Here is a 54,552-nt window from a genome sequence, read left to right on the forward strand (position 1 = left end):
AGGAACTTTGGATATTTTATGTAAAAGTAAAGCCCGTGCAATTATTGTACGGGCTTTACTTTATGAATAAATTTTATTTTAAATTCTAAATCCTAATGATAGTATTACATCTGTAAACTTTGTTTGTACTGATGCAGTGTCTGTTAATCCAACATTAAATAATTGCTGATTTACATCTCTTTCCGCTTGACTAAAAGCTAGATCTAAATTAAAATCTCCAAAAGTGTAACCAAGACCTAATGAGTAACCCGTTAAATCTCCAAAACGACTATCATCTTTATATGGACTTTCTTCAAAACGATATCCGCCTCTGAAACTAAATTGTTTGTAACGGTATTCACCTCCAAACCTATAGGATACAGCAGAATCTAACGAATTGCTAATTTCATCGTTCAATAGAGAAAAACTTGTGTCTGACGCAGGTCTAAATTCTGTATCACTGTAGTCTTTAACAGAATAATCAAAACTCAACAGGCCCTGCTTTCCGAAGACATAAGCCAAACTTCCTGTAACCTTGCCAGGGGTACGTAATCTGTACTCAGGGAAAATATTGATAACATCACTAATGAAATTAATTTCAGGATCGGCATTATTAGAATTAATACCTTGAACTAATTCTTCACTTATTCTATACCATGTTGGCGAATTATAAGACACACCAGCTCTAAGCTCTGGCGTCAGTTTAATAATTGTGCCTAGTTGGAATGAAAAACCACTACCTGTAGTAGATAATAAATTTTCAAATCTTAAATTATTAACAGTAGAACCATCGTTAGAATTGGTTTCATTAAATCTTGTGAATTTTTCGTAGTCTATAAAATGTGCATTCAGGTTTACTCCGAAAAAGAATCTATCATCATAATCTGCAGCAAAATTAAATGCAAGCTTACCATTATAACCTCTCTCAGAATATAGGTAGTTTTGATTAAAATTTCCAGGTCCTACATTAGAAATATAGTTAGTTTCATCATCATTACTGTTGTCATCTAAATTTACTGGATCAATCACACCAGACCAATATCCTAAAAATGCTTGTTGAATCGAATAACCATCTACAGGAATTGAACTAATATCTGCATAAGCCTCTTCAATAAATTCACCGGGTTGTAATTTTAAAATACCAAAAGGTATTTCAATATTATTGGTGAAAGAAAGGAAATAGCTATCTAAAGAGGTTGTATTTACTCCACTAGCTACCCATTCATTATCATGGTTAGCTGTATTGTCATAGGCTGCACTAAGTGTAAATTTTTTCCAAGGAGAATTTGGATTTGAATTTACAAACACAAAAGCTGCCCCAAGTTGGTTTAAATCAAATTCGGAATTTGATGTTGAATTCAAACCATTAAAATAACTAACATCGTTATTCTTATCTATAACACCCAGAGAGACCGAAGCGTGGCTGTTGTTAAATATTGCAGAACCAGCAGGGTTGATATTAACCCCAGACATATCACCACCTAAGGCACCAAATGCACCACTCATGGCTCTAAAACGTGCAGTTCCTTTAATTTCATCCATTGAATATCTAACTGCATCATTTAGATCTTGTGCTAAAATATAGGATGTACTAACCAAGCCTATGGAAAACATAAGTAACTTTTTCATAAGTAAATTTTTTAAAATTTTAGAATTTAATTTTAAGACTATCCTCTACCGCGTCTTCCTCCACCAGACCTCATTCCAGAAGATCTCGAAGAACCTCTAGACGATCTCATAGAGCCTGATGATCTTGATGAGCCTCTACTAGATCTAACTCCAGACGAACGACTACTTCTAGAAGATCTAACCGAACCTGATGATCTCGATGGCCTTGATGATCTATTTACTCTAGAATTAGATCTTGAAGTTGAAGAACTTCTTACGGATCTAGATGGTCTTGTTACCCTATTACTTCTAGAACTGGAACTAGACCCAACCCTTGTACTTCTTGTGGTTGCAGCCCTTGAAAGTCTACTTGTTGAATAGTTTCGTCTTGATAAAGCAGATGAACTTCTATTTCTTCTACTTAAATTATTATTGTTGTAAAGCAGTGAGCTGCGTCTTCCACCATTAAATGCAAGCCTGTTGTTTCGGAATCCATTATTCCAACCCCAGTTATTCCATCCAGGACCCCAGCCCCAATTGTTCCAGCCCCAGCCAGCATTCCAACCCCAGTTGTTCCAGCCTAAGCCCCAACCAGCATTCCAACCCCATCCAGCATTCCAGCCCCAGTTGTTCCAACCCCAAGGTCGTCCCCAACCCCAGTTATTCCAACCCCAGCCCCATCCAGCATTCCATAACCAAGGATCATTCCAACCCCATCCATTATCAATAATATTAATGGTAACGTTTTCATTGCTCTGACCCCAACCACCGTAGGCTGGTCTTCGTTCTAAAGTGTCTTGAGCTTTCTCCATATAGTTACCTTCATAAGAGTCTATGTCTGTAAATATTTCATTTTCTTCAGTTATGACATTAAGTTGTGCCGAATTTTCTGCAAAATAATTTTGATAATAATTTGAGTCATCGGTAGAAGTTGTAACTACTGGTTCTTCTACATCGGTTTCATAATCGTCCGCTGTATATATTCCATCATTATCATATCCTGCATATTGAAAAGAACCACATGAAGTTAACACGGTTAGTAAACCGAGCGCAACAAAAAATGGCAATTTGTTCGAAGTAATGGCTTTAAATTGCATATCTCTTATATTTTATTGTTGAACATAGCAAAAATAGTTAGTTTTGCTGAACTATTTTTTTATTTAACATAGTCACAATATTTGTGCCAAAACATTGAAAATGAGCAAAAATCTTACGAGTAGAGCTGAAGATTATTCAAAATGGTATAACGAATTGGTTGTTAAAGCTGATTTGGCAGAAAATTCTGCGGTTAGAGGCTGTATGGTTATTAAACCTTACGGTTATGCTATTTGGGAGAAAATGCAAGCAGAATTGGATAGAATGTTTAAAGAAACTGGGCATCAAAATGCTTATTTTCCTCTGTTTGTACCTAAAAGTTTGTTTGAAGCTGAAGAAAAGAATGCTGAAGGTTTTGCAAAAGAATGTGCTGTAGTGACTCATTACAGATTGCAAACTGATCCTGATAATGAAGGTAAACTTAGAGTTGATCCAGAAGCAAAATTGGAGGAGGAATTAGTTGTAAGGCCTACAAGCGAAGCCATTATATGGAACACTTATAAAGGTTGGATTCAATCATATAGAGATTTACCAATTTTAGTAAACCAGTGGGCTAACGTGGTACGATGGGAGATGCGAACACGACTCTTTCTCCGTACAGCAGAATTTTTATGGCAAGAAGGACATACCGCCCATGCAACCAAAGATGAAGCCTGGGAAGAAACTAAGTTAATCAATAATGTTTATGCTAAATTCGCAGAGAACTTTATGGCAATTCCTGTAATACAAGGTTTAAAAACAGAGAGTGAGCGTTTTGCGGGTGCAGAAGAGACTATGTGTATTGAGGCACTGATGCAAGATGGTAAAGCATTACAGGCCGGAACATCCCACTTTTTAGGTCAGAATTTTGCAAAGGCATTTGATGTAAAGTTTACTAACAAGGAAGGAAAACAAGATTATGTTTGGGCTACATCTTGGGGTGTTTCTACACGATTAATGGGCGCATTGATTATGACACATAGTGATGACAAAGGCTTAGTATTGCCACCAAATTTGGCACCTTACCAAGTTGTTATTGTACCCATATATAAGAATGAGGAGCAATTTGATGCTGTAAAAAAAGTTGCTGACGAAATTATAGATGACCTCAAAGAAAGAAATATCTCTGTAAAGTTTGATAAAAGAGATACACTTCGCCCTGGTGCAAAATTTGCACAGCATGAATTGCAAGGTGTGCCAATAAGGATTGCAATAGGCCCCAAAGATCTTGAAGATAATACTGTAGAAGTCGCAAGACGAGATACATTTACCAAGGAAACAGTAATCTTAGATCGAATAAATGTAGTTGTTGAAGATTTGTTGGAAGAAATACAAAAAAGCTTATTTAAGAAAGCACTGGATTTCAGAAATTCCCACATAACAGAAGTTGAAGATTTTGAAGAGTTTAAAAAGGTACTGGAAAACAAAACAGGTTTCATTTCTGCACATTGGGATGGTACTGCCGAAACTGAACAAAAAATAAAAGAATTGACTAAGGCTACAATACGATGTATTCCTTTAGATAGCAAGAAAGAAGAAGGAGAATGTGTATTTACTGGCAATCCATCAAATCAGCGTGTACTTTTTGCAAAAGCCTATTAAAAATTTTGCAAAAAAATTATGTTAGTAGTTGCAACATTTAAAAATAGTTGTATTTTTGCACCCGCTAGAACGATATATTTTGCATCGGGCTAGTTTACAATGGAAACATTGTAGGTTCATTTAATTAGTAAAATAACCAAATGGCCCGTTCGTCTATCGGCTAGGACGCCAGGTTTTCATCCTGGTAAGAGGGGTTCGATTCCCCTACGGGCTACAATTTTAATAAGAGAAATAAAATGGCAAATCATAAGTCAGCTTTAAAAAGAATTAGAAGTAACGAAAAGAAACGCGTGCTTAACAGATACCAGCATAAGACAACACGTAATGCTATTAAGAAGTTACGTGAAATTACCAATGCTAAGGAAGCACAAAAGATGTTACCTTCCGTTATTAGTATGATTGATAAATTAGCTAAGAAAAATGTAATTCATGCTAATAAAGCTGGTAACTTAAAGTCACAATTGACTAAGCATGTTACAGCGTTATAATTAGTGATATATAATTAAGATATTTGAAAGTCTTTCCAATAGGAAAGACTTTTTTTGTTTTCCCTTTATTTAAAAGTTAGCTATCCATAAAAAAACCTTGAATAGTAAAGTTCAAGGTTTTTTATTATAAATATGACAGAAGAATTACTATCCATTCATGGAAATTAAAAACTCTTCATTGTTTCTTGTTTGTTTAAACCTGTCATTAATAAATTCCATTGCTTCAACAGGGTTCATATCTGCAAGATACTTACGCATTACCCACATTCTTTGAATGGTATTATCGTCCAATAATAAATCGTCACGTCTTGTACTTGATGATGTTAAATCAATAGCAGGGAAAATACGACGATTAGAAATCTTACGATCTAATTGTAGCTCCATATTACCTGTACCTTTGAATTCCTCAAAGATAACTTCGTCCATTTTAGAACCCGTTTCGGTAAGTGCGGTGGCAATGATAGTTAAAGAGCCACCATTTTCGATATTACGAGCAGCACCAAAGAAACGTTTTGGTTTATGCAAAGCATTAGCGTCAACACCACCAGAAAGAATTTTTCCAGAAGCAGGTTGTACCGTATTGTAGGCTCTTGCCAATCGAGTAATGGAATCTAGTAGAATTACAACATCGTGTCCGCATTCCACTAAGCGTTTTGCTTTTTCTAAAACAATGTTAGCAATCTTAACATGCTCGTGTGCTTCTTTATCAAAAGTAGACGCTATTACCTCACCACGGACATTTCTTTGCATGTCTGTTACTTCTTCAGGACGTTCATCAATTAAAAGAATCATCTGATATACTTCAGGATGATTAGCCGCAATTGCATTTGCAACATCCTTAAGCAGCATAGTTTTACCTGTTTTTGGTTGAGATACAATCATACCACGTTGTCCTTTACCAATGGGTGCGAACAAGTCCATAATACGTGTAGAAATTGTGGTTTGCTTTTCAGCAATATTAAATTTCTCTTTTGGGAATAATGGTGTTAAGTGCTCAAAAGCCACACGGTCTCTAACTACATTGGGATTTTGACCATTGATTTTACTCACCTTTATAAGTGGGAAATATTTTTCACCTTCTTTTGGGGGTCTTACATGCCCTAATACTGTATCACCAGTTTTTAAACCGAATAATCTAATTTGAGATTGTGATACATAAATATCGTCTGGGGATGTTAGATAATTATAATCGGATGATCTTAAGAATCCATAACCATCTTGCATAATATCTAAAACACCTTCACTTTCAATAATGGCATCAAATTCAAAATCTGGTTCACGGTAACGGTTTCTGTTATCTTTATTACCATTGTTTTTTGAATTGCTGTTATTGCGATTATTATTATCCTTAGAACGATTCTGATTTTGCCTTTTATCGTTGTTCTGATTATTATTAGAACGTCGATTATCGTCTTTACGGTTGTCTTGCTTTTTATGACTTTGTTTATCGTTGCTAGACTGGTCGTTATTAGACTTACGTTCTTGAGGTTTAGGTTCTTCCTTTTTTTCGGAGAACTCTAAAGATTTTTGATCTTTGTCGTCTTGAGTTTTTTTCTGTACTCTAGCTCTACTTTGTTTAGGCTTGCTTTGTTTTGGTTCAGAACTGCTGTCAGTATCTTTTGTAGCTTTTACTGCATCAGGATTTGCAGCTTGGTAATCTAAAATTTGGTAAACCAAATCTAGCTTCTTCATTGAGCGGTACTTAGGTACTTTGAGTTGTTTGGCTAGTTCCTGTAATTCTGGAAGCTTCTTAGCTTTTAACTGTGAAATTTCAAACATTCGTATGTTATATAATGTATTATAATTTTGATATTATTAATTCAAGATTTTCTAAATGAAATAAAAAGAAAAAAAGTGAAATTAATTTGGAAGATTAGAAAGATGCAACTCAGTGCATTACCCTTTCTACTGCAATTATACAACTTTATTTTAAAACTATTTCTATCTTTTTAAAAAATAAACTACTAATTTTGCAATGCTTTTTAATTAAAGATATGATTCAACGTATACAAACACTCTATTTAATTTTGGCTGCTGGTATTTCTGCGGGCTTAATTTTCGTGTTTCATTTGTGGACTAATAACGAAGACGCTAAAGTATATGCTTTAGATAACTATACGTATTTAGGTTTGTTTTTGGGTTCTGCTTTTTTATCTTTAATTTCAATTTTTATGTTTAAAAACAGGAAGTCTCAATTTATGTTGGGTCGACTTAATATAATATTAAACTTTATTTTACTAGGAATCTTTGTGTATCAATCTCTAAATTTATCTGGAGAAACTAACGTTTCTGAGAAAGGTATTGGGATTCTTCTTCCTATTTTTTCTATTGTGTGTTTAGTCTTGGCTAACAAGGCTATTAAAAAGGATGAAGATCTCGTAAAATCTGTAGATCGATTACGATGAACCTAAAATCTTAGTATATTAGTGCGAAAACCCCGGACGCTGCCGTCTGGGGTTTTCATTTTTATAGTCTTTCAAATTCTATAATTTCTAAATCCTTTATGTGCTTACCATCTATTTTGAATCGGAGCATGGTTCTTTTTTTATGAAAGCCATGTTTACCAACTGCACCAGGATTCATGTGAAGAAGATCTAATTTTTTATCAGGAATTACCTTAAGTATATGAGAGTGTCCACAGATAAACAGATCAGGAGGATTTGAGTTCAGTTCCTCTCTAATACGATTATTATACTTAGGAGGATATCCGCCTATATGTGTTATCCAAACATCAATACTTTCACATATAAACCTATTATGAAGCGGAAATTCAGTTCTAGCTTTAGCGTCATCAATATTGCCATATACAGCTTTTAATGGTTTTAGTTTTTTAATTTGATCCGTGACCTCTAAATCGCCAATATCTCCAGCATGCCATACTTCATCTGCTTGTTTTACATGCTTAAGAATAGCAGCATCAATGTAACTATGTGTATCTGATAATAATAGTATTTTTTTCATACTTGTTTTCCGATTATAATCGTGAAATCGAATTGTACACAAACTTAAATCAAATTGTACATAAAAAACAATTTAAACACCATTTAAAACAGTTTTAAATCATCCTTTGGGTTGCTCACAGGTGATAATTAGCTGTCAACACCTCTATTTTCGTCTTTTATTAGCGTCTTCATACATTCAAACTAAACTTGGAATCTTTGCCCTTCAGCAAGCGCTTGGTTGATTTTAGGTTGTTTTCATAGATATGCACATTTCCAAGAAATAAGGTAATTGACTTTAGCGGTATGTCAATTTGGCGCGATATCAAGTATAAATGGTAAATATCCGAAGGCAAACCAAGAGAGGCATCAGAACTACGCTGATAAGCGCTTAAAACAAGCTTTCCACGGTCAATCTGGAACTGTATCAAGCTCAAGCACGGCTGTTGGTTGGTGTCTATGGTATTGGCACCCAAAAACAGCACGTAATTTTTGCTAGAGCGCTTTTCCTTATTGATGCGTTTTATAAGTCCAGGTAATTGCTCAAAATACGTCGGATAACTATTCACCAAAATAGGACCACAGTAATCCCACCAGGTTATCCCTATGTCACGATACGCCTCAGTGTTTCGCTCACCTTGCATAAATAGATCTAGCTCGTCGCGCAATTTGTTCCTGGCAACCGTATGGCCTTCCAATATCTCCAATAGGTCAATTGGCCGTAAGTGCAGCTCTTTGTTCAATAGGTATCTAATGTTTCCTTTTTTGTTTTCTTGGACCTTACCTTTTTGTAAAATCCGCTTTAGTGTTTTGTGATATTTGTTCATTGTTATAAATTTGTTGCTCTGACGTAAAAAGGTGCATACACACCATAAGCTAGGATATTACTCCTCGGCTTGGTGTGTATGCACCTTTGTTGTTAGCCGTTTGCGTCAGAAACTTACGGCAGCAAAGTCGAGGTTTTTATAAACCTCAAGCTATTTTTTATGGTGGCGGATTCTGATAAGTGTTCTTTAAAGCATCAAACTCTGCTTGTTTGGCCGTTGTATCTTCGCCAAGTCTTACCATTAAGTCGAGCTCAATAGATAATCTTCTTAGCTGGCCTCGCTGTAATTCTGCCAAAGTAGAATCAACAGGATCTGGTCGCTTATCCAAAGTTTCAGTAATAAATGATGCATCTAATCCTACTAAACCTTCAGGCTCTTCAACTTCAGCTTCAATTACATTATGGTTTTGAGGAAGTAAGGCGTTAGCTATGTCCTCACTATGTACGCCAACAATAATGTTATTACCATTTATTTCTATATATACTACTTCTGCCATATCGCTGTGTAATTAATTTTAGTGTTTCTGTCATTCTTATTAACTTGAGCTATGACTCTAACTTTATCGCCATCAATTTGATGCTTCATCCACATTTCCTCATTATCTTCCAAATAATCACTAAAACCAACAAAATTGAACGACATGCTAACACCTACTAAATGTTCTATTGTAAAACCTATAGGAGGATAGATAAATCCATAATTCTTAGTCCAATCATTAGAGTTATTGATGTTAGAATTGATTTGATTTTCTAATATGATGGTTCCTTGAGAAACGCGTGTTATCAAATAACCAGCTGCCTTTAAAGCTGCAATGGTAACAGCTCTCTCATCATCCACGCCATTAATTGCTTCTTGATTGGTTACAAGCTCAACAACGCCGCGTCTTTCAGTTGTGGCTTTTCTTGCATTAAGCTTTTTAGGTGTTATAACGTGAGTGTCGTTATCGTTGTCATTAGTCTCATCTTGAGTAGCAATTTCATTTAGACCTAATATTTCTTCAGTAGCTTGCTCCAATAAGCCATCCAAGGTCTTAACGGTTCTTATGCGATTAAGTGTACCAAAATCAAAAGAAGCAACTACCCCAGCATCACCAGGATCACCAAACTTGGCTTTTCGATTTTTCCATACCGGCAGTATCTGGTTAAAGTTACCGGTTTGGGAGGTGTCGTATGCCGCTTCGGTTACGGTTTCAATTATTACAACCGTTTCGCCAGTCTCACTCGCTTCAAACGGGAGTATCTCATTGTTATAGATTATCCATCCAGCGCTTGTATTGCCATTATCATCCACAACACCATCAAATATTACATTGTCACCAATAGCCCTAACTATGGCATTGATCTGATCATGGCTACTTGATTCCGCAAATGCCAAGTATTCATTTGCACCAGGAAAGCCCTGGCCAGATATTATTAGTTTATCCATTCGATTCTGTATTTTTTAGCATATAGTTTGTAATAGTTAATCACCGCACCAACCTTAATCAAATAGGCCTGAAGCTCGTTTGCGTTCACTGGCTGATATTCTATGGGTATGTGAACCGTAAAGTCTGCACTATGCGCTATGTTGCCAAAAACGTAATAAAACCCCTTTTGCACATTCCCTTGAGTATAGAAACCAAATTCCTTTTCAGCAGCCCAAGGATAGAACCTGTCGATGTCAGTTTTTTCAACGTTACGGATATATATCCTACGCTCTTCATTATCAAAGCCATCATTCAGTACCTTTTGCAATAGTGTTATCGATCCGTTATGGCTAACCCTGTAAATCGCATCATCTTTATAGGCTACGAAACTGATATAACGTTCTTTAATCGGTGCGCAAACAGCATTTAACCAAGCCAAAACCTTAACACCTCTTAAGAATGTTGGCAGGCTCAACTTTATCAGTCTAGATATGTCAAGGTTATAGATATTACTCATAGCTCTCTACAAATTCAAAAGTGCTTTCAACTTCATCAAGGTTAAAATAGCCTGCGTCAGGTTGTCTGAAATCTGCAATCGAACCTGCACCAGGAATATCTTCAGTTTCGTATGTAAAAGCAGCGTATTTTGAAGCTGCCAAAACCTTGTGCGGAGATGAGACACCATCCACCAACTGGATGGCATCTGTCAACTGATTTATGTCCAAAAGCCCATCAAATTGGCTACTGGCCAAAAACGATTTCACGGCAGCCTGTACCGGTGTATCATTCGTACCATCCAAGCGCTTACCTTCATTGTCCAATATCAAGGCATCATAATAGATTTTATAATGAAGCTTTAAGTCATCACCCGTTCCTGAGGTTGCCACTACATAAACTCCAGCTGCACCCATCAATTCAATATATTGTTGAAAACCTGCAAGCTCTGGCGTAGTAAAAGGTGCCAAAAGTCCATTGTTGTCCTTTGCGACCTTCACCCTTAGGGAACCCACACCGTTTAAAACAGTCGGTATCACCGAAGCTTTCTTAACGATCTTAGAAGCATTCACTGCCTGTATTTCTGCCGATGCATTTGGTATTGGATATATTCCGGTCTCTGGTAGATCATAACCGTGCTGATAGTTTAGCGCAGTGAGCGCATACCATTGTTTTGTAAATGGCCTGGTCTCCGATATCCTTTTTTCGATGTCACTTCTTAGAACGTCCCAAAGCTTTTCACTGACCCATTGGCCAAACGCATGCACCCAAACAAATAAACGCCAAATTGATACCTTACTGGCACTGGTCAACTGATCCTGAAGCTGTACTTTTTCAGCATCGGTCAAAACCTGAAGTGTATCGAGCTCATCAGCATCGCCAATGGCGTTCAACATTACATCCTGTATCTCGTTTATTGATCTGCTCATCTATTTTATTTTTTCAGGTATCACCATACCATATATCAAAGTATCCTGACGTTCTATTATACGCCATTTTATAACATCTAAACGAGTCCTTTGGTTGGTCTCTACTTCCAATATACTTTCATCAAAACGCCTCCACGATCCATCTATGGCCAAGGACAGATCTCGAGCATGGAAAACCGATGCTGTTTTCTGATCGTAGATGTCAAAGTCAGTTGAGCCCATATAATCGTACCTACTAAACCCACGTGGCTCCAGATACTTTAAATAATAGGCCTTGTTTACGTACTGCATTACAAATGCGCCATTACGCTTTACCTTCTGCCATACAGGGAGTGGAAAATCCTCAAAAGACCGGTTGAAATAAACCATGTCCGCAATGAGTTTGCTGTTTTCCGATTTTATCTTCTGAAGCTCCACCTCTAAATCTATGACATCGCTTCTAAGGTAGAAATTGGATATGGTGAGGAACAGCAAACCCGAGTACGTGAATAACGTCTTATATCTCTTACCGAATCGAATAGCGGTAATAATCCACTTATACAGTTTGGTATGTGAAAATCTTAACCTCACTTGTAAACTTATTTTTTAGTTTCTAAACCTCTTGCTTTTCGTATCAGATCAACCAAGGTCATTGGGGCCCAAATGAACAAAAATGAAATTGCCAATACAGCCAACTCATTTAAACTATACTCCAGCTGTTTGGTGGCGAGCCAATAAAGTAGGATGAGTATTCCTATAGCTCCAACTACAAACAGAAAGTACTCACCTATACCATATTTTTTTAAAAATGTCTCTCGCCTCCTGTTAATGTCTTGAGATAATTTTTCCATAATCAGTTATTAATTAAAAGTTGTTTCTTAACAGCCATAGTATTGTTAAATTCTGTATTAATTGAAGTAATATTTACAGTAGAGGTATCTGTAAAAGAACCATCATTAGTGGTTACCGTTATTGAAACTTGTCCAGCTTCTGAAGCCGTAAATAGTCCTGTTTGGGATATTGTACCAAAAGAAGTATTGGATCTACTCCAGACAACGGTAGTGTCCGTGGCATCATTTGGTTCCACAATAGCATTGAATTGATAATTTTGCCCTTCAGTAAGTGTAATAGAATCAGGCAATCCATTAACTCCTGTTACCGGTATATTTTGAACTACTTCTGTTATTTTAATATTATCCAAAGTCACTCCGTCTTGGGCAAATATTCTTATATCATCAAAAGAATTACCTGCGGTGATAGTCGTGGAAACTTCTCCTTCGTCATATATTAAAGCATCCGTAAAAGCATTCTTTAGTCTAATTTGGACCCATCCAGATCCCGTTTTATCAAATTCAACTAAATAAGTACTTCCTTCGGTAAGGTAACTATCCCCTTGCTGAAACATCGCAGTGCCTCCACTATTAGCTCCAGCATTTAGTTTACCGTTACTTATTGTCCAGTCACCTTGTAAAGTCCAACCTGTTGAATCTAAAAAACATGGATTTACCACTAGATTATCTTGGGTATCCACAGTACAAGGAATTTCTTTTAATACAACATTATCCAAGACAATAGTGGCATCATCTACCAATACTCTAAAAACAAATATGCCGCTAGAACCGGTATTAACAAAATTTATAGTATGAACACCCACGGTTGATGGCGGTGATTTATAACCACCATCGTAATAAATTCTAAAGCCTGCTCCCTCGTCACTTATAACTTCGTACGTTAATTCATATTCTTTACCAGTTTCCACTACATCGCTATTAGTTCCATTTGTAGCAAATGTTCTACCATTGGCTTCACTGGATAATTTAGTTAAATGTAACTGCCCATCAATTATTTCAGCAGCACCTTCAATACTCCACCATCCCAAAGGATATGAATTGCTATCTATAGTACCGTCAGTTGAAAAACATGGGTTTATAAAAATGTTATCAACAGTATCAACACTACAGCCAGCTTCAACAGGTAAATCATCAGCAAGATACCCTAAGAAATCTTCAAAATCAGAATAACCATTAGAGTCTGTATCATCTGTTCCATCTTTTGATAAATTACCAAATTCTGAGTTTTCCCAAGAGTCTGCCATACCGTCATTATCGGAATCAGTATAAGGCGTACCATCGTTGTATTCGGGAAAAGTATTATCGGTTACGTTATCCGTACCTTCCCTATTGGCAACATCAGACATAGCCCTGTCATCTTCCGAATCCCTGTATTTGTAATTACCCACTACAGGCAATAAATTGGTCTCGATTTCGCTATTATCCCACAAAGGAATACCGCTCTTTATTATAGGCGTATCAAATGGAACAGAGGACCTCATATAAGAGGGTACATTGTTTGTATTGTTGGAAGAGTTTTTTCCAAACTGTACCATTCTATATTCAGGGTCACTCTCTTGTGCTGCACTCATCATTGAATCATCAAAATTACCTAAAGAGTAGATTCTTTCTCTCTCACTACTGGAACCGTTATCGGTGCCATCGCCTATCCTAAAAAACCTAATGGAGTTGGTTATTATTTGACTTGTTCCTGAATCGACTTTAGCGGTTCTTACATTGTTCACAAAATTTACTTCATAAAAATTTGTTGTAGAAACATTGCCCGCACTTGCCCCGTTACCGCAGTCGTGCCAAAAATTATTAACAAGCTCAAACACTCCGTCAAAAGTGTAATTGTGCCCACTTTCAGAAGATAGGGAGGGGTTTCTAGTTGCCGAGTTTATAAAAGCGTTTCTCCATAACGACAATCTTGGGGGGCTTCCCGTAATGAGCATACTCTTATTGTTACCTCCATAGGAATTGGTAAACAAGCAGTACTGTACCGTAACACTGTCCGTAACCCTGTTATTATAATCGTAGTTATAATTTGCTATATCCAAATTACCATCACTGCTCCACGAAAGTGAACAATGATCTACTATTATGTTTTTACCCTTGTTAACCCAAATATTATCTCCAGCATTGTAACCAGAACTACTTTCACTTCTTCTAAAGGTCAAAAATCTTATGATTACATCATCCGCATCTATCTCAAATGTAAATTTAGACGTAGCGTTTGAATTGATAAGCATGATACCATCACCTGGAGCGGTCTGTCCAGCAATCGTAATATTATTGTTTTTTATCTCCAAAGGACTCTTTATGTCCAGAATACCTCCAACCTTAAAAATGACGGTTCTAGGATTTGCGTTATCTATAGCCTTTCTTAAACTTCCGTCATAAAAAGGAGAAGACGTATCCGGTACAAAATATGCGTAATCGTTATCATCGTTACCAAAATTGTCAAATATTACCTGATTTATCTGATCTTGGCAAATCTCAATATTTAGCCTAGAGTCTCCAGATACATCGCTATCATACGGACTGTACGAAGTATTTACATCCAAACCTACAGAGGTTTTCCATACGTCCGGTAAATTATCGCCGGCTATATTTGCAAAAGTCTTTACCCGGGAACCGCTTGGCTCACTATCATCACGCCATTGTGTTATTATATGGTGATCTTTAAGATGTGTGACTGATATTATGGTACCTCCACGTCCTCCCTGACTATATTTACCATATCCCTCAGCACCTTGAAATGCAGGGGTCTGAGCTTGCGATACAAAGCAAAAAGAAACGATTAATATTAATAGCAAATTTTTCATCTAATCTTTGGTTAAAGAAACATTGTCAATCGTAAAGGCATCTGAAGACGTAGAGGCGTTCAACCTAAATCCGGTAATGATCTCTCCCTGATTGAAGTTTATTGGTATGGATAGACTCCCTTCTGTATATGTTGCAAACGATACAACCTGTGCCCAACCAGCACTAGCTCCAAAAACTTCTACAGAAAAACGTCCCTGTGTTTCTGAACTCACAAGATCCAAGGTCAACTTATAATCTGTACCATTTGCTAGATTATCCGTTATTGCAAACTCAATGGAATCTACAGCAGAATCATCAAAGGAAGCAACCCCTCCAGATACGGTCCATGGCGGGGAATTAAACGTTAAATCGCTAGAATCATCAAAAGTCCCATTAACTATAAGCCCACTATCGAAAGGAGGAATCGGAGCTGTATAGTCCTGTATAATCCAATCGTCACTTGATGGGTGAATTACATTCTGTGCATCACTGGATATACTGGCATAACCATAATGGCCAGTCTTTAAAATATAAGCTTTTTGAAGCCCACTTCTATAATCAGTAACGCCTACAGCAGGTACAACCTTTAGAGCACTTCCAGTTTTGGGAGAAAAAGTGGTTACCAAAGTACTCCCGTCGTGTGTTGATATTGCTGGGTATGTCACCACGACTGTATCAACTTTAGTGGTACCGTCTACTCTAAAAGCCTCAATCAAGTGTAGTTTAGAAGATATGATATTAGTTTCCGATAAAGTATATACGGAATCTATGACCTTTAGATTATTGATTTGCGTATCAGGTAAATCAACATAACTGATATCACCGCTTACATTTGTTTTAAAACCCTGCCCTTCTTCAGGTACAATTATATTCCCACCGGAATCATAAAGCTTAATATTAAGCCCTCTTCTTCCCTCTATCTCTAAAGGATTTGTGCCGTAAGCCTTAAAGCTACCGGATTGGTTGGTAAAATCGAAATTATCAAAATCAGCTGTCATCAAAGAACCTAAATTACCATCTTGAATGGTCATTGCCTCGCTATCCGAATATATGGCAAATATGGCATCCTGACTAACCGTCAACGATCTTACTATGTTGCTTGATATAGATCCACTGGATGTATATATGTTGTCTTGAACAATGCTTGAAAGATCTACTACCCCAGAAAAAGCATCATCACCGACGCTATTGAATAAAAGATTGGTGCCTGATAATGAAACCCCAAAAATATAACCGTCATTGCCTCCCGTGATTGGCAGGTCACCGATTTTAGTATATTTGACCCTGCCGTTTGCCAAAGAATCCCAAACCATTAGTCTGGTATTGAGATCGGTTGTGGTATTCTCTTCCACTTTCTGTACCTCCAAGGTTCTGACCCCTTGTCCCTGTGCCGCATATAAAAATAGCAGCATTGTAAATGTCATTAATTTTTTCATCTTCTTATATTATATTCTAATAGTTCCAATTTAGCCTCTTTATCATCAATTGCTACGATCTGATATGTGCAAAGTGCAGTGCCTTTCAGTTTCAAGGGATCTACATTCACAAATGTTAAAAAGTCGCCAACTTCCTTTTTGCCTCTGTTGGAGTTTCCGACACCCTTAAAGTGTAGCATTTCACCATCACTTATGGTTTGTAGTTCGCCCCTGAGGAAAGCCCAGAAGCGTTGAAAAAAGTTTTCTCTCTGTGTTACTTCTATTATCATATTTATGGTATTGGTTCAATTCTTATATAGGTATGCACTATCCAATTAGCGTCATCTGATTGGTCGCCTCCAGTCCATTGTGCCAAGGTCCATATAATGGTATTGTCTCTCATATATTCAAACCCGTAATCATAGGGTTCAAATACTTCAGCATTGGCAGGATTGTTATTCTGCGGATGCTTTATAAATCGAACTAACTGACCGTTAATTTCAGTTGTGAGCCCAAATAGTTTTTTAACCTTTTCGCCAAGCTCAGCGATACTGTTGTAACCATCTTCATCGTGCTTTGTTCTATCGTTTAGCTCTTTAATCAGGTTGGCACCTTCCTCAACGGTATAGGTCTGGTTATTAAAATCTCTTATTTCCTGTTGGTTCATATCTATTCAAATAATCCGTTTTCAAATAATCCAGCTTCAAACAGGGTTAATACATAGTCTATTGCAGATAATGCCGTTGCTGGGCGCTTATCCCTGCTTTTATAATATTGCTGTATGTCCTTTGCACTACTTTCAATCTTTGGAATTTGTAATTCGGTTCCAGGAACCAAAGCTTCCGTTATACTAATCTCATTTGCCAAAGACAATTCAATTAACTCATTCAAGGACCCAAATTCCTGAATCGATATATCCAATAAAGATTGTTTTTGTAATATCATTCAACCTGTCGTTTTAGGTTAATAAAATCCTTTATTTGGTTATAGTCCTTTCCATCTCTTTGCAAATGAAGCTTAACACGCTTCTTAAGCTCTGAATTGCTGACATTCGTTTTTACTAACTGTATTAAGTTGGCACCAATCAAGGGATCGTTTTTAAATTCGCCCTGGTTAACACGCAATATCAAACTCACTTCCTGAGTCAAACTTTCACCGATTAACAAATCGCCATTGGCAATGATAATATCATCGTTTTCATCCAATAAAAAATCAGTTTCCGTTGCCATGTTTTATGGTTTCATTTTTAATATTTGCTAAGTCTGCACGCTGCAAACTTGTAAATTGACCGGATAATCCTTTTAAAGCAGCTCCACCATCATTTGGTGACGTTACCCAAGAACTAAATACCTGTTGAATCATCTGCAGTATTTTAGTGTTCTTATCTATCTGCAATTTTAGTTCTGGGGCTTTCACAATACCTTCATAGTTCTCACCGTTCAATGTCAGTTTACCATTGTTTAAATAGGCTTTAAACCCTGTTTTATCAATAATTTCAATACCTTCAATTTCATTGGCAGATATTAAAAACGTCTGAGCGTCATTGTTCAGTATGACACCAATTAGGCAAAGTGTACCAAGTACCGGTTTTATGTTTACCGATCCCAATCCCAAAATCACGTCAAAGAACTCTAGATCATCTATTAGATCCTTAACTACCATGGTTCGGTTATTCCAATCCACAGATTCTACTTTTGCGTAGTGAGTCTGTATTTTGGCTTCACCTTTTATGGCTTTGTTTAAAAGGCTTCCAAACTCTTCTATTTCGCGTCCGTTTCGTTTCATGCCACTGCACCTCCCAAGGTGATTTCTTGTCTTATACTGGCGTTCTCAAAACGCTTTTTAACAGCTTCTACATAATAGGTTCCTGATCGCTCGGAGTAAAGTGAACTCTCCAGCTCTACTTTCATGCCATGGTATACTGATGGTGTTCCAAAACTTGTAAAGCTGCCATCAAAACCTCCACGCTTTCTGAGTTCATAATCCTTTTGCATTAACTTCTCAAGCTCGGCCTTTAACTCAATATTGTAATAGGTCAATTGAAAATCGTCTCCACCTTCCTCACCAATTATAGATTCTATCTTAGTGCCATTGGCCAATACCGAAATACCTTTTAACCTTAAAACAATATCTTCAGCGCTTCTATAGTTTAAGTCATTACTGACAGCGTTTCTCTCGAGATGAAATTTTACCGTTTCGCTGTCACTATCATCAGAATAGTATTTACCACAAACCAATTGCTTACCTTTCATATAACTGTAAAGCTTATAAGGATCCTTTTTAAGCTTATCCAAAACTTCAGCGACATTTGTTTTTGGAAAACGAACGCCTCCGAGTGTTACGCCTTCAAGCGCATCTACATCGTATCCGGAGGCGATTTCGTTCAATAGCGTTTCAAGTGTTACAGATTTATAACTCACATTTACCGGAAGCTGCTTTAACTTCCACATTTCATCTTCACATTGTATTTCAATGGGAATATTTGCTGAAGCTTGGGTTACATAACCCTCGAACTCATTGACTATCCCATCATTATTGTATCCAAATTCTATCTTAACAGGTCTTCCACGTCTAAAGACGTCCTTTACCTTATTTCTGTCAAAGAACTTAAGGTTTCTGGGCAATCGTATCACTGCTTTATCAGTTAACAGCTTAAAGCTGCTTTCAATCTCTATTGAGTTGACCAGTCTTATTATTAGCTCAGGTTGATTCTGATAACTGGCAAACGTTATTTTACAGATCATGGCTAGTGTCATAATCCAGCTAATTCTATTGGTTGATCACTACTGGCCGTAATTTCAAAAGGAATCACATTATGCCTTCCTTGAGGTTGTCTAAAATCGATTTCCTCAATTGCAATTCTGTAAATATTCTTATCTATAAACAGATCACCATCAACCTCAATACTGTTAACGACAGCCTCCCATTTCAACAGTTCGTTCTGCAAATCATATGCTTTTTCGGTTGGAGTATCCAAACAAAGACCTCTGATACGTATCTGCCAATCGTCAAAACCATATATTTCTTTTACGGTACCATTATCTCCCAACACATTGGTTTTGGTAATATTCTTGGCACGTCTAAAATCCACTACGGTCGTTGGAGGCAGATCAAAGTCTTTTAATGATTTGTTTTCTAACTCACCCGATTGATTGTAAAACTGATACTGCTGACCTATGAACTTTACCGGAAACATAATCGGTGTACCCATCCAACTCAATTTCTGGGCTTCCTCATCTTCTACCGTTTGTATAGACTGGTAATTGGCACTTCCGTTATTTTGACGGCCTTCATTGACTTTGTACACAATTGGCACAAAACCAAAGGCTGCATTAAACAATTGCGATATGTCTGGCTTAAAATTGCTCATACACTTAACATGGCATCTCGGAGGCGATCATTGATCTTACCGGTAACCATATCTGCTATTTTATCTATTTTGGAAGCTGCAGCATCCGCAACTTTGAAATGGTTGTTAATAGTCAATGTCATCTGAACGCTCTTGGCAATGCCTTTGGCATCGCCTTTAAGACCACCAGATTTATTGGTATCCGCATTGGTTTTGCCATCTAACTTTGGCGCAACGATTCCTGGAGAGTTTAAATTTTCTGCAGATGTTGCAGTAGAGTCTTCCTCACCTTCCTTTATTTTTAGGGATGCACCAGCTTTTACAAAAGCTCCAGTAGCTTCAAGTGTTAAATCTGCAGCTTTCTTATAACCATCTATAATCGATTGTTTGCGAGATTCAGTATCGGCATTGATCTGGTTGATCATCTTTTGGTTTTCCGTACTATCTCCAAGGCCCATAGCCTCTTTAAATTTGTACCAACCAAGTTTAATCTTATTAATACCAATCATCAAGCCATTAATCATCAGGTTCCAATTAGCTTTAACACCCTCTATAAAAGCACCAAATAAAAGTTTAGCACCTGTCCAGGTATAGTTCCAGGCTTCTCCCCAACCTTCTACTTTAGAGACCATCCAAACAATTCCGGCAACCAAAGCTGCTACTGCAACAATTATTAAACCTATTGGATTGGCAGTCATTGCAATATTCCACAACCATTGTGCTGCGGTTGCCACTTTAGTAGCTGCAGCTTGAACCCAAGTCACTTTACTCAAGCTCGAAACTATCGGAATCATAGAAGCCATAAAAGTGACTACTGGAGATAATTCCACGATGCTTGAAGCAATGCCTCCAAAAGTTTCACTAAATGATGATCTTAAATCAGCCAACCATGCTCTAATACCCGAGTTCGCAGATTCAACCGATGGAATTTTATTGATATCAAGGTCTATACTGTCGAGACCTTCGATCCATGCCATACCAGCGTCTTCTCCTGCACCTTTAAAAATATCGGCCAAAACCAATTGCTTGGCTTGGGTTGTAGCGCCTTCCATGGATTTGCTGATCATCCTTACCGCTTCAAATGTTGTCTTTCCGGCTAAGTCTTCAACTTCAATTCCTATGGCTTTTAAAGCATCTATCTGAGGTTGTCCCATTTCTTTTAATGAGAGATCGGCTTCTTTTATAGAATCGATGGCCTTATCACTAAAAATGCCTTTTTTACCAGCTTGTGCCATCATAGCAATGGCCTCAGACTGGCTCAATCCCAACTGACTTATAAAAGTTGGATATTCCTTAAGTTGATCTATAAAATCACCATTGATGTTGGCACCCTTTTCAAAACCTGCCTCAATCAATGCCAGGTTCTCATCATAAGAGCCTCCAATCAATTTGGTCATGGCATTAGCAGCTTTGGCAATCTCTTCAGGATTTTCCTTAAATACAGCACCTAAACGGTAAGCCTTTTCGGTGAGGCTATCAAGCTGATCACCACTCTCTCCAGACATACGCTGAATGTTGGTTCTCAGTTCCTCTATTTCTGTTGTAAAAGCCAACCCGTCTATGGCCTTATTGACTAACTCAACCGTTTGGTTGGCCACTACAACAGCAGCGCCCCAATTCGCTTTTAACTTGGCAGGATCTGGAGCGTTTTCTATTTCTCGCAGTTCGTGCTCAACTTCGGTCAATTGCTCTTTATAGCGTCTAACTTTGTTCTCGGCCTGCTCAATATCAAAATCAATCTGAGACTTTAATAAAGGATCAATGGAATTACCGAGATCATCGAGATGTTTTTTAAGCCCATCAATCTTTTTTTGTTCCTGGTTAATTTCAGAGCCAAGATCATTAAAACTTTTTATGGCCTGTTGGGCTGCAGCTTTTGCGGTCTCATCCATATCATCCATGGCTGCCGTAACGTTTCGTACGGTTGCATTGACTGATTTAGTAGCTTTATCTACACCACGCATCGGAGCCGTGACCTTGTCCATCAGCTCTAAAATCCATGTGGTTTTTGTACTACTCATTATTTGAGACTTTTAAAGACTTGGTTAACAACATCGACCAAAGCACTTTTACTGCTGTTTTCAATTATGTTACTGAGGTTCTTAAACTCAACCGCTTTTACATAAGCATATTCCTGATAGAGTTTTGCCCATTCCTCATCGCTGAGGGCTTCTGGTTCTATTTGGTAATGGCTACGTAAAAGCGCGTTGACTTTTGGTATAAAATGATGACCGTTATCCTCTTCATCAACCTCTAGGAGGAAGCGGTCTAACGCTTTTTTATGGTACTCTTCGCCTCAGTTTTTAGTTTCTGTAAATTCTGAAGAACTTCTACATAGACGCCTCCGTCTTTGTCCAAAGCTTCCATATCACCTCCGAGCACACAATTTGAAATCAGGGTTTTATTGGTTTGCTGTACGTTCTTAGAAACCGCATGTTTACCCATAGCTTCTAAAACAGCTCTGTCTGGCTTTCGTAATACAAAATTGTATGACTGGCCATCAACTTCAACCTCTAGATCCACAATACGGCTTTTGCCATATTTGGCTTCCCAAGCTTTGTTTTGCTCATCGGTGATCTCAGCGAATGTGGTATATGTTTTGCTCATCTATTTTAAATTACGTTCCACTCAATATGTGATACGATAAGGTCGTATTTGGTTGAAATGGTACCATCGTTATTCTTAACATCAACACCATCGTTCATAAACTCACAGTTACGGATACGATCCTTTACAATCTCACCATTGCCTTTTTGATACTGTACATTGATATCAAATGGCAATATGTTTTGAAGACGCCTACCTGTAGCTAAAGCTGCTTTAATGGCATCAGCCTCTTCTTTATAAAGAGTGATTGAAGCTTTAGCCTCATAATTACCTTTAGAGCGACCTACCGGATACATGCCTGCACCAGGAACATTTTCTTTCTTTACGGTATCGTCATAAGCAAGCTCAGTAATACCTTCTACATCTCGTGACAGCAAATTCACAGTGATGTCATTCCATCCCTGCATGGTGCCAAACTTGTTAATAATAGTTGTATCTGTTGTCATGCCTATAATTTATCGGTTAAACCTAAATCCACTTCAAACTCAAAGACAATATCGTCAGTTACGATCTTACCTTTTACTTTAAGCGGTGAATCTTCGCCTAAAACTTGTTTAGGATCAATATAGAAATCAAAACCACTGATTTCATTGTCCGTTATCATTACCTCAAGAGCTTTATTAAGTCTCGAGTTCCAATCTGCAATTGTAGAAGCTCTAATAGATCCCGTCTCAATATCTTTCTTTACAATACCTCTAACACGTGGAATCAAAGTCTGTCTGATGTATCGCACCGCTTTGTTCCAAACACGATTATTCTCTATGTAGGCGAAATCATTCGCTTTTTCTACACAAGTAGGTGAGCTGTTAAAGAATACACCTCCATAACCGTTAAAGGATCCTGCGTAGATGTAACCGGAATCCGTTAAGGATTTTTGGTCAGGATTTGACAAGTCACTAAACGATCGTCCATCAGATAATGTTGAAGATGACCATTTACCAGTGGTTAAACTCAATGGATAATCCTCTCTACCTTTAAAGCCGCTAGGTTTATTTAAGATATCAACCGATCCTAAGTTTTCATTCACTTGTCTTACACAGACACCACCCAAAACTGCACCGACTGATGCATATTTTGCATAAGAAGCATCTAGAGCTGCAATTGCAGGATCTTGTGCAATGCTAACAGAAACATTTGGAGCATCCTTGGCACGCAGGTCAGGATAGTTGGCAATTGGTGTTAAAGCAGCTGCCTCACCGATACCTTCTAAAATAACCGCATCGATGTAACGCTTCTGAGTTGCAAAATCATTGACAAAGGTTTGTACATTCTCAACTTCATCGTCTATTGTAGGAACAGCAACATTATGGTGTAAAATTCCTATAACATTGGCTTCTGGTACATTACGTACTGCAGCAATCAAATTAGCATCTGCAACGATAGCAGATGGTGTCTGATCAACCGCAACCGGTATAAGATGAAGTTCGCCATCTGGACATAATGCAAAGAACTCTGTAATCGCATGATGTACCAAGGCAGTTTCATTGGCATCGTAAGCCGCTGTTATACCTAAATCCTCAGCGTCTTCAGGTTGCAATAGCTTATGTGCCGTGTTCGCTATAGCGGTGGTGCCTGCCAATGCCATACCAACTATAATAATAGCCTTGTTATCATCGCTTGGGTTTCTACGGCCCAGCCCACCATTTAGCTTATTTGTGTTTACAGCCTGAAAACTCATTAGGCATCAGATTTTAATTCATCCAAACGTGCCTTTAAAGCTTCTACAACCGTTTTTCTTGGTTTTTTAGCTTCATTTTCGGCATCTAAGTATTTTTTCGCTGATTCAGCATCCGCTGTCTTGGCAAACTCAATGATGTCATCTGCTTTTGAAAGTGTATCAGAAGCATCATTGTTCTTATCAGCAACACCTGAGTTCTCATTTTCAAACTCAGTCACCTTCAATTTTTCATCAGATGATGCATGAAGATCTGCACGGTTTTTGCTCAAAAAAGCATTACCATCATTGGTCACATATCCTTTTTCGGCATTAGGATAATCCTTGAACAGTTTGTCCGCTTTCTCTTGTAGCTGCGACTTGCTTAAAATTTTACTCATCGTTCTTTTTTTTGTTTTTGTTCTTTTTACCGAAAAGCCTTTTAAAAAAGCCTGGTCGGTCTTCCTTTTTTTCTTCAGGAACTACAGTGAGCGTATCACCGTTTTGTTCCTGTTGTTTTATTTGGTTGTCTATAACCGGTTTTACATCTAGGGTGACTTCACCTTTACGGTTCTTTAACTTTTTGATCTCGGTCTTAAACTCATTGGTTATGGATGTGGTTTCCTTACGGATCGCTTCCATAATCACCTCATTATTCGCCTCCAGTATTCTTTTTGTAGTGGTATCAACGGTTTTATCCATCACCTTGTAACAAACAAAGGCTCCAGCTAAAAAAGCGACAATGCTTATTCCTAAATTTTCAGCAGTGTTTCTCCAAGTCATCTGCAAATACATTTTAGTTGAAAGTGCATGCCATCTTTTCGCGTCCAATCACCTCCCCAATCAAAACCGGCATCCGTAAAACAGGCTACCAATTCTTTACTCATTTCAGGGTCTTTGCCTAATCGGTTCCACGCTGCATTTAGGTCAACAGCTATGGCCCAACTATGAAGTGACCAACTTTTTAAACCTCTTTTTTTACGGATGTTAAAGCAACCGTCCCAAGTTTTAACTTCATCACACAGTCCTCTGTCTATGATATTATTAAAAGCTTCCTCTAGAGGTTTTACAAGATCTTTATTGCAATAGATCTTATTTGGTAAGACAGGTGTTGCATCGTTAATATCCTGTGGAACGTCCCACAGCACCATGTGCTTATATTCCATCTGCACATTTGGTGTGCCATATTTAGCGATACATAACTTACTGGTTACCATTTAAGCAAATTTTAAAGCAGCTTTAATACCTCTTAAAGCTGCTTGTTATATCTAGGCCTTACCAGAGATAATTGCCGCACTTCCCTCAACACCATAGGCAACGATGATATGGTACAATCTAAAGCCGATTGTATTCTCTCTGTTTTCAGGATCATCTGAAGACATACGAGCAAATCGTTTTATGGTACCAGCTGCTTTTGCTGTACTTCCTTTATGGAATACAACAGATGACTTACGACCAGGTGTCGCTGAACCATATGGTAATCTTTGAAGCGTAGTATCATCATACTCAGGTGTAGTTGAATCCTCATAGACCTTAAAACCGTAGTATTTGTTACTAATCGCTCCCTCAGGATGATTGTGGTATTGTGTGTAGAACTTTCTATCCTCTTCCAATAAGTCAGATACATGGTCATCGCATAATACCAGGATTCTACCTTTTTTACTGATTCCGGCTTTGTTCATTTTTGCCTGTAAGTTTCTCAAATCCTTAGTTTGAAGCTTTAGACGTCCGGTACCATCAGATTCACCAGTCGATTCCAATACAAATTGGTTTTCTGGTTCATCGTTCTCTAAAGGTGCCAAGCCCCAAATGCCGTACTCCATAGTTTCATCCTCTAAGGTTTCTCTATGTTGCATTTGTACGTCACTTACCTTTTCGTATGGCAATGCATAGAGTTCATCATCAGTAACGACCGTATTCTCAGTATCGAACTTGTGCAATGACACCACAACGTGGCTATCATCCCTTTCATTCTTTACAATAGGATAGTTGGTGTTGTTGATCAGAACGGCAGGTGCTGCACCTCTCTTAGGTATTTTAATAATGTCGTTATTGACCCAGCTTTGTTTGGACCTTATCTCAGAGACCCATGTATGCTCGTAACGCAATTGCTTAAGCATCTCACGCTCCGCCAATTCATTTTTAACCGGAAGCGCAACCGTTGTAACAGCCATAGTTACGGATTCTCCACCTGATGCTCCAAAGGCATTGCCTACTGCCGTTAGACTGAAAACCGCAATAATTGCGAATAGGAATTTTAAAATGTTTTTCATCGTTATAATTTTTGTTGTTTTGATAAGTGTTAAGTATGTAGATTTGGGGTTTATTGTCTCAATTTTTATTTCTTATTTTCTAGCAGCTTCCATGGCTTTATAGCGTTCTGGATCCTCGGCCAAAATTTTCTCCAATGCTTCAGGATCATTATCCAAGTAGTCATCAAACGTCCATTTTGCTTTGGCACCTTCACCGTCTTCACCGTTTTCCTGGTTGAGCTCTTTGCTCAGTTTTGGTTTTGGTGTTAACGCATCAATAGCGGTTTTTGCAGCTTCAAAGTCTGCAGTTGCCAATTTCTCGTAAGCAGAAACTTCCTTAGCCGTGTATTTTTTGTCCTTAAGGCCTTTAGCGACCAATTCCTTGACTTCAGCAGAAACCTCGGTTTCGTCTTCGTCTTCAGTTTCCTTTTTGCCTTTCGATTTTGGCTTTTTCTCTTTAGAATCTTCACGATACTTTAATGCATCGATTTTCATTTTAGATTTCGCTTCAGCAATTTGCTCGTCGGTTGCATCAGCATCTAGGCCTAAATAGGCGATTAACTCTTCTCTATCCATGATTAATTTTGATTTATTCTTAGTTTTTGCGCTCACTTCTGGCACAATAGGTGCACCACAAGCTGCGAGTGAATCCACATCGAATTCTGTAAATGACTCAACCTCACCTTCAATAGCATCCACAAAACCTTCAGCTAAAAGCTCCTGTGCATCCATCCAGTAGTCACCATCTTTCCAAAGGGCTTCTATTTCAGCTTCGGTTTTGCTTGTTTTTTTGGCATAAGCTTTTTTATAGTCTTTAGTGATGTTTTCACCCAATTTAAGTGAGCTTTTAATCTCTTTAATGTTACCACGTGCACCTATCATAGGCATATGAATCATACCTTGAGTGTTAGATTTTATTGTGGTATGAAAGTGAGATGTTAAATAAGTAAATGCAGAAGCCATTAGGGCATGAACCTTAATCTTTACCTCATCGAACTGCTGAAACAAAGCCAGTAAATCATTGGTAGCAAATACAGAACCGCCTTCAGAACTTCCCTCAATGACTGCATTTTTAGCGCCAGATTTAAGAGCTTCATCTATTTGTGTTCGTAGCTTACTGCCATCTTCAGCGGACCAGGACCAAATACGGCCAATAATCTTAAAATAAGCAACACCTTTATCTACAGCTGCAGATATAGAACCTACTTCTTTTCCTTTTTCAGAAAACGCTATGAGTTTTTTGTAAATCACAGGGCAAAAATCAATAGGAAAGCAAGCCTAAAAAAATCTCTGTACGGAATCAGGAGGTTTTTGATACGGTTTTTGTAACGATAGCCTACAGACTTCGTATTTAAAATTCCTTTACAGAGGTATCATTAGGATATTTGCCAAGTACTTAAATAGTAAGAATGGCAAAAGATAAAGCGAGAGCTGCTGGAAAGATTTTGTATGTGGATCAGGGGAAAACCGCCAAAGATTCAGCTAAACTTGTAAAAGTTACCGAAAAGACATTTGGTAACTGGATTGAAAAATACGGTTGGAAAAAACTTCGTGATGCAAAAGAGAATTCAAGAGATCAGCGTATCGATAATATCAAAAACGTTATCGATGGTATCACTGAAGACCGCCAAGCTACAAGGACGCGGTTAAACGAGTTAAAGGCCGATTTAAAAACCTATTTAAATACCAAGGACGATGATGCCGTTGAGATCACTCGGGAGATGATCACGGAAGCGCGTAAAGAAATCGTTGGTTACGATGACGCCATCAGCAAATGGAATAAAACCCTTGAGAACTTTGATAAGGAGCGAACGGTTTCACTTTCCAATTACCTCTATGTTATGGACGAAGTGTTTAAGGATATGCAGATGGTAGATACAGACCTGTATTTAAAGACCTTGGATTTTCAAGAACAACATATTACTAAAGCCAGTTTAAAACTAGGATGATAAAGAAACTATTAAGCTTCCTTTGGAACGGAGCCGACCAGAGACAGTATTTTATTGAGATTGGTGTTTGGTTCTTAAAAAAGGGCATTGAAGTCGAAGTTGGCCAGATCATAAAGGAGAAAAAAATAAACCACGTAAAAGGCAAGCCTTTGAAAGTTACTGTGGTGAAGGATGTGATTTGGAGTTTAAAGGAAAACACTGTAAGGCACATCGAGGAGACACAATTGATTTCTGAAGACCAAAAGTACACCAAGAAGTGAAACGCAAAGACAAAATAGCATTAGAGCGCTATAAAAAGCGTCTTGAGTTTGCCCGAAGTTCTGGTGAAGTCAATCCTTTTGAGACCAAACAAGAACAAAAGGAACGTATCGAACGTGCTAAGAAGGACTATGCATATATGTGCCAAGAGTACTTTCCGCATTATGCCACTTCCAAACCTGCAGATTGCCACTTAAAGGCCGCAAGACAGACCTTAAGAAATCCAATTATCAAAAAGTTTGATGAGATGCCTCGTGGTTTTGGTAAATCTGTTATGGATGATATACTAATCCCATTTTGGCTCTGGATGAATGATCAGGCACATTATATGGTTCTGGTTACGGTTTCAAAAGACAGGGCTTCAGAATTGCTAGAAGACTTGAGAGCTGAATTTGAGGCCAACCCAAAAATCATTAATGACTTTGGCGAACAAGCAGGCACTGGACAATGGGAAAAAGGCTTCTTTATAACTCAAGGCGGTTTTATGGCTAAAGCATTAGGTGCAGGACAATCAGTACGTGGTTTACGCGTAAAGAGCCAAAGACCAGATTACATTGTCGTTGATGATCTTGAGACTAAGGAACTCATAAAAAATCCAAAGCGTCAAGACGAATATGTAAAATGGATTGAGCGTGATTTAATACCGACCATGGACGGTCCTATAAGACGTCTTATATACGCCAATAACCGGTTTGCTCCAGTTATGATACAGACGAAGCTTCAGGAGCGTCATCCAGATTGGATTGTAAATCATGTTAAGGCTTATGATCCTGTAACCTATAAACCAACATGGCCAGAAAAATACCATGATGATTATTATCGAGAGTTAGAAAAGGAAATGGGAACCTTGGCACTAGAGGCTGAGTATTTACAAATCCCAAAAGTAGAAGGCTACTACTTTAAGCCAGAGCATATCCAATACGGTAAAATGCCAAAGCTCAACCAATTTAAAATCATTATTGGCACTTGGGATGTTGCCTATTCCGGAAGTGCTACTGCAGATTACAATTCCATTGATGTTAAAGGGATTTATAATAAAGATTTCTGGGTCATTGACACTTTTGTAAAGCGCTGTAAAATGCGTGATGCCGTTGCTTATATGTGTAGTTTTCAAAAAAACCTACCTAAAACCGTAACGGTACACTGGAGGTTTGAAGCTCAGTTCTGGAATGATGAAGTTGAGCGTGTAATAAAGGAAACCGAAAAGACTTTTGGAATAAAGCTTAACATTCTAAAGATACAGGTTCCTAAGGTAAAAAAAATGGATAGAATTTTGAGCTTGCATCCGTATTACCAAAACAGCAGGATATTCTACAATGAAAAATTAAAGAGCCATAATGATACTCAAGTTGGTATTGCACAATTATTATCCATTGAACCCAACTATAAAACCAATGATGATTATCCGGATTCACAGCAAATGGGCATCGTGTTGATGGAACCTTATAATGTTGAAAATACTGGTCTCAATTACCGTCAAGGCAAAATGCGACCTAAAAACGAAAGAATATGATTTACATCACAGATGATGATTTAAGAACCGATAGCTTTCAGCGCTTTATTGATGACAGTACGGCTGATTTTGCAGATGCAAAAGACAATGCTGAACTCAAAGCCATTGGCAAAGTAAAAACACTGATTAAAGGGCGTTACGACGTTGATCTCATTTTTGATGAACAAAATCCACTGCGTGATGAGTATATGGCCGACATCATTACCAAACTTACACTTTGTAAAATTTTCAAAAGGAATGCCGGTAGAAAACTGCCAACTGATCTAAAGGAAGATTGGGAATGGGCCATGAAGCAACTCGAAAAAATAAACGGTGGTAAAATTGTACTGGAGCTTCCGGTTAACACCGACGATGAAGGCAACCCAACCGCAAAGCCCATGTTTGGCAATAACAGTAATAAAGACTTCTATATATGAAATTACCTAAGTTTATATACGATCCCATTGCAAATTATATCCTAAGGAATACGGATGAATTCACGCTTAAAGTTGCTGCAGCTACAAAGTCGGGTAACAACTATGCCTCTGGTAAAATTACCAAAGAGGCAGAGACCATGGCCGCACAAACACTTAAGGAATGGAAGAATGCACTTTTGCTCGCTACCGATCCTGAGGAGCCTAACTTTTTGTTACTGGATAAACTCTATAAAAACCTAAAGTTAGACAGTCACCTGGTTGCCTTGTTTGAAAACCGAACCGAACCAGTACAGGGAGCACCATTTAAATTAGTGGATGAGTCCGGCAAAGAGGATGAGGATGCCAAGGAACTATTGGAGGCGATGTGGTTTATTGATTTCATTGCTTGCTGTATGAACAGTAAATGGGAAGGTGTAAAGGTTGTAGAGCTTTATGACCTCGATGACAATATGATGCTGAATGATATTGAGGAAATCCCTATGGCACACGTTATACCTACTAAGGGCATAATCACCAAAGAGGCAGGTGGTACCACAGGCTGGAGTTATAAAGAGGGTGTATTTGCAGATAACTATATACAAATAGGCAAAGATGGTTTTCTGGGACTAATGGCACAATTGGCACCTTTGGTATTGGGTAAAAAACTAGGCTTCGGTTCCTGGTTAGACTATATTGAAAAATACGGAGTGCCTCCTATTTTTGCTATTACCGATCGCGAAGACCAAGAACGTATGGATCAGCTCTTTGAGGCCTTATTGAATTTTAAGAGCAATAACTTTATGGTTGGCCGTGGCCAGGAAGAATTTACGATAGGTAAGGACATGTCTGGAGGCAATGTAGATATCTTTGATAAATTGATATTGCGTTACAACTCAGAACTGAGCAAACGTGTTAATGGTGCCACTGGTACCACAGATGAAAAAGCGCATGTAGGTGCTGCACAAGTGCATGCTGATATTCTTAAAACAAAGCATAAACTCGACAAGTTCTTTGTAAAGGTCATCATCAACAATCAATTGTTTCCAAGGTTGGTAAAGTTGAGTCCGGTATATGCTCCTTTGGAGCGTTTAAAGTTTGAATGGGACGATACCGAATCACTAAACCTAAAAGAGCTTTTAGAGTACATTGAGAAGCTGAGCGTTAATTATGAATTTGATATTAAGGAACTGGCCATATTGACCGGATTGCCAATTACGGGATTAAAGCAAACCGCTTTACCTGCACCAGAACCAAAAGAAGATCCAAAACCCGATCCTAAAAAAAAAAGTCTAAAAAAGGTAGTTTAGACAAAATTGCAGCCTATTATAATCTTAATTGTTGCGGTTCTGATAATGCTGCACCTTTTGCGCTTTCTCTTACAAAATGGAACAAGATCATAGAGCGTGTTGCTAAAGACCTTCATAATGGTAAAATAAAACCAACTGATCTCAGCGAGGAACTTCTAAAAACCACTTACGGTGAGCTCAATTCTGCATTGGCTGAAGGTTATGGTACCAGATTTTCTAAAATGGACAAAACGAATACCAAAACGGTTCAACAGCTGAAGCAAAACATCTACAGGTTCTCAGCTGCAAAAACATATCAAGAGCTTCAAAAATTCAATACTTATCTCGTTGATGAAGACGGTAAAGAGCGTTCGTTTAATGACTTTAAGAAATTAGTCTTGGACAAACATCCAGCCTATAATCTCAATTACCTGCAGGCAGAATACCAAACCGCTAAAGCTTCAGCACAAATGGCCGCTAAATGGCAGCAATTTCAACGTAACAAATCGAGGTATCCTAACTTAAGGTATAAAACGGTGGGTGACGAACACGTGCGTGATGATCATAGAACGCTAGATGGATTTACAGCAGCTATCGATGACAAGATTTGGGATCGAATTTACCCACCTAACGATTGGAGATGTCGTTGCTATGTACAGCAAACCGATGCATCAGTTTCGGATACTAAACTAAAGCTAGACTTTATGAAGCCTGAGTTTAGTGTAAACGTGGGTAAAACAGGTGTTGTGTTCAACGATAAAGCGCATCCTTACTATGTTATGCCAAAAAAGGACAAGGATGCCGTAAACGTGGCTCTTGAGAGTTTTAAACTTCAGGCAGGCTATGGCCGTGCCAAATATACTTCCAATAGTGGAGGTAAGGTCTTTGTAAGTGACTTTGTGGATCCAAGAGATTTGTTTGATAATTACCAAGTTGCAAAAGCTTTGGCCGATAAGGGCATGACGGTAAAAATAAGACCTCATATTGACGGCAGCGTTATAAAGAACACCAAAAACCCGGAATATTTAATAGGTAAAAAGATTTCTGAGCGAAAAGCTCCCAAGGGCTTAAATTTAAGAAACGTATTTAGAAAAGCCGTAAGACAAGGTAGTGAAGTGGTGGTGATTGATTTAATGGATAATGAAAACTCAATAACTGAAGTTAAAAAGGTTGTAAGTAAACAACTGAGCAGAACGGATCGCTTTCCTTCAATAAAAGAAGTCATCATTATTTCAAAAGACAAAAAAGCGATTGAACGCATAAAGCGTAAATAACAAAAGCAACCTTGCGGTTGCTTTGCTGTGATGCACATTCTTGATATTATCGCGAACTTCGTCACAATGCAAATATAACAAAATATGAGCCAAATTAACCAGATACCCGATTTTTTAGGTATGGCAGAACAACTAAAAGTTGATCTACAGATGGATGCCGAAATAATGGGTATGGATTTTATACACCAAAACTTCTATGATGAAGGTTGGCATGGTGCTGCTTATGAATCTTGGGAAACCAGAAAACAAAGCAGTACCTACAACTTGTTGCGCGTTACCAACTATCTATTTAATAGCATCAACGTATCCAGCAGCTCTGTAGAGCAAGTGGTTTTTGAAGCTGATGCTCCTTATGCTGAAATACATAACTCTGGTGGTATATTAAACATTCCTGTAACAAAACGTTCCAGAAAGTTCTTTTGGGCCATGTTCAAAGCCACTGGAGATAAGAAATGGAAGTGGATGGCACTTACCAAAAAGGAACGTTTTACTATAAAAATGGATAAGCGTCAATTTATGGGTGATTCACCTAGCTTTGATAAGCAATGGGATGCCCACGTAATCAATGAAATTTTAACACGATTTAAACGTCTTTAAAAGCCTATTTAAACCATGCAGAATTGGAAAGATCTTTATTTAGAACATGCTGAACTTATTAGTGATGGCATTGCCGCTATCAACTGGGTAGACCTTTGGCACAACCAGGTTAATTTTTTAACAGAGGAACATCCTTTTGCAACACCTGCAGTATTTTTGAGTTACCGTACATTGACCACGGATGATGTTGGCCAAAAGGTACAGAACGTTAAAGCACAAGTGGATGTGTATCTGTATTATGAGACCTTTGCCGACACCTATAAGGATGCCGTTAACCAGGAAAGCGCGTTGGAGTTTATTGACCTTATGGATGAGATATACAAGTTACTGCATGGCTCTAAAGGTGAAAATTACAGTAGTATGAGGCGTCTGGGTTTTGCACCAATGGATACTGGTAACGCTGGTAATCTTTATCGAATAAGCTATGAGTGTATCTTAATGGATTACTCGGCCATAAAGCAATATACTGATCACGAGCTCGAGGAGATTGATGTTGAGCACTCTGACGATCCTTACGAGATTGAAGTGTAATAAAAAGCCCGAATACGTCTTGTCGTAATTCGGGCTTAGCTACATTAATTAGTCGGGCCTAGCCCAGTTTATCTTTTTTAACGATAATAGGAAAGGTAGCCCTTTCAATTATATCTTTGATTGATTCAGTTTGGTTCTTGATTATCTTTGTTGTTTGATCTAAAAGATTTATTGGATCTTCTCCCATGTATATTGCATCTACAACTTTTCTAAAAACTTGCTCTGTTTGATACCTATTCATTCCATCATCAAATAAGTTTATTACTTCATCTATTGAATTGTATTTTCTCATACTCTATAAAATATTATATCCTCAATGGTTCTGACTTCCCTGAAGAATTTTTTTGCAAGCTTATGCTTTATCCAAGCATCAGAAAACTTCTGTACACCATATTCTGTGACATTGATAAGACGCTCATGTTCTGATCGGATTGCTTCGTAGAATTCATTGGTCTTTGTTTTAGCAGCCATGGTACAAATTAAACACTAAGGTTTTAATTTTCCAAAAGCAGTTTTACATCTGTAAATTCCTCAAAGTTCTTTTTACCTGAGCTCAACAAAAATCTATCGCTTGCAGAAAACTCATCTATTGGTTTTAAGGCTTCAGCTTCGTTGTAGTAATTAACAGCCTTTTTTAATATAGGAACAGAAAGTTCTAGTTCTACCATAGCTACCTGAAGTGCTGCATTGTAATAGTCATCTGCAATAAGATAAAGTGCAGATGCCTTGGCTTTATTGCATTTTTCCTGAGGCTCTATTGCGCATAGATCTTCTATTTGAGACAAACCTTCTTTTAGAACTTCTGTAGTCGATCTAGATTTTATCTTATCCTTGTAAATGGTTTGTAAATCCTGAGCTTGTGCAAAGCCCATAACGAGCAATGCTAATGTTAATAATGATGTTTTCATAATGTAAATTTAAAAAATTAAAACAACTAACTGATAAGTTTATAATCATCACCTTTTATCACTTTTTCTATATTAGTATCGAAGGTTTTATTTTCATTTTGAAATGTCACTGCTATTACATAATCACTGCTAGAAACCACATTTGTAGCTCTAATCTCTGTAATCTTAAATTCTTCCCCATCAATAGTGTAGGTTTGCCCTTTAAAAACTTCATTCAAATATGCCATAATCCTCTTGTTTTTTTATTGCGATAAAATCAACCCAACCTGAAACCCAACACTGTTTAAAATGGGCTTGATATCCAAAATGCTCACAGGCTCTATATATCAATTCTTGGTTTTGCAACCTTACGGGAAACCCTCCGTTTGTAACTTCTTCTTCACCCTGCTTTAATCTCTCCCATATCATTCCGAACTCAACCCCATGAACAAAATCTTTTGGCCTGTCATCAAAGCTTATTAATAAACTAAATTCTCCGCCCATTTTTGCTACAGTTTGTTTAAAATCTTATCCATTCGTTCTGCGAGTTTAAAAATGAAAAGCCATATTGTTCTTGCTACTTTTTTCAAAATCTACAGTTTTCGTTTAAAGTAAAACTTGCGACGATTTACTTCTGTTGGGTTGTCAATTGCGTATCTAACTTCAACACTTATCAACTCCCATTCATCTTCAGCCATTTCAGAAAGGTATTGAGCGATAAAAGCTTCACTTAATTCATGGCTAAACTTGTTTTGGATTAAATATTCAATTTGTTGTTTACTCATAGTTTCTAAATTTTACACTAATTTTATACTATTCTTCCTCGTCTATGTACTGATATTTTCCATTAACTAAATGGTAATATTTTTCAGCGTCTGGATTCAATTCAAAAGCAATCTCATAACACTCATTACTTAGATTATCCGGTTCTCTAAAATCATGATTTCCATTTTCAAAAATTCCAAGCCCACAATTAGATCCAGTATCTTCATCAGCGTACTTATAGTCAAACTTTACGTCTGGAAATTTTTTGCTCAACAATAAAATTAAATTGGGAACTCCGTTCCATGCTGTTTGAAAGTAAATTGTATCTTCTGTATTTCGTTCATCATTCAAACCATAAGCATTCCATTTAGTGCCCCAGTTTTTTTTAGACCATTCAAACCAACTTGTATCACCATGATTTCTGACATTTCTCAAGCATTGAACGAAAATCTCAAATTCATCATCAGATAAGTCTTTTACATTTCCTTCACGTTTTGCTGTAAGATGATCCATAGCGGTTGATGCAGCCATTCTAGTGGAAAGAGCCGAGTAATTTCTTTCTTTAAAAAGTTCTGAAGGCGACTTATCTAGTGGCTTGAATAAGCAATTAAAATCTAATTGACCTGTACATATTTCAACCCACATCTTTATACCAGAATGTGCATGAACATCTAATCCCTTTGGCATTGGTATTATCTTGTTAAAATCAATTTCTATTTCATTATTGTCGTCATCCTTAGCTTTTAATGAATCAAGTACTTTCTTTATTTCACTTTTTGAGCCGATTACTCTTAATCTATTTTGTATATGATTTGGCATTTTCTTTTGTTTTAAATTATTACAAATAACTTGTTACCTTAATTCCTTTTACTTTTGTTTTTGTATGCCTGTAATCGCCAAAAACTAATTTTGGTTTTGAAGATATGATCTTTTTGTATTGCGTGTTTTTAAATTTATCATTGTTCATAAAAACCAGGTGCTTAATTTCTTATACTTTGAACTTTATTATTGAACCATCTACGGATCACATAGCTCCTAAGAATGGAGATAATGGTAAAGTAGATGGTAATGACCAGGTTCTTGCTTGGATTGCTATGAAAGCCCACCAATGGGAATATGGCAAAAGTACTCAAATAGCTTATTACAAAACCTACTGCCGTATTGGTGACGGCTTCCTTTAAAGATTGTTTTTTAGTTTGGCTCATTGATCTAATTGTTTTTGCCCTTGGTTAATCTTATTTGTAAATCTTGGACTTGTAATTAGCAATTCTACCTCATAGAGCTCTTCTGGTGAACAAGCATTTAAAAACCGTTCAGGTGTAACATCTAGCTCAAATTGTTTTATGATTTTTGGCATATATCAATTAATTATAATCTGCCATTAGGGTCAGGTATTTCCATTTCTATAGATTCCTTAATCACCTCTAAAGGATAGTATTTTTTACTTTCGTATTCTATGGATTCAAGCAATTTGAACTTTAATGATTTAGTGCCAAGATGATGGAAACTTTCTGTTATTTTCTTAGCTATATCTGACATATACAGTTGAGCGCTACTGTCCTTTTTAGGGTCTTTAATTTTCAGTTTTATGTAACCATGCTCGCTAAGGTGTATAAACCATTTTTGAGAGTCCTCTTCGTCTTGAAAAATACTTACTCTAGGTTCTTTTTTAGCATCCATTAATTCAACTGCTTTTGAGTTGATATAAATCGTTCCTTTTGAGGTTACAGACACTTTTGGGAATGTGTTGTGATCTCTTCCTGTTGTTCTTTCAACTAGTCTTAGTTTCATGATAATATAGTTTTAATTAATATTCATTTTTAATCCAACCATCGTTTTTGGCGTAGGTAGGTATCCGGTAATGGGGTTGATAAATTTTTGACCCGGTAACGGCTCTTTAGTTTTGGTATAAAGGCAATAGCATTATACCTATCGTCATCCTTCAGCTTTTTCCAAAGGTCCTGACATACCTTTTTTTTCATCTTATCGTCGTACTCGTTCCAGAAGACCCCGAAGCTGAGATCGGGTTCGCCTTTGGTGATCTCAAAACCTTTTTTGTTATTGAAGAAGTCCATGTCCTTTTCTAGCTTAATAATTACGCTGTGGACGTATTTTGCTGCTTTTTTGGTCAATTCCCTGCCACTGTATTTAAACTCTATTAAATAGCCGTTTAAATCGAATTTAAAGAAGAGCTGACCTCCACTTTTTGAAACTACCGTATATGTGGTCTCGAGTGCCATTATGCTAGTTTTTGGTCTAATTTTTCAAAGAAGCTCTGTGCATAGTGCGGTAACTTTAAAACCATCATGGTTTTGTGCATGCAGTCAGCTTCATAAAATTCCAAGGAAAGCTTAAAATGCTTCTTTTTGTCCTTGTGCGACAATACTTTTTTAGCGAGCTTAATTCTAATGCTTTCAAGTAAACTGTAAAGCGATTTCATCTTTCGATTTTTTTCACCTGCGTATGGTATCTCTGGCATATCGAAGTCCAATGAAGCATAAGCTTCTTTTAGCTCATTAGCCGTTATATTCAATTCTATTTTTGGAATAATCATAATTTCGATTCTTGATAAATGGTTACTATTTCGGTGTTTTTGTAATCCTCAATGCTCATGTTCTCTATAAAGCTGTTCTGATGGTTTAGCCTTGTTACTTCTGACATTAGATTTAGCGCTTGGTGGTACGGCAAAGATGAGTGCTGCATAAACTCTAGATAGAGGTTAATAAAGTAGGTGTTCTCACTATGCTTAGCCTGCCAGTCCATTATCAACAGTCTATCCTTTCAATGAGTTTTGTGTTACAATCTAAACACCAAGTCTCTATCATTTCGCATGTGCATGTATAATCTACTACCACATCGACCTTGGTATGGTGCGGACAATACATGTCCGGTTCCTGATCGACGATGCTTTTTGTCGCAGAAAATATCATTGATAAGATGACCAATACTATTATTACTATGCCCAAGGTCAGAAATAAGTTGTCCAACATATTATTTGTATTTTTTGGTTATCATTGATTCTAAACAGCTGATAAGCTTACTGGTCTCTTTAGTGTCCATTTGCTGAAGTGGTTTTGGCACTGGACTTTTTTTAGACTTTAAAAAATTGCTGAGTCTGGCCATATCTGCAACCTCACCGTGCTTATCGTTTGGTATGGTCCATCCCAGTTGACGCATAAGGCTTAAGATGTAATTATGCTGTTGGTTACCGATGTTGAATTTGGCCCAATTGGTCACCAGTTTCTTTTTGAGCTGATCGGCTTGATGCATGGTGAGTTCCTTGGCGGTTTTTGCGCTGCCGTTGGTCATTTCACCAACGTGCATGGCTTCGGTGTCCTTGCAGTAGCCAAAAAGCCTGTAGAGGCTTTTACGCTGGCCTGAAGTGGATAATACGTGTTTCATTTTCGTGGTTTTGAGAGTAGTACGCTGAGTATTATAAAGGCTATAGCAATAACTACCAGATTAATAATCTGTAGGACTTGTAATGACATAAGATTTGGGTTTTGGGTTAAAAACAGGCTGGCTTCCCAGCCTGTTGTGTCTTTCCCTGCATTGATGGTTTATGGCTTCGTGCAACGTCCGCTTAATAAATTGACAGTTGATTATTTGTACCTGCTTTCCAAAGGCTCGGGAGGTCAACTGCCAGTTACATTCAAGGCGCATCAACCGTGACTACGGCTTTTTGTTATTCGTTGCATCCTCCCGACTTAGTGCTTTTACATGCTTATTAAAAGCTTCGTATTCGGTAGTGGTCAGTTCTATCTTGGCAATCCAGTTGCCGTCAATATCTTTCTGTACCAGTTTTTCGTTAACCAATATTTGGCGCTCGTTGGGTTGTTGGATTTGTACACACATAATTATATACTTGAAAGGTTTAAATCCACATTCTGATATTCGCCATGCTCATCCTTTTGCCATACCCTAAAGTAAGTTTTGCTCTTTGGTTTTCTGACCGCTTGATTTATCAATGCAACCGCTTCACTAAACAAAGGATCGTTTATCTTAGATTCGTAACGGCTAAGGTTCATCACCTGCTTTACATCCATTTTGCCTGATCGCTGCGTCTCAAAAGCATCGGTGATCATCTCTTTTACAAAGTCATTTTTCGATTCTATATTCTGATCCAGGAACTCATCAAATTTTGACTTTGCCGCCTCGATGGTGAGATCATCAAAACGAATAGGCTCACTTATGGACACCTCTATCTTAATACTACGGTCGAAGTTATACCAAGTGAAATTGCCCTTGGTTTTTGTCTTTGAGTTTTTTTCTTTCATAAAGACCTTGTAAGCCTCATCAGACAGCTTACGAATCAAATTCTTAAACTCTGACAACTTTTTGTTAAGGCTAATGGCACTTTTTAAAATCCTTGCTGAGGAACGCTCATGCAAACGTTCTGCCTTTGTGGTTCTGTTGTAGGGAATTGATACTCCGCTTTCGTCAATCCATTCTTTATCCCTTGAGGTGTGGTAAGTTGCTGTGTTTTTCATATCTATTATTTATTAAATTCTATTACTAATCCGTGAGTGGCTCCAGTTGACTTTATGGAGAAATCCATTTCGTAGTCTGCAGCTATGTTCTGTATCGATAGGCAATCGTCTGCCGTAATCACTTTGTGCACAAATACGGTTGCGCTTTCTATGTTACCATCACCATCGACGAGGCCATGTGGCACACTCTTTGGAAAGGTCTGTTTAACTGTATCTTTGAATGATTTTAGTATTGTCATTTTCAATTGTTTTTGTTATATACTTTACCACATCAAATGGTTTCCATGTTCTACCATGATCTTCACTTTCTTCTAATTCCCTGTAGCTATTGTACCTCAATAATGGCCGTTTCCAATTTCTTTCCTTTATCATATTGCTGATATTAAGAATATGGCCGTAAGGCGTCTCGTTGACCAATGCTGGAGCTTCCGGGTTACCATAATTGATAATGATCTGTCTATGCAACCAATAGCGGTCTGCAATTGTAAGTAGGTCTATTAGCGTGTCGTAACTTAGTATGTTTAGCAAATGCTTTATGTAAATGGCTCTGGTCATTAATTTATCTGTGGATTTCCGATGATATTATTGGTCTTGCTTTTTGATGCCCTTAACAGGGTTAATGGATACAGTCTTTTAATCTTTATGGTCTCGATTTTATAGATGCGCTCCATTTCTCGTTTTGAAGCCACGGAATGAAAAGGTTCTGCCATATCCAAAAAGGATTCTTGCAGCTTCTTGTACTCAAACAACCACCAATTGAATAGGGCATTGTTTGCCATTAGCTTTTGAAGCTCTAAATCGTCCTTAGAATACATCTCGCACCAATATTGATAATGCATTATGGTGAGCATCTCCAGTTGATGGGACGTGCATTGCAGTAAAGTTGTTAATTCGTGTTTCATTTCTTATAGTTTTAAATCGTTCCAGTAATCCTCAGCACCTTGATGCCAAATGACGTAGGGCTTGGTTAACTTACCTCTAGAAGCGCGACTTTTAGAAAAGGCCTTAAAGCCTTCGACATCGATTTTGATGTCGGCATCGTATTCGATATGCCGTGCCAAGGATCCTACGGGATTTTTACCTTGTACATGGCTGTTGATAATGAATACAATCAATGGGTTTTCAGACTGAAGCGCTTTATAATTCTGAAGGCTCATAAAGGCATACTGTATAGAGTCTATCACACAGAATCTGACGCCACGTGAGCGCTTTAACCTTACGCGCATATCTTCAATAGGTTCCCGGTGCAAAAAGTTGATGTTCTTTTTTTCGGACTCGGTAAGGTTCTGTTCCTTAACCGCATCTTGCATAGAAAGCCTGGCACCTTCCTCGAGTGAATTGTAATACACTTTCCCGAACTTGCTGAGCTCTTTTATAAGCTGCAGTATTAAGGTGGTTTTACCCTGACCGGATTTTCCTTTAATAAACCAAGTGCCCCCCTGTTCTGGTCTTCCCAATAATTCTCTAAATCGACCTGTTAGAGGTATTTCAATGAACTTTGTTTTTAGTAGTTGATCTACCGAAATTGCTTTTTTTAGTTTGGCCAATGTTGAGGGCTTTAGGCGGTTTGTTTTAGTTTGTAAATGTCTATGTCCCTGCGTACACGCCTCAAATCATCCTCGCAATTATTAAAGATGTATTGTATCTCATCGTCATCATCCACACCATTGGCGTTGCATATCAGCTTTACATCTTTGAATGTGATATGGTCTAGCTCTATGAACTTTCTACCGATACGGCTGTAAAATTCCTCGTAGCCAATTTTTTGGCGGTGCACACCTTTAAGGATGCGTTTCTCTAAGGCTTTGACACCTGAGATCATAAATCCGCAATGGCCATTTAGGTCATTGTAGAAATCCATAAAAAGGTCTAATTGTGGGTCCTTAAGTTTGTCGGCCTGGTCCAATATCACTAATGGATTTTCAAGCGACATAAGGTGTTTTAAAAACCGAGCCAGTAGTTCTTCAGTCTTTCCATAGCTATCAAGACCCGAAGCCACTAAAAGTGCTTTTAAATAAGACTTTTTGGTCCATGAGGTTTTGCACTGCAGATAGATGGTGCTATTGATATTGCTTTTCCAATACGCTTTGAAGGTTTCACTTTTACTTTTACCAGCCGTATCGGATATCGCTATGCTAATGCCTTGTTTTTTTGACGTGTTGAGGAAGTGGGTTATGAGTTTAAAGTTCTCTATTGCAACCGTTTTCCATTCAAAATCCAAGAACAAACGCTTTTGGATAATGCGCCACATTTCATTACTGATCAGGTTCCAGTTGTTATTGATAATCTGACTCACAATGGCAGTAGAGACTTCGAGAAGTTTAGCCATATGACTCTGGCTTGTTTTTTGACATAGAATCGAGAGCTCGTTGGCTATGGCGATTTTGTTTTCGTTTTGCATTTTGAATTAATTAAGGTTCTACAATATTTATTTTCTCTATTTCATACAATCTGATAACATCATGACTTCTAGGAAGCTCAGGGACATCTCTCAAAATGTCTTTAGCAGATACTTTTACTTTAAAGGGCTTTGGCTTTCTAAATAGTATATAATCCCAAAAGCTCTGACGTTTCGGATAGAATAAAACTTCCTCTTCACCTAATTTCCTTGAAGCTATATATGATACCAGAGCCATCTGCATTTCATTTATATATGGATTACACTCTTGAATAAAAATTCTAGTATCCCTGAAATAAGGAGGTAGATTGATATGTTCAATAGCTATTTTCTCTAATTTGTACTCTAAGTCTCTCATTTTACATTCTGTTATAAAAGGACTCGGCCTCGGCTTCACTGCGCTGTTGTTTTGGTAGTTTGCCACCAAACTTTATTTTGAGTTCCTGATCCTTTATCAATTGTTCTGGAGTAATACCAGTTTCTTTTTGTATCTGTTGAATTTTGCGCTTGGCTTCAGCTTCCTCGGTTTTACGGACGTCATAATCTTTTTTCCATTGGGCTTTGTCACCTTCTTGCTGAAGTACCGGAAGCTGCTGTTGTTTTCTTACCTGTTGGGCATCGGCGACGTACTGCTTATCTCCGTTAGGTAGCTTTAGATAAAGGCTGACGTAATTGTCTAGGTTGTCTGGATCGTACTTTACAAAGAACTTTTTATTGACCCAGCGCTCTCTAAACCTTAGGTCTATATCACCATTGACATTGTAAACCTCGAAGTGGTGTTTTTGCTTTGCAATTTCAACACGTATGCCATCGGCTCTGTAGGTAATGGTATCTGAAGTGTACACCCAGAACATATCGATCATATCGAGGTAGCTCACATCCTCCTTCATTAATTGCTCCTCTTGGTAAACCTCGTTTCTGCTTTTGTTGTATTTAGCATGCTTGGCTTCGTTCCATTCCTGGACACAGAGTTCCCAAGCCTTAATTAGTTCTTGCTTGGTTGGTAGTTTGTCAAGATTTGACAAAATGAAGTCCATATTAGGCTTATTGTTATCGGTACGGACTTTAATGGATTGCTTATCACTGAACCACCATGAGTTAATAACCTGCTGTTGTAGGCGGTTGAAAATACCTTCAGCTGGTGAGCTATGCTCATAAGCCGCATGTTGGTAATGAACACCTCCCTTTTTAGCTACCATTTTACCATATAGCTCCTGCATTCTAGTTGAGGTATGACCAGACTGACCATCGTAAGTGAATAAATATGGCCTTGTTTGAGCGTTGTTAAACGCCATTTTAATAGCATTAAAATGGTCGATATGGTTTTCAGTTTCGCTGAAGGACCAGCCGATGATCTTCTCTGAGTAAACATCTATGACCGGATCTATCTTAAACTTAGCAGCTGCACCGAGTTGATTGTCGTAGTAGTGCATCCAATCGATTTTGGATCCATCTATAGCCCAATATGCATTTGGGAACCATTGGTCTTTGTCCCTTACGAGCTTGTGACCGTATTTGTTTCTGTAAGTTTCAATGCCATCTCTGGATATCATCCACAGCTTCTCCTGTTCTGGTTCGTATAGCCATTTGTAGATAGCGGATTCTGATAGTTCTGGCCAGTCGCGCTTTTGGGCTTCCTTATTGTAGAGCATGTGAAGTACCGGTACCACAATTTTATTAGGCATTGAGTATTGAGCTATGAGCCACTTGGCAATATCGCCTTTGATTTTTTGAGCTGCTTTGTTGTTTGCGTTCTTATGTACCAGGAACTCGTAACCCTCTTCTTTAAAACCATTTGCCTTACGCTCTAGCGCACGCACGTTAGTAGGTAATTTGTGAGGATATTTTTTAGTTTTGGTATTTGGGTAGCATTCAGACTTAAGGTCTTTAATGATGTTAGTCAATTTTTTCTTAAGGTCGCCTTTCTTTGATTTTTTTCGACGCTGTTTGATCTTATGATCGTAGTTAATCAGTATCTCGTTGTAAAGGTTTAGTATTTCGGCTTCGCAGATGTATTGGGCTTGTTTTTTGTTTGGGATGCCTCGGCCGTCTTCGTAGGTATAGGTTTTGTAAAAATCAATTGCTTTATAGTCTGTGGTGATCTGATTTGTAAAGGTTTCGCGATCGTCTTTTAGATAAGGGTTACCAAAGGATCTAATAATGACGTTTTTTAGATCTTCGGGTATGCTAGCGAATTCTATTAGACCGGATCTACCACGTCCTTTTGTCCGGATTCGGTTAAGCTTTCCTCTTTGTACCCATTTTTGAAAGTTGCTATAACTTAAAATTGAGAGGTGATTGTAGAACACATCCTGATCAACACAAATCGTATTTAGATAGTTTTCGTACACAGGACTATTGTTCCACATTGATTGATTCGTAATACTCAATTATTTCTCGAGCTGCTTTAAGAATATTTTGAGCTTTATCGTTTTCTGGGTCAGATTCTGATTTTAATATCCTTGACACGTAGGAATGAGAGCATTCAAACTTTTTAGCCAGACCACTTGCATTTACCATTTTAATCTGGGTTTCCGTAAGTGGGATAAATTTTTTTGTGTACATTAGTTCAAGAATTTGAACAAATATAATAGAAAGTTTTCTAAAAAAGCAAACTTTATGAGATATATTTCTAATTTATGGATGGAATAGTTTCTAAAATTAAAACCTATATTGATAATAATCAACTTACCGCAAGTGCTGTTGAGCGCTCTATTGGCGTGTCTAACGGAACTTTATCCAAAGCTTTAAAAAAAGGTACTAGTATAAATACCGCTACTTTAGAAAAGTTTCTAAACACCTACAAAGATTTCAAACTTACTGATAATTACAACGATGATTTTAGCATTGATAGAAATTTCAACGATGAATCTTTGAGCTTAAACGAAAAAAGTGATAATAAAAAGTTAAAGTTGGCTCATTCCATAAATGATGACACTTTCAAATTGAATCTTTTAAAGGAAATATTTGGTTTTGATAATGGTAAATTAGATTTGATACTCAGTAATCAGGAAAAGATTTTAGGTCTCTTGGATCGACAATTCATTAAAGATAATATTAAAAGAATAAGAGAGGAGATAATAAATGAGGAGAAGTCAGAAAATTTTAAAGAGCACTAGTTTATGTATTAGCGTAATTGTTCAAGATCTCATTGATATCAGCTTCAAGCAATGTACGATCTGCTTTAATTAAGTTATCTTCAATGTCCTGAATTATTTTTAAAAATTGGACCTTTGTTAAAGCTCCTTCTTTATAGGCGTTCTCGCTAGCTACTAGCAATATTTTTTGATTTTTATAATTCATTTTCAGATAGTACTCTTTTCTTTTTTTCGATTTCTCTAGTTATAGATTCTTTTTCTTTTTTATTGTAAGCAGTCCATACAAAGATTATTAGAATACAAGTTCCAAGAGCATAAAAATAAGTGTATTGTTTATCTACAATATTCAAGTCATAAATAATAAACCATAACTGTAAAGTGTATGAGTACAAGGGTACTACATACGCAATCAGTTTTGTTTTTAAATGTGCTGCAATGATAAGTAACAATGGAGATACAGTTACAGAAATTGACCAGATCAAAGTTTCAAAATCATAGGAGTCATATCTCGAGGGTAGTGAAAAATTTATATCTAAAAAACCAATAATCTTATCTGTGTATAAGACTATACCAGATAAGATTACTAAAACAGTTCCTAAAAAACTTGACTTTAAAAAATTGAATTGACTAGGAGATACCGTTTCCTGGTCTTTTAATTTTTGTCTTGTCAATTTTTGTGATTTTTTGGCCATTAATATCAATGATTAAATCATTACTTAACGACAGTGCGAATAATGCGCAAAACACCCATGCGCGGGTAATTGTAGGTTTCATAGATTTGGGTTTTAGGCTTTTGGGAAGCCAATTATTGGTTGCTAATCTACAATATTACAACCATTTAACCAAATCTTGCAATTAATACACCACTGCTTTAGTAAAACTATTTGACTAAATTAAGTTATTATAACTAAAAATATTTACGGTTTTTCCGCACATTTTCTATGAAAAAAACATTAGAATGTTAAAAAAGTACATTAAACTTTCATAATATAAAAGCCTACTGAAAATGTAACTTATTAAAAAACAGCATTTTGATTTATTTGTGACCATAAATTTAAATGCATTATCCCTATGTGTTAATTTAAATTAAGTTCATTTAAATTACTTTTTAAGTAACTATAACCGATACTGTAAGCTTAAAATTTCGGTTTTTGTCCATCCTATTGTCCATCCTATTGTCCATCCTATGATTTTTTAGTAAAAATCTGTTTAATTGTTCTTTAGTAATTTTGCCATTATAGCACAGTTATTATTGCACTACTTTGAATGCTTGTAATAGTAATTTTTAAGCGGTTTTAAAGCAAGAATTGTAGTTGTTTAAGGTTAGTGTATATTTGTTGTTTAGAAAAAGGAAGTGTAATGGTATAAAAACGGTAGTTATTGTACAATTTGTTTTTAATAGCGAAAAAACAAAAAACGTCCGAAAGCTTTTAAAAATATACCTTTTTTGGACTTTTTATAATATTTACTTTGTACTATTTAATTTAATACCCCTACGATAAATCGGAAATTTTCATCTTTATAATTTAGCATTTCTTTAGTAACTAAAACCGTTATCTTTGTGCTTTCACAAAAGTAAGATTTCTATTGCGATTTTTCATTGAGTTTTCATATAATGGTAAAGCCTATCACGGTTGGCAAATTCAACCTAATGCTATTTCTGTACAAGAAGTGTTGGAAAAAGCATTAAGTACAATTTTGAAAACTGGAATAACCGTGGTTGGGGCAGGTAGAACAGATGCAGGTGTACATGCTTCGCAAATGTTTGCACATTTTGATTTTGCAGAAACGTTTAACTCAAAGGATTTAGTTTATAGGCTAAATTCTTATTTGCCAAAAGATATTGCCATTCTCAATATTTTTGAAGTACAGCCCAACGCACATGCTAGATTTAATGCTACAAGTCGAACTTATCATTATAAAATTTCGACTTCCAAAAATGTGTTTGACTATGATTTTGCTTATCAAGTGCAATTACCTTTAAACGTTGATGCCATGAACGAAGCATGTAAAATCTTATTTAAGTATAAGGATTTTCAATGCTTTTCTAAAAGTAATACAGATGTAAAGACTTATAATTGCGATATTAAAACGGTATTTTGGACTATAAACACGAATCAACTTATATTTACAATTACAGCAGATCGGTTTTTGCGTAACATGGTTAGAGCAATTGTTGGCACAATGGTAAATATAGGATTGGGAAAATTAAAGCCAGAAGATATGAGTTATATTATAGCATCTAAGGATAGAGGCAGAGCGGGTTTTTCGGTGCCAGCACATGGCTTGTACTTGGTAGAAGTTGTTTATCCCGAATCGCTTAGATTAAAAAGTTAATTTTAAAAGAGATTTCTGCGCATGCGGAAACTAAATATGGCAGAAGAACAAAAGAAAATATTTGATGTTTCGCTCTTTAAGCGTTTGTTGGAATACATAAAACCATATCGTAATATTTTTGCGATTTCTTTGATTTGTGTAATCGGACTTGCAGTTTTTGGAGCCATGAGACCTTATGTATTAAAAGAAGCGATTGATGTTAAAATCGCTAATAAAGAATACAATGGTTTTGTTTTCTACATTACTATTATGTTTGCTTTATTAGTTTTTGAAGTTATTTCGCAACTACTCTTTATATATTATGCAAGCTGGCTCGGACAGTCTGTAGTTAAGGATATTCGTGTAAAACTATTTAAGCACATTCTAAATTTTAAGATGACTTATTTTGACAAGTCGTCTGTTGGAGTTCTTATTACCAGAGCTGTGACTGATATGGAGCGTATTGCAGATATTTTTGGTCAAGGGCTTTTTATGATATTCAGTGATATTTTAAAGATGTTAGTTGTAGCCATGGTTATGGCATTTATAAACCTAAAATTAGGTTTGATTGTTTTTGCGACTATGCCAATAATAATAATTGCCACTAAGATTTTTCAGAAGTATATGAAACGAGCTTTTGAAGATGTACGTACCGAAGTATCTAACTTAAATTCCTTTGTGCAAGAACGTGTTACAGGCATGAAAATCTTACAATTATTTACGCGTGAAACCACTGAGTACAAAAAATTTAAAGCCATAAATGAGCGTCACAAAAAAGGTTGGTTAAAAACAGTTTGGTATAATTCTATTTTCTTTCCGATTGCAGAATTTGTGTCTTCGGTAACTTTAGCTTTAGTTATTTTAGTTGGCGGTTTTGGTGTAGTTTCGGAAGTTTCAGGTACAACAATGGGAGATTTAATTTCGTTTACCATGTTTATTCCCATGTTGTTTAGGCCTTTAAACCAAATTGCCAATAAATTTAATACCTTACAAATGGGTATGGTGGCAGCAGATCGAGTATTTAAGGTATTGGATACAGAATCTAATATTGATGATCTGGGTACCATAGAAGCGAATCATTTTAAAGGAAAGATTGAATTTAAAAATGTGCGTTTCTCTTACATCAAAGATGAAGAAGTTCTAAAAGGTGTATCTTTTAATGTTGAAGCTGGTGAAACTGTTGCCATTGTTGGTGCTACAGGTGCTGGTAAATCTACGATAATCAATCTGTTGAATCGCTTTTATGAAATTGATTCTGGTACTATTTGTATAGATGGTATTGATATAAAAAATATGACGCTAAATTCTTTGCGCAATCAAATAGCGGTAGTGCTACAAGATGTGTTCTTATTTGCGGATACCATTCTTAACAACATTAAACTTAACAATGAATACATAACGGAAGAAGATGTTGTAACAGCTGCAAAAGCCATCGGTATACATGATTTTATTTCTACGCTTCCTGGTGGTTATCATTATAATGTAAAAGAGCGCGGTGTTATGTTGTCTTCTGGTCAGCGCCAATTAATTTCGTTTTTAAGAGCCTATGTCACCAATCCTAGTATTTTAATATTGGACGAAGCGACATCTTCTGTAGACTCTTATTCGGAGCAATTAATTCAAGATGCAACAGATACTATAACTAAAGGAAGAACTTCTATAGTTATTGCGCACCGTTTGGCTACGATTCAGCAAGCCGATAAAATTATCGTAATGGACGCTGGACAAATCGTGGAAATGGGTACGCACAAGTCCTTACTTAAAAAGAAAGAGGGCTATTATAAAAACCTCTACGAAGTTCAGTTTTTAAAGGTTGAAGCTATCTAAGGTGATTTCTTGGGGGTAAAATCTTCAAGGTTTACCACACCAGTTGCAACCATAATAAAGAATACCGCTATAGATATAATAATATAGGCGACCATAAATAAGGCTAGAGAAATTAAAGCTTTTAATATTAAGTTTCCTGTAGATAGTTTAAATATTCTTTTAAGCATGTAGCTGTGATACAAAAACATTAAAGGCCATGTGCAGAAACTAAACAGAAGATAGTACTCTGGTATGGTTAAAAGTGCAATCTGAGCTGCGAATACCAAAAGAATACTCATTAAAGACATGGAGTATAGATAAATAATGATATGCTCGGTAAAATTGTACTTTTTATCTAAAAAGGTAATCCAAGAGATTAAAGCCAACAGCGGTATTAAAAATGAATAAAATAAGGAGTTATATTCTAAAGCGCCACCAGATGTAGCGTCAAATATATCCTGACTTGCTTTTACTCCTTCAAATAATGTTGAAAAATCTAAATGCTGAATATAGAATTTTTTCAATATAAATACAGAAATACCAGATAGGGTCAGCGATAATCCAAAAAAGCTAATTGGGTTAATATATTTCTTTCTAACACCATTGATATAACCAACGATAACATCTTCAGGATTTTTAAAGAGTTGTACAAAAGTTCGTAATAATTTATTATCGTAGTTAAAGAAAGTTTCGCTAAGATGTTCAAAAAGATTTTTAAAGTTTAAACGTTTTCTAATCACTCTGCCACCACAACTTTTACAATAGTCGTCTTGTTCTTGTAGTTCGGTATGACAGTTTTTGCAATTCAATTAGATATTTAGTTTTCCTGTTGCAAATAAATAAATTACTGCGATTACTAATATAATAACCATTATGATTGAGAAAACAATCGTATATATGATGTAGGCCCCAATATATCTAATTAATGAATTTATATAGGACAAATTATACAATCTCTTAAATATATATGCTCCATATAAAATTAATGGAGGAGTTATGATTATGGAAGCAATGAGATAATCAAAAACATTAAAAACTGCCATAATAGTAATAACAACAAAATTGACAAAAATAGTTTGTGCTGTTATGTAAAGATTAATAACCAAATGCTCAGTATAGTTATATTTTCTTTTATCTAAATAGATTAACCATGTTCCAATAGCAATAAAAGGCATTAACACAGAAAAGAATATACCTTGAGAATTACTAAAAAAATCTGCAGAATTAGCAAATGGATTGTTATTTCCAGTACCACTCACTTTAAAAGTTTCCTTAAACGCTTCGAATTGCGGTTCTAAAAATTCAGAAAAAAATTGTTTTAAAAGAAACATCTGAAATCCCAGTAAAGTCAAAGAAATCGCATAATAGGTGATGGCATTAATATACTTTTTGCGTGTACCATCTATAAATCCTCCAATAACATCTTCGGGAGTTGTAAACAAACAAATTAATGTTCTTAAAAACTTGTTGTCTAAAGATAAAAATTCCTGATTAACCTGTATAGCCAACACTTTCGGAGTCAACCGATTTTGAATAACCTTTGCTCCGCACTCATCACAATATTTTTGAGTGTCATTTAGGATTTTGTTACAGTTTTTGCAATTCATCAAGCTAAGTCTTCTTTAATCTTTTTTGTAAGATCGTCCGTGTCTTTAAACATAACAAACTCCCCACTTTTAAAATAGGAAATTTGCCCAGTTTCTTCACTTACTGCAATAGCCAAGGCGTCTGTTTTTTCAGTAATACCTACAGCAGCTCTATGTCTTAGGCCAAAACGTTCAGGAATGTTTTTTTCATTATTTACAGGAAGAATAACACGTGTTGCCTTTACAACATTATTGTCAATAATAATAGCACCATCGTGCAAAGGGCTATTCTTAAAAAAGATGCTTTCTATGATAGGTTGCGAGACTAAAATATTCATTTCATCTCCAGTATTTGTGAGAAAATCCAGATTGTTATTGCGCTCAATAACTATAAGTGCGCCAGTATTTGTGGCACCCATTTTATTGCAAGCGTTAATTATGGCATCTACATCTGTTGTGGTTTGGTCGTCATTTTTAAGGAATTTAAAATTCTTGAAAATGCCTTTTTTGCCACCAATATTTGTGGATCCTACGAGTAATAAAAATTTTCGAATTTCGGGCTGAAAGACTACAATAAGCGCAATAATACCAACCTTCATAAAGCCATCAAAGATGCTGTAAAGCATATGCATTTGGAGGTAATCTGTTAAGCGCCATGCAAAATAGATAATAAGTATACCAATAAAAATATTGATGGCAACAGTACCTTTTACAAGTTTGTAGATGTAATAGAGTAGGATGGCAACGAGAAAAACGTCAACAAAGTCTATAAGTCTAAAATCCCAAAGTTGTAAGTTCTCCAAAGGTTAGTGTTTTTGCTAATTTAAGAATTTAAGTTAATAAATGATTTCGTCATTACTTATTTCAGACATTTCATTTGTAAACATTAGAACTTTATGTTTTAAATTGATATAGCTTTGAAAGCTTAATCTTTTGTCAAATGATAAAGTGATTTTATTTTTATTTTCCCTGTATGAATCAAAATAATCTTTATTAAAATAGGGCTTTAGTGCCATTGTTTCCTCTTTAGTTTGTTTTCCTCCAAAAAGTTCTGTTATACTAAAAACATCATTTGAAAAAAAATGAATATAAACAGTCCTTATTTCATTGTCTATATTTTGGTTGTTTTCATAAGAGTTAATATTTGTAATAAAGTCAACATCCGTAAACTCAACAAACCCCAAATTGCCAATGCTTGTATCGTTACAAGTAAAATAGTTTTTGGCATTTTCATTCATATGTATCTCTGCATTTCGCTTTTTATCTTGTAGAAATTTAATATGTGGAATGGCTTGTCGTAAAGTCAATCGTTTGTCTACATTGACTAACCAATTGGTTGTGCTAATGAGGTTTTTTCTATTCAATAAAGTAGAATCTGGTTGTGTTTCGTCATAAAAAATATAAGCCGGTGAAACATCCAAGACTTTAGTAATCTCTGCGTTTTCAATTTCGGGTAGCTGTAAAACACGTTCGTTATTACAACTTAAAGTCAATAAAATTAATAATAAATAAAAATAACGATTCATTTAGCCGATAGTTAATTGATTATACAAGGTTATACATTCCATAGCTTCTTTTACATCGTGTACACGTAGAATTTTTGCTCCTCTTTGCAGTGCAACCATGTGTAATGCTGTGGTTCCGTTTAAAGCTTCATTTGCTGTTGTATCGAACGTTTTATAAACCATGGACTTTCTTGAGATTCCGACCAAAATAGGTTTATCCGCAAGTTGAAAAAGGTTCATTTTATTTAGCAGTACATAGTTTTGCTCTAGGGTTTTTGCAAAACCAAAACCTGGATCAATAATGATATCGTTTATATTTTCAGCATGTGCTTTTGTAATCCGTTCTGCGAAATAGAGATTAATATCCTTAATTAAATCTTCATAATCGGTTTGTTGTTGCATGGTTTTAGGATTTCCTTTCATATGCATCATTATGTACGGAACACCTAATTTTCCAACGGTTTCTAACATGGTTTTATCTAATTTTCCAGCCGAAATATCATTAATAAGTGCAGCACCAGCTTCAATACTTTTTTTAGCTATTTGACTTCTAAAGGTGTCAACGGAAATCAATGTTTCAGGAAAATGGTTTAAAATCATTTCAATTACAGGAATAACCCGATTCAATTCTTCTTCTTCAGAAACGAAGTCAGATCCTGGTCGCGAACTGTAGCCGCCAATATCAATGAACGTTGCACCTTCATTAAGCATGGTTTCTGCTTGTTTTAGAATTGCAGATTCATTTTTGTGTTGTCCACCATCAAAAAAAGAATCTGGAGTAACATTAAGTATTCCCATCACTTTAGGTGAGGTTAGGTCTATGAGTTTGCCTTTGCAGTTTATGGTTGTGGTATGATTCAAGATTATAAATTTAAAATCCAAAGTTATCAACATATTTCCAAACTTTTAAACGCTTTCCAAAACATTGAACTCGGAACTTTGAACTTTGAACTATTTAAGCGAAATTTACGCAAATTTTAATTGAACTTAATGCAAGAAACATCAAAACAATACGATGGAGTTATAGCAAAATGTAGAGCGCTTTTTGTAAACAAGATGAGTGATTATGGTAGTGCATGGAGAATTTTAAGATTACCATCGCTTACAGACCAGATTTTTATAAAAGCACAACGCATAAGAAGTTTGCAACAAAACTCGGTAAGAAAGGTTGATGAAGGTGAGGTAAGCGAATTTATAGGTATTATCAATTATTGTTTAATGGCATTAATTCAAATAGAAAAAGGTGTGGTTGAACAGCCCGATTTAAATACGGAAGAAGCAACTGAGCTTTATGATGAAAAAATAGCCTTAACCAAACAGTTGATGTTAGATAAAAATCATGATTATGGTGAGGCCTGGCGAGACATGCGCGTGAGTTCTTTAACGGACTTGATACTGCAAAAGCTATTGCGCGTTAAACAAATAGAGGATAATGCAGGTAAGACACTTGTTAGTGAAGGTATTGATGCCAATTATCAAGATATGATTAATTATGCGGTGTTTGCTCTTATCCATTTAGGTGAATTAAATTAATAATCAAAATCCAAGAGCCTAACTCTAAATACCAGGGTTTACAGTCTTGATTTTTATGGAATTTATATTTTATGAAATACATAGTACAGATAAGTAGAGTATTCGTTGGAGTCCTTTTTATTATT

Annotated in this window: 75 protein-coding genes and 1 tRNA gene (1 of these 76 only partly in view); 18 read left to right on the forward strand and 58 right to left on the reverse strand. The window is 36.7% G+C overall.

Translation table 11 applies throughout. The features are described from left to right. Positions 1-78: 78 nt before the first annotated feature. Together KCG49_RS03955 and KCG49_RS03960 are read right to left on the reverse strand one after the other, a co-directional pair. Entirely contained in the window at positions 79-1,608 is a 1,530-nt protein-coding gene (locus KCG49_RS03955) for an OmpP1/FadL family transporter (protein ID WP_218544902.1), read from the reverse strand. Positions 1,609-1,646: 38 nt separating this feature from the next. Then, on the reverse strand, positions 1,647-2,684 hold the full coding sequence (locus tag KCG49_RS03960) for a hypothetical protein (RefSeq protein WP_218544903.1): 1,038 nt from the start codon (positions 2,682-2,684) through the stop codon (positions 1,647-1,649). A gap of 100 nt (positions 2,685-2,784) precedes the next feature. Between KCG49_RS03960 and proS the strand changes: the two genes are divergently transcribed. The 3 genes from proS (at position 2,785) to rpsT (ending at position 4,751) form a co-directional block, all read left to right on the forward strand. Next, positions 2,785-4,263 (forward strand): proline--tRNA ligase, encoded by a 1,479-nt coding sequence (proS, locus tag KCG49_RS03965; RefSeq protein WP_218544904.1) that lies wholly within the window; start codon positions 2,785-2,787, stop codon positions 4,261-4,263. A gap of 142 nt (positions 4,264-4,405) precedes the next feature. Then, positions 4,406-4,477 (forward strand) — tRNA-Glu (locus tag KCG49_RS03970). 22 nt (positions 4,478-4,499) lie between these two features. Further along, on the forward strand, positions 4,500-4,751 hold the full coding sequence (gene rpsT / locus KCG49_RS03975; protein ID WP_218544905.1) for a 30S ribosomal protein S20: 252 nt from the start codon (positions 4,500-4,502) through the stop codon (positions 4,749-4,751). Positions 4,752-4,898: 147 nt separating this feature from the next. Here rpsT and rho read toward each other — a convergent pair whose 3' ends face one another. Continuing rightward, on the reverse strand, positions 4,899-6,530 hold the full coding sequence (gene rho / locus KCG49_RS03980; protein WP_218544906.1) for a transcription termination factor Rho: 1,632 nt from the start codon (positions 6,528-6,530) through the stop codon (positions 4,899-4,901). A gap of 215 nt (positions 6,531-6,745) precedes the next feature. Here rho and KCG49_RS03985 point away from each other — a divergent pair, with 215 nt between their 5' ends. Next, positions 6,746-7,156 (forward strand): DUF4293 domain-containing protein, encoded by a 411-nt coding sequence (locus KCG49_RS03985; RefSeq protein ID WP_218544907.1) that lies wholly within the window; start codon positions 6,746-6,748, stop codon positions 7,154-7,156. Between the two features lie 61 nt (positions 7,157-7,217). Here the strand turns inward: KCG49_RS03985 and KCG49_RS03990 are convergent, their stop codons facing one another. The 26 genes from KCG49_RS03990 to KCG49_RS04115 all read right to left on the reverse strand — a co-directional run bounded on the left by KCG49_RS03990 (position 7,218) and on the right by KCG49_RS04115 (position 27,491). Beyond that, positions 7,218-7,712 carry a metallophosphoesterase family protein gene (locus tag KCG49_RS03990; RefSeq protein WP_218544908.1) on the reverse strand — a complete coding sequence of 165 codons (495 nt, stop codon included), beginning with the start codon at positions 7,710-7,712 and terminating at the stop codon, positions 7,218-7,220. A 169-nt stretch (positions 7,713-7,881) separates the two neighbouring features. Beyond that, on the reverse strand, positions 7,882-8,517 hold the full coding sequence (locus KCG49_RS03995) for a thymidylate synthase (protein ID WP_218544909.1): 636 nt from the start codon (positions 8,515-8,517) through the stop codon (positions 7,882-7,884). A 157-nt stretch (positions 8,518-8,674) separates the two neighbouring features. Beyond that, positions 8,675-9,013, reverse strand: a complete 339-nt coding sequence (locus tag KCG49_RS04000; RefSeq protein ID WP_218544910.1) for a hypothetical protein — start codon at positions 9,011-9,013, stop codon at positions 8,675-8,677. Continuing rightward, entirely contained in the window at positions 9,001-9,942 is a 942-nt protein-coding gene (locus tag KCG49_RS04005) for a hypothetical protein (RefSeq protein ID WP_218544911.1), read from the reverse strand. The genes KCG49_RS04000 and KCG49_RS04005 overlap by 13 nt, the downstream gene beginning before the upstream one ends. After that, positions 9,930-10,439, reverse strand: coding sequence for a hypothetical protein (locus KCG49_RS04010; RefSeq protein ID WP_218544912.1), 510 nt, complete (start codon positions 10,437-10,439; stop codon positions 9,930-9,932). The genes KCG49_RS04005 and KCG49_RS04010 overlap by 13 nt, the downstream gene beginning before the upstream one ends. Then, positions 10,432-11,346: a hypothetical protein gene (locus KCG49_RS04015; protein ID WP_218544913.1), complete on the reverse strand. Its 915-nt coding sequence runs from the start codon at positions 11,344-11,346 to the stop codon at positions 10,432-10,434. Before KCG49_RS04015 ends, KCG49_RS04010 begins: the two co-directional genes overlap by 8 nt. Then, complete coding sequence (locus tag KCG49_RS04020; RefSeq protein WP_218544914.1) at positions 11,347-11,916, reverse strand: hypothetical protein; 570 nt, start codon at positions 11,914-11,916, stop codon at positions 11,347-11,349. Between the two features lie 8 nt (positions 11,917-11,924). Continuing rightward, complete coding sequence (locus tag KCG49_RS04025; protein WP_218544915.1) at positions 11,925-12,176, reverse strand: hypothetical protein; 252 nt, start codon at positions 12,174-12,176, stop codon at positions 11,925-11,927. Between the two features lie 2 nt (positions 12,177-12,178). Then, on the reverse strand, positions 12,179-14,983 hold the full coding sequence (locus tag KCG49_RS04030; protein WP_218544916.1) for an Ig-like domain-containing protein: 2,805 nt from the start codon (positions 14,981-14,983) through the stop codon (positions 12,179-12,181). After that, entirely contained in the window at positions 14,984-16,399 is a 1,416-nt protein-coding gene (locus KCG49_RS04035; protein ID WP_218544917.1) for a hypothetical protein, read from the reverse strand. Beyond that, positions 16,396-16,668, reverse strand: coding sequence for a hypothetical protein (locus KCG49_RS04040; protein ID WP_218544918.1), 273 nt, complete (start codon positions 16,666-16,668; stop codon positions 16,396-16,398). The genes KCG49_RS04035 and KCG49_RS04040 overlap by 4 nt, the downstream gene beginning before the upstream one ends. Positions 16,669-16,670: 2 nt before the next feature. Then, positions 16,671-17,045 carry a hypothetical protein gene (locus tag KCG49_RS04045; protein WP_218544919.1) on the reverse strand — a complete coding sequence of 125 codons (375 nt, stop codon included), beginning with the start codon at positions 17,043-17,045 and terminating at the stop codon, positions 16,671-16,673. Between the two features lie 2 nt (positions 17,046-17,047). After that, entirely contained in the window at positions 17,048-17,323 is a 276-nt protein-coding gene (locus KCG49_RS04050) for a hypothetical protein (protein WP_218544920.1), read from the reverse strand. After that, positions 17,320-17,607, reverse strand: coding sequence for a hypothetical protein (locus KCG49_RS04055; protein WP_218544921.1), 288 nt, complete (start codon positions 17,605-17,607; stop codon positions 17,320-17,322). Before KCG49_RS04055 ends, KCG49_RS04050 begins: the two co-directional genes overlap by 4 nt. Next, positions 17,591-18,163 (reverse strand): hypothetical protein, encoded by a 573-nt coding sequence (locus KCG49_RS04060; protein WP_218544922.1) that lies wholly within the window; start codon positions 18,161-18,163, stop codon positions 17,591-17,593. The genes KCG49_RS04055 and KCG49_RS04060 overlap by 17 nt, the downstream gene beginning before the upstream one ends. Continuing rightward, positions 18,160-19,134 carry a hypothetical protein gene (locus tag KCG49_RS04065; RefSeq protein ID WP_218544923.1) on the reverse strand — a complete coding sequence of 325 codons (975 nt, stop codon included), beginning with the start codon at positions 19,132-19,134 and terminating at the stop codon, positions 18,160-18,162. Before KCG49_RS04065 ends, KCG49_RS04060 begins: the two co-directional genes overlap by 4 nt. Beyond that, on the reverse strand, positions 19,131-19,748 hold the full coding sequence (locus tag KCG49_RS04070) for a DUF6046 domain-containing protein (protein ID WP_218544924.1): 618 nt from the start codon (positions 19,746-19,748) through the stop codon (positions 19,131-19,133). Before KCG49_RS04070 ends, KCG49_RS04065 begins: the two co-directional genes overlap by 4 nt. Continuing rightward, positions 19,745-21,748, reverse strand: coding sequence for a phage tail tape measure protein (locus tag KCG49_RS04075; protein WP_218544925.1), 2,004 nt, complete (start codon positions 21,746-21,748; stop codon positions 19,745-19,747). Before KCG49_RS04075 ends, KCG49_RS04070 begins: the two co-directional genes overlap by 4 nt. Positions 21,749-21,995: 247 nt before the next feature. Beyond that, complete coding sequence (locus KCG49_RS04080; protein WP_218544926.1) at positions 21,996-22,334, reverse strand: hypothetical protein; 339 nt, start codon at positions 22,332-22,334, stop codon at positions 21,996-21,998. Between the two features lie 5 nt (positions 22,335-22,339). Beyond that, a complete protein-coding gene (locus KCG49_RS04085; protein WP_218544927.1) occupies positions 22,340-22,780 on the reverse strand; it encodes a hypothetical protein in 441 nt (146 codons plus the stop codon). Between the two features lie 2 nt (positions 22,781-22,782). Further along, the gene (locus KCG49_RS04090; RefSeq protein WP_218544928.1) at positions 22,783-24,012 is read right to left on the reverse strand and encodes a DUF2586 family protein; all 1,230 of its coding nucleotides are present in this window, start codon (positions 24,010-24,012) and stop codon (positions 22,783-22,785) included. Next, positions 24,012-24,389, reverse strand: coding sequence for a hypothetical protein (locus tag KCG49_RS04095; protein ID WP_218544929.1), 378 nt, complete (start codon positions 24,387-24,389; stop codon positions 24,012-24,014). The genes KCG49_RS04090 and KCG49_RS04095 overlap by 1 nt, the downstream gene beginning before the upstream one ends. Further along, positions 24,382-24,771, reverse strand: coding sequence for a hypothetical protein (locus tag KCG49_RS04100; RefSeq protein WP_218544930.1), 390 nt, complete (start codon positions 24,769-24,771; stop codon positions 24,382-24,384). The genes KCG49_RS04095 and KCG49_RS04100 overlap by 8 nt, the downstream gene beginning before the upstream one ends. Further along, positions 24,768-25,205, reverse strand: a complete 438-nt coding sequence (locus KCG49_RS04105) for a M15 family metallopeptidase (RefSeq protein WP_218544931.1) — start codon at positions 25,203-25,205, stop codon at positions 24,768-24,770. Before KCG49_RS04105 ends, KCG49_RS04100 begins: the two co-directional genes overlap by 4 nt. A 51-nt stretch (positions 25,206-25,256) precedes the next feature. Beyond that, entirely contained in the window at positions 25,257-26,261 is a 1,005-nt protein-coding gene (locus KCG49_RS04110) for a hypothetical protein (RefSeq protein ID WP_218544932.1), read from the reverse strand. Between the two features lie 72 nt (positions 26,262-26,333). After that, positions 26,334-27,491 carry an ATP-dependent Clp protease proteolytic subunit gene (locus KCG49_RS04115; RefSeq protein WP_218544933.1) on the reverse strand — a complete coding sequence of 386 codons (1,158 nt, stop codon included), beginning with the start codon at positions 27,489-27,491 and terminating at the stop codon, positions 26,334-26,336. Between the two features lie 200 nt (positions 27,492-27,691). Between KCG49_RS04115 and KCG49_RS04120 the strand changes: the two genes are divergently transcribed. From KCG49_RS04120 to KCG49_RS04155, 8 genes are all read left to right on the forward strand, one after another. After that, on the forward strand, positions 27,692-28,189 hold the full coding sequence (locus KCG49_RS04120; RefSeq protein ID WP_218544934.1) for a hypothetical protein: 498 nt from the start codon (positions 27,692-27,694) through the stop codon (positions 28,187-28,189). Continuing rightward, positions 28,186-28,449 carry a hypothetical protein gene (locus KCG49_RS04125; RefSeq protein ID WP_218544935.1) on the forward strand — a complete coding sequence of 88 codons (264 nt, stop codon included), beginning with the start codon at positions 28,186-28,188 and terminating at the stop codon, positions 28,447-28,449. Before KCG49_RS04120 ends, KCG49_RS04125 begins: the two co-directional genes overlap by 4 nt. After that, a complete protein-coding gene (locus tag KCG49_RS04130) occupies positions 28,446-29,960 on the forward strand; it encodes a hypothetical protein (RefSeq protein ID WP_218544936.1) in 1,515 nt (504 codons plus the stop codon). The genes KCG49_RS04125 and KCG49_RS04130 overlap by 4 nt, the downstream gene beginning before the upstream one ends. Then, complete coding sequence (locus tag KCG49_RS04135) at positions 29,957-30,376, forward strand: DUF1320 family protein (protein WP_218544937.1); 420 nt, start codon at positions 29,957-29,959, stop codon at positions 30,374-30,376. Before KCG49_RS04130 ends, KCG49_RS04135 begins: the two co-directional genes overlap by 4 nt. Beyond that, the gene (locus KCG49_RS04140) at positions 30,373-31,662 is read left to right on the forward strand and encodes a phage portal protein family protein (RefSeq protein ID WP_218544938.1); all 1,290 of its coding nucleotides are present in this window, start codon (positions 30,373-30,375) and stop codon (positions 31,660-31,662) included. The genes KCG49_RS04135 and KCG49_RS04140 overlap by 4 nt, the downstream gene beginning before the upstream one ends. 221 nt (positions 31,663-31,883) lie before the next feature. Further along, positions 31,884-32,915 carry a phage minor head protein gene (locus KCG49_RS04145; RefSeq protein ID WP_218544939.1) on the forward strand — a complete coding sequence of 344 codons (1,032 nt, stop codon included), beginning with the start codon at positions 31,884-31,886 and terminating at the stop codon, positions 32,913-32,915. Between the two features lie 84 nt (positions 32,916-32,999). Then, complete coding sequence (locus KCG49_RS04150) at positions 33,000-33,512, forward strand: hypothetical protein (RefSeq protein WP_218544940.1); 513 nt, start codon at positions 33,000-33,002, stop codon at positions 33,510-33,512. A gap of 15 nt (positions 33,513-33,527) precedes the next feature. Next, the gene (locus tag KCG49_RS04155; RefSeq protein ID WP_218544941.1) at positions 33,528-34,043 is read left to right on the forward strand and encodes a hypothetical protein; all 516 of its coding nucleotides are present in this window, start codon (positions 33,528-33,530) and stop codon (positions 34,041-34,043) included. 58 nt (positions 34,044-34,101) lie between these two features. On the opposite strand, the gene KCG49_RS04160 is transcribed toward KCG49_RS04155, so the two are convergent. The 23 genes from KCG49_RS04160 to KCG49_RS04270 form a co-directional block, all read right to left on the reverse strand. Continuing rightward, positions 34,102-34,335, reverse strand: a complete 234-nt coding sequence (locus tag KCG49_RS04160; RefSeq protein ID WP_218544942.1) for a hypothetical protein — start codon at positions 34,333-34,335, stop codon at positions 34,102-34,104. Further along, the gene (locus KCG49_RS04165; RefSeq protein ID WP_218544943.1) at positions 34,332-34,514 is read right to left on the reverse strand and encodes a hypothetical protein; all 183 of its coding nucleotides are present in this window, start codon (positions 34,512-34,514) and stop codon (positions 34,332-34,334) included. The genes KCG49_RS04160 and KCG49_RS04165 overlap by 4 nt, the downstream gene beginning before the upstream one ends. A 23-nt stretch (positions 34,515-34,537) precedes the next feature. After that, positions 34,538-34,951 carry a hypothetical protein gene (locus KCG49_RS04170; RefSeq protein WP_218544944.1) on the reverse strand — a complete coding sequence of 138 codons (414 nt, stop codon included), beginning with the start codon at positions 34,949-34,951 and terminating at the stop codon, positions 34,538-34,540. A 26-nt stretch (positions 34,952-34,977) separates the two neighbouring features. After that, positions 34,978-35,178 carry a hypothetical protein gene (locus tag KCG49_RS04175; RefSeq protein ID WP_218544945.1) on the reverse strand — a complete coding sequence of 67 codons (201 nt, stop codon included), beginning with the start codon at positions 35,176-35,178 and terminating at the stop codon, positions 34,978-34,980. Beyond that, entirely contained in the window at positions 35,162-35,434 is a 273-nt protein-coding gene (locus KCG49_RS04180; RefSeq protein ID WP_218544946.1) for a hypothetical protein, read from the reverse strand. Before KCG49_RS04180 ends, KCG49_RS04175 begins: the two co-directional genes overlap by 17 nt. Before the next feature lie 89 nt (positions 35,435-35,523). Beyond that, positions 35,524-35,715 carry a hypothetical protein gene (locus tag KCG49_RS04185; RefSeq protein WP_218544947.1) on the reverse strand — a complete coding sequence of 64 codons (192 nt, stop codon included), beginning with the start codon at positions 35,713-35,715 and terminating at the stop codon, positions 35,524-35,526. Between the two features lie 28 nt (positions 35,716-35,743). Further along, complete coding sequence (locus tag KCG49_RS04190) at positions 35,744-36,514, reverse strand: DUF1281 family ferredoxin-like fold protein (protein WP_218544948.1); 771 nt, start codon at positions 36,512-36,514, stop codon at positions 35,744-35,746. 161 nt (positions 36,515-36,675) lie between these two features. Beyond that, positions 36,676-36,900 (reverse strand): DUF7220 family protein, encoded by a 225-nt coding sequence (locus tag KCG49_RS04195; RefSeq protein ID WP_218544949.1) that lies wholly within the window; start codon positions 36,898-36,900, stop codon positions 36,676-36,678. After that, positions 36,897-37,052, reverse strand: coding sequence for a hypothetical protein (locus KCG49_RS04200; protein WP_218544950.1), 156 nt, complete (start codon positions 37,050-37,052; stop codon positions 36,897-36,899). Before KCG49_RS04200 ends, KCG49_RS04195 begins: the two co-directional genes overlap by 4 nt. 11 nt (positions 37,053-37,063) lie before the next feature. After that, positions 37,064-37,486, reverse strand: a complete 423-nt coding sequence (locus KCG49_RS04205) for a hypothetical protein (protein WP_218544951.1) — start codon at positions 37,484-37,486, stop codon at positions 37,064-37,066. A gap of 29 nt (positions 37,487-37,515) precedes the next feature. Further along, a complete protein-coding gene (locus KCG49_RS04210; protein WP_218544952.1) occupies positions 37,516-37,935 on the reverse strand; it encodes an LvrA C-terminal domain-related protein in 420 nt (139 codons plus the stop codon). Then, a complete protein-coding gene (locus KCG49_RS04215) occupies positions 37,935-38,249 on the reverse strand; it encodes a hypothetical protein (RefSeq protein ID WP_218544953.1) in 315 nt (104 codons plus the stop codon). Before KCG49_RS04215 ends, KCG49_RS04210 begins: the two co-directional genes overlap by 1 nt. A gap of 437 nt (positions 38,250-38,686) precedes the next feature. Continuing rightward, positions 38,687-39,097 carry a hypothetical protein gene (locus tag KCG49_RS04220; RefSeq protein ID WP_218544954.1) on the reverse strand — a complete coding sequence of 137 codons (411 nt, stop codon included), beginning with the start codon at positions 39,095-39,097 and terminating at the stop codon, positions 38,687-38,689. Between the two features lie 270 nt (positions 39,098-39,367). Then, entirely contained in the window at positions 39,368-39,550 is a 183-nt protein-coding gene (locus KCG49_RS04225; protein ID WP_218544955.1) for a hypothetical protein, read from the reverse strand. A 2-nt stretch (positions 39,551-39,552) separates the two neighbouring features. Then, on the reverse strand, positions 39,553-40,185 hold the full coding sequence (locus KCG49_RS04230) for a DUF3164 family protein (RefSeq protein ID WP_218544956.1): 633 nt from the start codon (positions 40,183-40,185) through the stop codon (positions 39,553-39,555). A 5-nt stretch (positions 40,186-40,190) separates the two neighbouring features. Then, positions 40,191-40,424, reverse strand: coding sequence for a hypothetical protein (locus KCG49_RS04235; protein WP_218544957.1), 234 nt, complete (start codon positions 40,422-40,424; stop codon positions 40,191-40,193). Further along, on the reverse strand, positions 40,390-40,740 hold the full coding sequence (locus KCG49_RS04240) for a hypothetical protein (protein ID WP_218544958.1): 351 nt from the start codon (positions 40,738-40,740) through the stop codon (positions 40,390-40,392). The genes KCG49_RS04235 and KCG49_RS04240 overlap by 35 nt, the downstream gene beginning before the upstream one ends. Then, positions 40,740-41,087: a hypothetical protein gene (locus KCG49_RS04245; protein ID WP_218544959.1), complete on the reverse strand. Its 348-nt coding sequence runs from the start codon at positions 41,085-41,087 to the stop codon at positions 40,740-40,742. Before KCG49_RS04245 ends, KCG49_RS04240 begins: the two co-directional genes overlap by 1 nt. A 3-nt stretch (positions 41,088-41,090) precedes the next feature. Further along, a complete protein-coding gene (locus tag KCG49_RS04250) occupies positions 41,091-41,732 on the reverse strand; it encodes a DNA repair protein RadA family protein (protein ID WP_218544960.1) in 642 nt (213 codons plus the stop codon). A gap of 11 nt (positions 41,733-41,743) precedes the next feature. Further along, complete coding sequence (locus tag KCG49_RS04255; RefSeq protein WP_218544961.1) at positions 41,744-42,514, reverse strand: AAA family ATPase; 771 nt, start codon at positions 42,512-42,514, stop codon at positions 41,744-41,746. An 82-nt stretch (positions 42,515-42,596) separates the two neighbouring features. Next, complete coding sequence (locus KCG49_RS04260) at positions 42,597-42,941, reverse strand: hypothetical protein (RefSeq protein WP_218544962.1); 345 nt, start codon at positions 42,939-42,941, stop codon at positions 42,597-42,599. Position 42,942: 1 nt separating this feature from the next. Beyond that, the gene (locus KCG49_RS04265) at positions 42,943-44,973 is read right to left on the reverse strand and encodes a hypothetical protein (protein WP_218544963.1); all 2,031 of its coding nucleotides are present in this window, start codon (positions 44,971-44,973) and stop codon (positions 42,943-42,945) included. Next, positions 44,939-45,148 (reverse strand): hypothetical protein, encoded by a 210-nt coding sequence (locus KCG49_RS04270; protein WP_218544964.1) that lies wholly within the window; start codon positions 45,146-45,148, stop codon positions 44,939-44,941. The genes KCG49_RS04265 and KCG49_RS04270 overlap by 35 nt, the downstream gene beginning before the upstream one ends. 74 nt (positions 45,149-45,222) lie before the next feature. On the opposite strand from KCG49_RS04270, the gene KCG49_RS04275 reads away from it, so the two are divergent. After that, entirely contained in the window at positions 45,223-45,702 is a 480-nt protein-coding gene (locus tag KCG49_RS04275) for a hypothetical protein (RefSeq protein WP_218544965.1), read from the forward strand. A 173-nt stretch (positions 45,703-45,875) separates the two neighbouring features. Here KCG49_RS04275 and KCG49_RS04280 read toward each other — a convergent pair whose 3' ends face one another. Beyond that, positions 45,876-46,373, reverse strand: coding sequence for a hypothetical protein (locus KCG49_RS04280; protein ID WP_218544966.1), 498 nt, complete (start codon positions 46,371-46,373; stop codon positions 45,876-45,878). Positions 46,374-46,381: 8 nt separating this feature from the next. On the opposite strand from KCG49_RS04280, the gene KCG49_RS04285 reads away from it, so the two are divergent. From KCG49_RS04285 to KCG49_RS04295, 3 genes are all read left to right on the forward strand, one after another. Then, on the forward strand, positions 46,382-46,540 hold the full coding sequence (locus KCG49_RS04285; RefSeq protein WP_218544967.1) for a hypothetical protein: 159 nt from the start codon (positions 46,382-46,384) through the stop codon (positions 46,538-46,540). Positions 46,541-47,268: 728 nt separating this feature from the next. Next, a complete protein-coding gene (gene truA / locus KCG49_RS04290) occupies positions 47,269-48,018 on the forward strand; it encodes a tRNA pseudouridine(38-40) synthase TruA (RefSeq protein WP_218544968.1) in 750 nt (249 codons plus the stop codon). 36 nt (positions 48,019-48,054) lie between these two features. Beyond that, on the forward strand, positions 48,055-49,824 hold the full coding sequence (locus KCG49_RS04295) for an ABC transporter ATP-binding protein (protein WP_218544969.1): 1,770 nt from the start codon (positions 48,055-48,057) through the stop codon (positions 49,822-49,824). Here the strand turns inward: KCG49_RS04295 and KCG49_RS04300 are convergent. The 5 genes from KCG49_RS04300 to folP are packed head-to-tail and all read right to left on the reverse strand — an operon-like array spanning position 49,821 to position 53,692. Then, a complete protein-coding gene (locus tag KCG49_RS04300) occupies positions 49,821-50,612 on the reverse strand; it encodes a DUF3667 domain-containing protein (RefSeq protein ID WP_218544970.1) in 792 nt (263 codons plus the stop codon). The genes KCG49_RS04295 and KCG49_RS04300 overlap by 4 nt on opposite strands. Next, a complete protein-coding gene (locus KCG49_RS04305; protein ID WP_218544971.1) occupies positions 50,613-51,410 on the reverse strand; it encodes a DUF3667 domain-containing protein in 798 nt (265 codons plus the stop codon). It lies immediately after the preceding gene. Beyond that, positions 51,410-52,192 (reverse strand): diadenylate cyclase CdaA, encoded by a 783-nt coding sequence (gene cdaA, locus KCG49_RS04310; protein WP_218544972.1) that lies wholly within the window; start codon positions 52,190-52,192, stop codon positions 51,410-51,412. Before cdaA ends, KCG49_RS04305 begins: the two co-directional genes overlap by 1 nt. Before the next feature lie 33 nt (positions 52,193-52,225). Continuing rightward, complete coding sequence (locus KCG49_RS04315; RefSeq protein ID WP_218544973.1) at positions 52,226-52,915, reverse strand: hypothetical protein; 690 nt, start codon at positions 52,913-52,915, stop codon at positions 52,226-52,228. Further along, entirely contained in the window at positions 52,916-53,692 is a 777-nt protein-coding gene (gene folP, locus KCG49_RS04320; RefSeq protein ID WP_256259881.1) for a dihydropteroate synthase, read from the reverse strand. A 192-nt stretch (positions 53,693-53,884) separates the two neighbouring features. Between folP and KCG49_RS04325 the strand changes: the two genes are divergently transcribed. Next, on the forward strand, positions 53,885-54,427 hold the full coding sequence (locus tag KCG49_RS04325; RefSeq protein WP_218544975.1) for a DUF1599 domain-containing protein: 543 nt from the start codon (positions 53,885-53,887) through the stop codon (positions 54,425-54,427). A gap of 71 nt (positions 54,428-54,498) precedes the next feature. Then, positions 54,499-54,552: the start of a BT_3928 family protein gene (locus tag KCG49_RS04330; protein ID WP_218544976.1), read on the forward strand. 1,041 nt of this gene lie beyond the right edge of the window; only the first 54 of its 1,095 coding nucleotides appear in the window; the start codon lies at positions 54,499-54,501; the stop codon falls past the right edge of the window.

Source organism: Winogradskyella luteola (genome assembly GCF_019203985.1).
GTDB classification, from domain to species: Bacteria; Bacteroidota; Bacteroidia; order Flavobacteriales; family Flavobacteriaceae; genus Winogradskyella; species Winogradskyella luteola.

What these genes read in the sequence shown, in the direction of transcription:
- KCG49_RS04230 (WP_218544956.1), bottom strand. Translation starts at nt 40,185, where the DNA reads ATGAAAAACACAGCAACTTACCACACCTCAAGGGATAAAGAATGGATT.
- KCG49_RS04095 (WP_218544929.1), bottom strand. Translation starts at nt 24,389, where the DNA reads ATGAGTAAAATTTTAAGCAAGTCGCAGCTACAAGAGAAAGCGGACAAA.
- KCG49_RS04255 (WP_218544961.1), bottom strand. Translation starts at nt 42,514, where the DNA reads ATGGCTAAACTTCTCGAAGTCTCTACTGCCATTGTGAGTCAGATTATC.
- KCG49_RS04100 (WP_218544930.1), bottom strand. Translation starts at nt 24,771, where the DNA reads ATGACTTGGAGAAACACTGCTGAAAATTTAGGAATAAGCATTGTCGCT.
- KCG49_RS04125 (WP_218544935.1), top strand. Translation starts at nt 28,186, where the DNA reads ATGATAAAGAAACTATTAAGCTTCCTTTGGAACGGAGCCGACCAGAGA.
- KCG49_RS04280 (WP_218544966.1), bottom strand. Translation starts at nt 46,373, where the DNA reads ATGGCCAAAAAATCACAAAAATTGACAAGACAAAAATTAAAAGACCAG.
- KCG49_RS04180 (WP_218544946.1), bottom strand. Translation starts at nt 35,434, where the DNA reads ATGGGCGGAGAATTTAGTTTATTAATAAGCTTTGATGACAGGCCAAAA.
- rpsT (WP_218544905.1), top strand. Translation starts at nt 4,500, where the DNA reads ATGGCAAATCATAAGTCAGCTTTAAAAAGAATTAGAAGTAACGAAAAG.
- KCG49_RS04170 (WP_218544944.1), bottom strand. Translation starts at nt 34,951, where the DNA reads ATGAAAACATCATTATTAACATTAGCATTGCTCGTTATGGGCTTTGCA.
- KCG49_RS04240 (WP_218544958.1), bottom strand. Translation starts at nt 40,740, where the DNA reads ATGACCAGAGCCATTTACATAAAGCATTTGCTAAACATACTAAGTTAC.
- KCG49_RS04150 (WP_218544940.1), top strand. Translation starts at nt 33,000, where the DNA reads ATGAGCCAAATTAACCAGATACCCGATTTTTTAGGTATGGCAGAACAA.
- KCG49_RS04200 (WP_218544950.1), bottom strand. Translation starts at nt 37,052, where the DNA reads ATGCCAAAAATCATAAAACAATTTGAGCTAGATGTTACACCTGAACGG.
- KCG49_RS04160 (WP_218544942.1), bottom strand. Translation starts at nt 34,335, where the DNA reads ATGAGAAAATACAATTCAATAGATGAAGTAATAAACTTATTTGATGAT.
- KCG49_RS04110 (WP_218544932.1), bottom strand. Translation starts at nt 26,261, where the DNA reads ATGAAAAACATTTTAAAATTCCTATTCGCAATTATTGCGGTTTTCAGT.
- KCG49_RS04075 (WP_218544925.1), bottom strand. Translation starts at nt 21,748, where the DNA reads ATGAGTAGTACAAAAACCACATGGATTTTAGAGCTGATGGACAAGGTC.
- KCG49_RS04175 (WP_218544945.1), bottom strand. Translation starts at nt 35,178, where the DNA reads ATGGCATATTTGAATGAAGTTTTTAAAGGGCAAACCTACACTATTGAT.
- KCG49_RS04270 (WP_218544964.1), bottom strand. Translation starts at nt 45,148, where the DNA reads ATGTACACAAAAAAATTTATCCCACTTACGGAAACCCAGATTAAAATG.
- KCG49_RS04065 (WP_218544923.1), bottom strand. Translation starts at nt 19,134, where the DNA reads ATGACACTAGCCATGATCTGTAAAATAACGTTTGCCAGTTATCAGAAT.
- KCG49_RS04025 (WP_218544915.1), bottom strand. Translation starts at nt 12,176, where the DNA reads ATGGAAAAATTATCTCAAGACATTAACAGGAGGCGAGAGACATTTTTA.
- KCG49_RS03960 (WP_218544903.1), bottom strand. Translation starts at nt 2,684, where the DNA reads ATGCAATTTAAAGCCATTACTTCGAACAAATTGCCATTTTTTGTTGCG.
- KCG49_RS03990 (WP_218544908.1), bottom strand. Translation starts at nt 7,712, where the DNA reads ATGAAAAAAATACTATTATTATCAGATACACATAGTTACATTGATGCT.
- KCG49_RS04325 (WP_218544975.1), top strand. Translation starts at nt 53,885, where the DNA reads ATGCAAGAAACATCAAAACAATACGATGGAGTTATAGCAAAATGTAGA.
- KCG49_RS04295 (WP_218544969.1), top strand. Translation starts at nt 48,055, where the DNA reads ATGGCAGAAGAACAAAAGAAAATATTTGATGTTTCGCTCTTTAAGCGT.
- proS (WP_218544904.1), top strand. Translation starts at nt 2,785, where the DNA reads ATGAGCAAAAATCTTACGAGTAGAGCTGAAGATTATTCAAAATGGTAT.
- KCG49_RS04215 (WP_218544953.1), bottom strand. Translation starts at nt 38,249, where the DNA reads ATGATTATTCCAAAAATAGAATTGAATATAACGGCTAATGAGCTAAAA.
- KCG49_RS04275 (WP_218544965.1), top strand. Translation starts at nt 45,223, where the DNA reads ATGGATGGAATAGTTTCTAAAATTAAAACCTATATTGATAATAATCAA.
- KCG49_RS04040 (WP_218544918.1), bottom strand. Translation starts at nt 16,668, where the DNA reads ATGATAATAGAAGTAACACAGAGAGAAAACTTTTTTCAACGCTTCTGG.
- KCG49_RS04195 (WP_218544949.1), bottom strand. Translation starts at nt 36,900, where the DNA reads ATGAGCCAAACTAAAAAACAATCTTTAAAGGAAGCCGTCACCAATACG.
- KCG49_RS04245 (WP_218544959.1), bottom strand. Translation starts at nt 41,087, where the DNA reads ATGAAACACGAATTAACAACTTTACTGCAATGCACGTCCCATCAACTG.
- KCG49_RS04225 (WP_218544955.1), bottom strand. Translation starts at nt 39,550, where the DNA reads ATGTGTGTACAAATCCAACAACCCAACGAGCGCCAAATATTGGTTAAC.
- KCG49_RS04285 (WP_218544967.1), top strand. Translation starts at nt 46,382, where the DNA reads ATGATTAAATCATTACTTAACGACAGTGCGAATAATGCGCAAAACACC.
- KCG49_RS04050 (WP_218544920.1), bottom strand. Translation starts at nt 17,323, where the DNA reads ATGATATTACAAAAACAATCTTTATTGGATATATCGATTCAGGAATTT.
- KCG49_RS03955 (WP_218544902.1), bottom strand. Translation starts at nt 1,608, where the DNA reads ATGAAAAAGTTACTTATGTTTTCCATAGGCTTGGTTAGTACATCCTAT.
- KCG49_RS04165 (WP_218544943.1), bottom strand. Translation starts at nt 34,514, where the DNA reads ATGGCTGCTAAAACAAAGACCAATGAATTCTACGAAGCAATCCGATCA.
- KCG49_RS04140 (WP_218544938.1), top strand. Translation starts at nt 30,373, where the DNA reads ATGAAATTACCTAAGTTTATATACGATCCCATTGCAAATTATATCCTA.
- KCG49_RS04305 (WP_218544971.1), bottom strand. Translation starts at nt 51,410, where the DNA reads ATGAATTGCAAAAACTGTAACAAAATCCTAAATGACACTCAAAAATAT.
- KCG49_RS04315 (WP_218544973.1), bottom strand. Translation starts at nt 52,915, where the DNA reads ATGAATCGTTATTTTTATTTATTATTAATTTTATTGACTTTAAGTTGT.
- KCG49_RS04015 (WP_218544913.1), bottom strand. Translation starts at nt 11,346, where the DNA reads ATGAGCAGATCAATAAACGAGATACAGGATGTAATGTTGAACGCCATT.
- KCG49_RS04145 (WP_218544939.1), top strand. Translation starts at nt 31,884, where the DNA reads ATGGACAAAACGAATACCAAAACGGTTCAACAGCTGAAGCAAAACATC.
- KCG49_RS04060 (WP_218544922.1), bottom strand. Translation starts at nt 18,163, where the DNA reads ATGAAACGAAACGGACGCGAAATAGAAGAGTTTGGAAGCCTTTTAAAC.
- KCG49_RS04205 (WP_218544951.1), bottom strand. Translation starts at nt 37,486, where the DNA reads ATGAAACTAAGACTAGTTGAAAGAACAACAGGAAGAGATCACAACACA.
- KCG49_RS04010 (WP_218544912.1), bottom strand. Translation starts at nt 10,439, where the DNA reads ATGAGTAATATCTATAACCTTGACATATCTAGACTGATAAAGTTGAGC.
- folP (WP_256259881.1), bottom strand. Translation starts at nt 53,692, where the DNA reads ATGGGAATACTTAATGTTACTCCAGATTCTTTTTTTGATGGTGGACAA.
- rho (WP_218544906.1), bottom strand. Translation starts at nt 6,530, where the DNA reads ATGTTTGAAATTTCACAGTTAAAAGCTAAGAAGCTTCCAGAATTACAG.
- KCG49_RS04055 (WP_218544921.1), bottom strand. Translation starts at nt 17,607, where the DNA reads ATGGCAACGGAAACTGATTTTTTATTGGATGAAAACGATGATATTATC.
- KCG49_RS04070 (WP_218544924.1), bottom strand. Translation starts at nt 19,748, where the DNA reads ATGAGCAATTTTAAGCCAGACATATCGCAATTGTTTAATGCAGCCTTT.
- KCG49_RS04220 (WP_218544954.1), bottom strand. Translation starts at nt 39,097, where the DNA reads ATGAAACACGTATTATCCACTTCAGGCCAGCGTAAAAGCCTCTACAGG.
- KCG49_RS04045 (WP_218544919.1), bottom strand. Translation starts at nt 17,045, where the DNA reads ATGAACCAACAGGAAATAAGAGATTTTAATAACCAGACCTATACCGTT.
- KCG49_RS04030 (WP_218544916.1), bottom strand. Translation starts at nt 14,983, where the DNA reads ATGAAAAATTTGCTATTAATATTAATCGTTTCTTTTTGCTTTGTATCG.
- KCG49_RS04210 (WP_218544952.1), bottom strand. Translation starts at nt 37,935, where the DNA reads ATGGCACTCGAGACCACATATACGGTAGTTTCAAAAAGTGGAGGTCAG.
- KCG49_RS04105 (WP_218544931.1), bottom strand. Translation starts at nt 25,205, where the DNA reads ATGGTAACCAGTAAGTTATGTATCGCTAAATATGGCACACCAAATGTG.
- KCG49_RS03995 (WP_218544909.1), bottom strand. Translation starts at nt 8,517, where the DNA reads ATGAACAAATATCACAAAACACTAAAGCGGATTTTACAAAAAGGTAAG.
- KCG49_RS04260 (WP_218544962.1), bottom strand. Translation starts at nt 42,941, where the DNA reads ATGAGAGACTTAGAGTACAAATTAGAGAAAATAGCTATTGAACATATC.
- KCG49_RS04085 (WP_218544927.1), bottom strand. Translation starts at nt 22,780, where the DNA reads ATGACAACAGATACAACTATTATTAACAAGTTTGGCACCATGCAGGGA.
- KCG49_RS04135 (WP_218544937.1), top strand. Translation starts at nt 29,957, where the DNA reads ATGATTTACATCACAGATGATGATTTAAGAACCGATAGCTTTCAGCGC.
- KCG49_RS03985 (WP_218544907.1), top strand. Translation starts at nt 6,746, where the DNA reads ATGATTCAACGTATACAAACACTCTATTTAATTTTGGCTGCTGGTATT.
- KCG49_RS04000 (WP_218544910.1), bottom strand. Translation starts at nt 9,013, where the DNA reads ATGGCAGAAGTAGTATATATAGAAATAAATGGTAATAACATTATTGTT.
- KCG49_RS04035 (WP_218544917.1), bottom strand. Translation starts at nt 16,399, where the DNA reads ATGAAAAAATTAATGACATTTACAATGCTGCTATTTTTATATGCGGCA.
- KCG49_RS04090 (WP_218544928.1), bottom strand. Translation starts at nt 24,012, where the DNA reads ATGAGTTTTCAGGCTGTAAACACAAATAAGCTAAATGGTGGGCTGGGC.
- KCG49_RS04080 (WP_218544926.1), bottom strand. Translation starts at nt 22,334, where the DNA reads ATGAGCAAAACATATACCACATTCGCTGAGATCACCGATGAGCAAAAC.
- KCG49_RS04005 (WP_218544911.1), bottom strand. Translation starts at nt 9,942, where the DNA reads ATGGATAAACTAATAATATCTGGCCAGGGCTTTCCTGGTGCAAATGAA.
- KCG49_RS04185 (WP_218544947.1), bottom strand. Translation starts at nt 35,715, where the DNA reads ATGAGTAAACAACAAATTGAATATTTAATCCAAAACAAGTTTAGCCAT.
- KCG49_RS04190 (WP_218544948.1), bottom strand. Translation starts at nt 36,514, where the DNA reads ATGCCAAATCATATACAAAATAGATTAAGAGTAATCGGCTCAAAAAGT.
- KCG49_RS04155 (WP_218544941.1), top strand. Translation starts at nt 33,528, where the DNA reads ATGCAGAATTGGAAAGATCTTTATTTAGAACATGCTGAACTTATTAGT.
- KCG49_RS04235 (WP_218544957.1), bottom strand. Translation starts at nt 40,424, where the DNA reads ATGACAATACTAAAATCATTCAAAGATACAGTTAAACAGACCTTTCCA.